The sequence below is a fragment of the Burkholderia sp. AU32262 genome (assembly GCF_020419985.1).
Lineage (GTDB): Bacteria > Pseudomonadota > Gammaproteobacteria > Burkholderiales > Burkholderiaceae > Burkholderia > Burkholderia semiarida.
In genome coordinates this window covers 111,313-166,613 of record NZ_JAIZRS010000013.1, presented here as the reverse complement: position 1 = coordinate 166,613, position 55,301 = coordinate 111,313, and the positions used below count along the sequence as shown (strand labels likewise).

55 protein-coding genes and 4 pseudogenes (2 of these 59 only partly in view) are annotated in these 55,301 nt (G+C 67.3%); 43 read left to right on the top strand and 16 right to left on the bottom strand.

Annotation, left to right across the window (positions count from 1 at the left end; all coding sequences use genetic code 11):
• Positions 1–439, bottom strand: the 5' end (the start) of a protein-coding gene (locus tag LGN10_RS17710) for a sigma-54 interaction domain-containing protein (RefSeq protein WP_089465990.1). 689 nt of this gene lie to the left of the window's left edge; the window shows 439 of its 1,128 coding nt (coding positions 1–439); its start codon is at positions 437–439; its stop codon lies off the left edge, out of view.
• A 453-nt stretch (positions 440–892) separates the two neighbouring features.
• Between LGN10_RS17710 and msuE the strand changes: the two genes are divergently transcribed.
• Together msuE and sfnG are read left to right on the top strand one after the other, a co-directional pair.
• On the top strand, positions 893–1,453 hold the full coding sequence (msuE, locus tag LGN10_RS17705; protein ID WP_226224453.1) for an FMN reductase: 561 nt from the start codon (positions 893–895) through the stop codon (positions 1,451–1,453).
• A 37-nt stretch (positions 1,454–1,490) separates the two neighbouring features.
• Positions 1,491–2,594 (top strand): dimethylsulfone monooxygenase SfnG, encoded by a 1,104-nt coding sequence (gene sfnG / locus LGN10_RS17700; RefSeq protein ID WP_059579471.1) that lies wholly within the window; start codon positions 1,491–1,493, stop codon positions 2,592–2,594.
• 60 nt (positions 2,595–2,654) lie between these two features.
• Here sfnG and LGN10_RS17695 read toward each other — a convergent pair whose 3' ends face one another.
• A complete protein-coding gene (locus LGN10_RS17695) occupies positions 2,655–3,302 on the bottom strand; it encodes a LysE family translocator (RefSeq protein WP_226224452.1) in 648 nt (215 codons plus the stop codon).
• A 111-nt stretch (positions 3,303–3,413) separates the two neighbouring features.
• Here LGN10_RS17695 and LGN10_RS17690 point away from each other — a divergent pair, with 111 nt between their 5' ends.
• Positions 3,414–4,265, top strand: coding sequence for a LysR substrate-binding domain-containing protein (locus LGN10_RS17690; RefSeq protein WP_089465986.1), 852 nt, complete (start codon positions 3,414–3,416; stop codon positions 4,263–4,265).
• 20 nt (positions 4,266–4,285) lie between these two features.
• Here the strand turns inward: LGN10_RS17690 and LGN10_RS17685 are convergent, their stop codons facing one another.
• The gene (locus LGN10_RS17685; protein ID WP_060310015.1) at positions 4,286–5,176 is read right to left on the bottom strand and encodes a LysR substrate-binding domain-containing protein; all 891 of its coding nucleotides are present in this window, start codon (positions 5,174–5,176) and stop codon (positions 4,286–4,288) included.
• A gap of 153 nt (positions 5,177–5,329) precedes the next feature.
• On the opposite strand from LGN10_RS17685, the gene LGN10_RS17680 reads away from it, so the two are divergent.
• A complete protein-coding gene (locus tag LGN10_RS17680) occupies positions 5,330–8,377 on the top strand; it encodes an FAD-binding and (Fe-S)-binding domain-containing protein (RefSeq protein WP_226224450.1) in 3,048 nt (1,015 codons plus the stop codon).
• 93 nt (positions 8,378–8,470) lie between these two features.
• Here LGN10_RS17680 and LGN10_RS17675 read toward each other — a convergent pair whose 3' ends face one another.
• From LGN10_RS17675 to LGN10_RS17665, 3 genes are all read right to left on the bottom strand, one after another.
• On the bottom strand, positions 8,471–8,773 hold the full coding sequence (locus LGN10_RS17675; protein ID WP_059579460.1) for a hypothetical protein: 303 nt from the start codon (positions 8,771–8,773) through the stop codon (positions 8,471–8,473).
• A gap of 87 nt (positions 8,774–8,860) precedes the next feature.
• On the bottom strand, positions 8,861–10,015 hold the full coding sequence (locus tag LGN10_RS17670; protein WP_059579457.1) for a branched-chain amino acid ABC transporter substrate-binding protein: 1,155 nt from the start codon (positions 10,013–10,015) through the stop codon (positions 8,861–8,863).
• A 641-nt stretch (positions 10,016–10,656) separates the two neighbouring features.
• Positions 10,657–11,556 carry a DMT family transporter gene (locus tag LGN10_RS17665; protein WP_226224449.1) on the bottom strand — a complete coding sequence of 300 codons (900 nt, stop codon included), beginning with the start codon at positions 11,554–11,556 and terminating at the stop codon, positions 10,657–10,659.
• A 57-nt stretch (positions 11,557–11,613) separates the two neighbouring features.
• Between LGN10_RS17665 and LGN10_RS17660 the strand changes: the two genes are divergently transcribed.
• A complete protein-coding gene (locus tag LGN10_RS17660; RefSeq protein WP_089465984.1) occupies positions 11,614–12,576 on the top strand; it encodes a LysR substrate-binding domain-containing protein in 963 nt (320 codons plus the stop codon).
• 45 nt (positions 12,577–12,621) lie between these two features.
• Here LGN10_RS17660 and LGN10_RS17655 read toward each other — a convergent pair whose 3' ends face one another.
• A complete protein-coding gene (locus LGN10_RS17655; protein ID WP_226224448.1) occupies positions 12,622–13,224 on the bottom strand; it encodes a hypothetical protein in 603 nt (200 codons plus the stop codon).
• 397 nt (positions 13,225–13,621) lie between these two features.
• On the opposite strand from LGN10_RS17655, the gene LGN10_RS17650 reads away from it, so the two are divergent.
• Both LGN10_RS17650 and LGN10_RS17645 read left to right on the top strand, forming a co-directional pair.
• Positions 13,622–14,284 (top strand): hypothetical protein, encoded by a 663-nt coding sequence (locus tag LGN10_RS17650; protein WP_059579449.1) that lies wholly within the window; start codon positions 13,622–13,624, stop codon positions 14,282–14,284.
• A 61-nt stretch (positions 14,285–14,345) separates the two neighbouring features.
• Positions 14,346–14,810: a sodium:proline symporter gene (locus tag LGN10_RS17645; protein WP_226224447.1), complete on the top strand. Its 465-nt coding sequence runs from the start codon at positions 14,346–14,348 to the stop codon at positions 14,808–14,810.
• A gap of 93 nt (positions 14,811–14,903) precedes the next feature.
• On the opposite strand, the pseudogene LGN10_RS33810 reads toward LGN10_RS17645, so the two are convergent.
• The 3 genes and pseudogenes from LGN10_RS33810 to LGN10_RS17635 form a co-directional block, all read right to left on the bottom strand.
• A pseudogene (locus LGN10_RS33810) lies at positions 14,904–15,068 on the bottom strand (glutathione S-transferase); the annotation flags it as partial.
• Between the two features lie 21 nt (positions 15,069–15,089).
• Positions 15,090–16,262: a porin gene (locus LGN10_RS17640; protein WP_060310010.1), complete on the bottom strand. Its 1,173-nt coding sequence runs from the start codon at positions 16,260–16,262 to the stop codon at positions 15,090–15,092.
• 147 nt (positions 16,263–16,409) lie between these two features.
• Positions 16,410–16,586 (bottom strand): LuxR C-terminal-related transcriptional regulator, encoded by a 177-nt coding sequence (locus LGN10_RS17635; RefSeq protein WP_185716528.1) that lies wholly within the window; start codon positions 16,584–16,586, stop codon positions 16,410–16,412.
• Positions 16,587–16,600: 14 nt separating this feature from the next.
• Here LGN10_RS17635 and LGN10_RS17630 point away from each other — a divergent pair.
• The 3 genes and pseudogenes from LGN10_RS17630 to LGN10_RS17620 all read left to right on the top strand — a co-directional run.
• Positions 16,601–16,991, top strand: a pseudogene (locus LGN10_RS17630) (aldehyde dehydrogenase family protein); the annotation flags it as partial.
• Positions 16,992–17,163: 172 nt separating this feature from the next.
• On the top strand, positions 17,164–18,117 hold the full coding sequence (locus tag LGN10_RS17625; protein ID WP_226224485.1) for a GlxA family transcriptional regulator: 954 nt from the start codon (positions 17,164–17,166) through the stop codon (positions 18,115–18,117).
• 481 nt (positions 18,118–18,598) lie between these two features.
• Entirely contained in the window at positions 18,599–19,234 is a 636-nt protein-coding gene (locus tag LGN10_RS17620) for a response regulator transcription factor (RefSeq protein WP_059579432.1), read from the top strand.
• A gap of 18 nt (positions 19,235–19,252) precedes the next feature.
• On the opposite strand, the gene LGN10_RS17615 is transcribed toward LGN10_RS17620, so the two are convergent.
• Positions 19,253–20,602, bottom strand: a complete 1,350-nt coding sequence (locus LGN10_RS17615) for a sensor histidine kinase (protein WP_185723039.1) — start codon at positions 20,600–20,602, stop codon at positions 19,253–19,255.
• A gap of 256 nt (positions 20,603–20,858) precedes the next feature.
• Here LGN10_RS17615 and LGN10_RS17610 point away from each other — a divergent pair, with 256 nt between their 5' ends.
• From LGN10_RS17610 to LGN10_RS17565, 10 genes and pseudogenes are all read left to right on the top strand, one after another.
• Complete coding sequence (locus LGN10_RS17610; RefSeq protein WP_059579427.1) at positions 20,859–21,284, top strand: DUF3331 domain-containing protein; 426 nt, start codon at positions 20,859–20,861, stop codon at positions 21,282–21,284.
• Between the two features lie 180 nt (positions 21,285–21,464).
• Positions 21,465–21,791: a response regulator transcription factor gene (locus LGN10_RS17605; RefSeq protein WP_230951164.1), complete on the top strand. Its 327-nt coding sequence runs from the start codon at positions 21,465–21,467 to the stop codon at positions 21,789–21,791.
• Positions 21,792–21,895: 104 nt separating this feature from the next.
• Positions 21,896–22,750, top strand: a complete 855-nt coding sequence (locus tag LGN10_RS17600; RefSeq protein WP_089465979.1) for an alpha/beta fold hydrolase — start codon at positions 21,896–21,898, stop codon at positions 22,748–22,750.
• Between the two features lie 54 nt (positions 22,751–22,804).
• The gene (locus LGN10_RS17595) at positions 22,805–23,524 is read left to right on the top strand and encodes a hypothetical protein (RefSeq protein ID WP_059579419.1); all 720 of its coding nucleotides are present in this window, start codon (positions 22,805–22,807) and stop codon (positions 23,522–23,524) included.
• A gap of 10 nt (positions 23,525–23,534) precedes the next feature.
• Positions 23,535–24,581, top strand: a complete 1,047-nt coding sequence (locus LGN10_RS17590) for an alcohol dehydrogenase catalytic domain-containing protein (protein ID WP_059579417.1) — start codon at positions 23,535–23,537, stop codon at positions 24,579–24,581.
• Positions 24,578–25,297 (top strand): hypothetical protein, encoded by a 720-nt coding sequence (locus LGN10_RS17585; RefSeq protein WP_226224445.1) that lies wholly within the window; start codon positions 24,578–24,580, stop codon positions 25,295–25,297. The genes LGN10_RS17590 and LGN10_RS17585 overlap by 4 nt, the downstream gene beginning before the upstream one ends.
• Before the next feature lie 45 nt (positions 25,298–25,342).
• A complete protein-coding gene (locus LGN10_RS17580) occupies positions 25,343–26,197 on the top strand; it encodes an alpha/beta fold hydrolase (RefSeq protein WP_059579412.1) in 855 nt (284 codons plus the stop codon).
• A 32-nt stretch (positions 26,198–26,229) separates the two neighbouring features.
• Positions 26,230–27,237, top strand: a complete 1,008-nt coding sequence (locus LGN10_RS17575; RefSeq protein ID WP_059579634.1) for a zinc-binding alcohol dehydrogenase family protein — start codon at positions 26,230–26,232, stop codon at positions 27,235–27,237.
• Positions 27,238–27,253: 16 nt separating this feature from the next.
• Positions 27,254–27,349 (top strand): annotated as a pseudogene (locus LGN10_RS17570) (alpha/beta hydrolase); the annotation flags it as partial.
• Positions 27,350–27,408: 59 nt separating this feature from the next.
• The gene (locus LGN10_RS17565; protein WP_226224444.1) at positions 27,409–28,773 is read left to right on the top strand and encodes a dihydrolipoyl dehydrogenase family protein; all 1,365 of its coding nucleotides are present in this window, start codon (positions 27,409–27,411) and stop codon (positions 28,771–28,773) included.
• Between the two features lie 87 nt (positions 28,774–28,860).
• Here LGN10_RS17565 and LGN10_RS17560 read toward each other — a convergent pair whose 3' ends face one another.
• Entirely contained in the window at positions 28,861–30,714 is a 1,854-nt protein-coding gene (locus LGN10_RS17560) for an ABC transporter ATP-binding protein (RefSeq protein WP_059579405.1), read from the bottom strand.
• Positions 30,715–30,998: 284 nt separating this feature from the next.
• Here LGN10_RS17560 and LGN10_RS17555 point away from each other — a divergent pair, with 284 nt between their 5' ends.
• From LGN10_RS17555 to LGN10_RS17530, 6 genes are all read left to right on the top strand, one after another.
• Positions 30,999–31,565 carry a TetR/AcrR family transcriptional regulator gene (locus LGN10_RS17555; RefSeq protein WP_104013067.1) on the top strand — a complete coding sequence of 189 codons (567 nt, stop codon included), beginning with the start codon at positions 30,999–31,001 and terminating at the stop codon, positions 31,563–31,565.
• A 224-nt stretch (positions 31,566–31,789) separates the two neighbouring features.
• Positions 31,790–32,215, top strand: coding sequence for an organic hydroperoxide resistance protein (locus tag LGN10_RS17550; RefSeq protein WP_059579400.1), 426 nt, complete (start codon positions 31,790–31,792; stop codon positions 32,213–32,215).
• A gap of 57 nt (positions 32,216–32,272) precedes the next feature.
• Positions 32,273–33,307 (top strand): alpha/beta hydrolase, encoded by a 1,035-nt coding sequence (locus tag LGN10_RS17545; RefSeq protein ID WP_059579397.1) that lies wholly within the window; start codon positions 32,273–32,275, stop codon positions 33,305–33,307.
• A gap of 256 nt (positions 33,308–33,563) precedes the next feature.
• On the top strand, positions 33,564–33,935 hold the full coding sequence (locus tag LGN10_RS17540) for a CidA/LrgA family protein (RefSeq protein ID WP_089490138.1): 372 nt from the start codon (positions 33,564–33,566) through the stop codon (positions 33,933–33,935).
• Positions 33,932–34,666 (top strand): LrgB family protein, encoded by a 735-nt coding sequence (locus LGN10_RS17535; protein ID WP_226224443.1) that lies wholly within the window; start codon positions 33,932–33,934, stop codon positions 34,664–34,666. Before LGN10_RS17540 ends, LGN10_RS17535 begins: the two co-directional genes overlap by 4 nt.
• 225 nt (positions 34,667–34,891) lie before the next feature.
• Complete coding sequence (locus LGN10_RS17530) at positions 34,892–35,188, top strand: hypothetical protein (RefSeq protein WP_059579389.1); 297 nt, start codon at positions 34,892–34,894, stop codon at positions 35,186–35,188.
• A gap of 90 nt (positions 35,189–35,278) precedes the next feature.
• Here the strand turns inward: LGN10_RS17530 and wrbA are convergent, their stop codons facing one another.
• Positions 35,279–35,881 (bottom strand): NAD(P)H:quinone oxidoreductase, encoded by a 603-nt coding sequence (wrbA, locus tag LGN10_RS17525; protein WP_059579387.1) that lies wholly within the window; start codon positions 35,879–35,881, stop codon positions 35,279–35,281.
• Between the two features lie 62 nt (positions 35,882–35,943).
• Positions 35,944–36,669, bottom strand: a complete 726-nt coding sequence (locus LGN10_RS17520; protein WP_059579385.1) for a pirin family protein — start codon at positions 36,667–36,669, stop codon at positions 35,944–35,946.
• Positions 36,670–36,798: 129 nt separating this feature from the next.
• On the opposite strand from LGN10_RS17520, the gene LGN10_RS17515 reads away from it, so the two are divergent.
• The 3 genes and pseudogenes from LGN10_RS17515 to LGN10_RS17505 all read left to right on the top strand — a co-directional run.
• Positions 36,799–37,716: a LysR family transcriptional regulator gene (locus tag LGN10_RS17515; RefSeq protein ID WP_059579382.1), complete on the top strand. Its 918-nt coding sequence runs from the start codon at positions 36,799–36,801 to the stop codon at positions 37,714–37,716.
• Between the two features lie 90 nt (positions 37,717–37,806).
• Positions 37,807–38,931, top strand: coding sequence for a Fic family protein (locus tag LGN10_RS17510; RefSeq protein ID WP_226224442.1), 1,125 nt, complete (start codon positions 37,807–37,809; stop codon positions 38,929–38,931).
• 12 nt (positions 38,932–38,943) lie between these two features.
• Positions 38,944–39,143, top strand: a pseudogene (locus LGN10_RS17505) (hypothetical protein); the annotation flags it as partial.
• Between the two features lie 14 nt (positions 39,144–39,157).
• Here LGN10_RS17505 and LGN10_RS17500 read toward each other — a convergent pair.
• Positions 39,158–40,222: a LacI family DNA-binding transcriptional regulator gene (locus tag LGN10_RS17500; protein WP_060967228.1), complete on the bottom strand. Its 1,065-nt coding sequence runs from the start codon at positions 40,220–40,222 to the stop codon at positions 39,158–39,160.
• Positions 40,223–40,464: 242 nt separating this feature from the next.
• On the opposite strand from LGN10_RS17500, the gene rbsK reads away from it, so the two are divergent.
• The 3 genes from rbsK to LGN10_RS17485 are packed head-to-tail and all read left to right on the top strand — an operon-like array spanning position 40,465 to position 43,762.
• Complete coding sequence (gene rbsK, locus LGN10_RS17495) at positions 40,465–41,391, top strand: ribokinase (RefSeq protein ID WP_099318272.1); 927 nt, start codon at positions 40,465–40,467, stop codon at positions 41,389–41,391.
• Between the two features lie 60 nt (positions 41,392–41,451).
• Positions 41,452–42,771: an MFS transporter gene (locus LGN10_RS17490; RefSeq protein ID WP_226224440.1), complete on the top strand. Its 1,320-nt coding sequence runs from the start codon at positions 41,452–41,454 to the stop codon at positions 42,769–42,771.
• Between the two features lie 43 nt (positions 42,772–42,814).
• Positions 42,815–43,762 (top strand): dihydrodipicolinate synthase family protein, encoded by a 948-nt coding sequence (locus LGN10_RS17485; protein WP_059638963.1) that lies wholly within the window; start codon positions 42,815–42,817, stop codon positions 43,760–43,762.
• 195 nt (positions 43,763–43,957) lie between these two features.
• Here the strand turns inward: LGN10_RS17485 and LGN10_RS17480 are convergent, their stop codons facing one another.
• The gene (locus LGN10_RS17480) at positions 43,958–44,104 is read right to left on the bottom strand and encodes a hypothetical protein (protein ID WP_155720448.1); all 147 of its coding nucleotides are present in this window, start codon (positions 44,102–44,104) and stop codon (positions 43,958–43,960) included.
• A 378-nt stretch (positions 44,105–44,482) separates the two neighbouring features.
• On the opposite strand from LGN10_RS17480, the gene LGN10_RS17475 reads away from it, so the two are divergent.
• From LGN10_RS17475 to LGN10_RS17425, 11 genes are all read left to right on the top strand, one after another.
• Positions 44,483–44,896 (top strand): DoxX family protein, encoded by a 414-nt coding sequence (locus tag LGN10_RS17475; protein WP_226224438.1) that lies wholly within the window; start codon positions 44,483–44,485, stop codon positions 44,894–44,896.
• A 328-nt stretch (positions 44,897–45,224) separates the two neighbouring features.
• Complete coding sequence (locus LGN10_RS17470) at positions 45,225–46,190, top strand: dTDP-4-dehydrorhamnose reductase family protein (protein WP_226224436.1); 966 nt, start codon at positions 45,225–45,227, stop codon at positions 46,188–46,190.
• Positions 46,191–46,602: 412 nt separating this feature from the next.
• Positions 46,603–47,463, top strand: a complete 861-nt coding sequence (locus LGN10_RS17465) for a transporter substrate-binding domain-containing protein (RefSeq protein WP_226224435.1) — start codon at positions 46,603–46,605, stop codon at positions 47,461–47,463.
• Between the two features lie 92 nt (positions 47,464–47,555).
• Positions 47,556–48,278, top strand: coding sequence for an ABC transporter permease (locus tag LGN10_RS17460; protein WP_059579360.1), 723 nt, complete (start codon positions 47,556–47,558; stop codon positions 48,276–48,278).
• Positions 48,279–48,290: 12 nt separating this feature from the next.
• Entirely contained in the window at positions 48,291–49,037 is a 747-nt protein-coding gene (locus LGN10_RS17455) for an ABC transporter permease (RefSeq protein ID WP_059579357.1), read from the top strand.
• A 28-nt stretch (positions 49,038–49,065) separates the two neighbouring features.
• Complete coding sequence (locus LGN10_RS17450) at positions 49,066–49,857, top strand: ABC transporter ATP-binding protein (RefSeq protein ID WP_059579354.1); 792 nt, start codon at positions 49,066–49,068, stop codon at positions 49,855–49,857.
• A 7-nt stretch (positions 49,858–49,864) separates the two neighbouring features.
• Positions 49,865–51,358, top strand: coding sequence for an HAL/PAL/TAL family ammonia-lyase (locus tag LGN10_RS17445; protein ID WP_059579351.1), 1,494 nt, complete (start codon positions 49,865–49,867; stop codon positions 51,356–51,358).
• 50 nt (positions 51,359–51,408) lie between these two features.
• On the top strand, positions 51,409–52,164 hold the full coding sequence (hutC, locus tag LGN10_RS17440) for a histidine utilization repressor (protein ID WP_226224433.1): 756 nt from the start codon (positions 51,409–51,411) through the stop codon (positions 52,162–52,164).
• A 272-nt stretch (positions 52,165–52,436) separates the two neighbouring features.
• A complete protein-coding gene (locus LGN10_RS17435) occupies positions 52,437–53,786 on the top strand; it encodes a reverse transcriptase family protein (RefSeq protein WP_226224431.1) in 1,350 nt (449 codons plus the stop codon).
• A 310-nt stretch (positions 53,787–54,096) separates the two neighbouring features.
• Positions 54,097–54,426 carry an H-NS family nucleoid-associated regulatory protein gene (locus LGN10_RS17430; protein WP_059579344.1) on the top strand — a complete coding sequence of 110 codons (330 nt, stop codon included), beginning with the start codon at positions 54,097–54,099 and terminating at the stop codon, positions 54,424–54,426.
• 294 nt (positions 54,427–54,720) lie between these two features.
• On the top strand, positions 54,721–55,301 hold the start of the coding sequence (locus LGN10_RS17425; RefSeq protein ID WP_226224430.1) for an MFS transporter. The gene runs 667 nt beyond the window's last position; only the first 581 of its 1,248 coding nucleotides appear in the window; the start codon lies at positions 54,721–54,723; its stop codon lies off the right edge, out of view.

Genomic DNA, 55,301 nt, shown 5'->3' with positions numbered 1-55,301 from the left:
TTTCGTCGAGAAACAGCGTACCGCCGTGCGCGGCTTCGAACCAGCCGGGCTTCGCGTTGATCGCACCCGTAAACGCGCCTTTCTCGTGGCCGAACAGTTCGCTGTCGACGAGCGTTTCGGAGAATGCGCCGCAGTTCACCGCGACGAACGGCCCGTCGCGACGGGCGCCGAGATCGTGCACGCGGCGCGCGATCAGTTCCTTGCCGGTGCCCGTCTCGCCGACGATCAGCACGTTCGCGTCGCTCGGCGCGACGCGGCGAACCTGTTCGAGCAGCGCGAGCGAACGCGGATCGGCGAACACCTGCGCTTGCGCACAGGGCTGCGCGTGACGTTCGGGCCGCGTGAGCACGGGCGCCTCGGCCTGAAGCTCGGCGAGGTCGCGGGGCGCGGTGACGACACGAAGATTGAGCGGGCGCGGCGATGGGGAAATGGAAGTCATGGCGATGAACCGTTGGATGGCCAGGCGATGCGGGGCGGCTGCTGCGTGATCAGCAGAGTGTTGAACGTTTCGCCGCGCGCGAAAAGCATCGATTTCTGATAACCAAAGCGCGATTGCTGCGGAACCTGCAATGGCGCGGAAGCGCGGCGGCGCCGAGACGCTCGAACGTCGAATCGGGTGCTATCGCGCGTGATGCGCTGCTGCCTGATCAGCAGCGCATCAGCAGAGCCGCTGCACCGGATTCATCGCGTGACGGAATATCGATGTGACGCGCGAGCCGAAACGCTTGCCACTGTCGCGCATTTGGTCGAGCGCCAATTCTGACGGGCGATGGCGCAAAGTTTCGGGATGCAGACGACCTTGCCGCCGCGCACCCGAACCGATGGCACGCTCCTTGCTGACCCGAGCAGGTATCGCCGCACTGCACGCGGCTCCACCACGGGAACACATGGCATGAGCCACACCCTCAACGTCGTCGCGATATCGGGTAGCCTGCAGCGGCCGTCGCGCACGCTGGCGCTGACCGACGCGATCGTCACGGCGCTCGGCGCCGCGCTGCCGATCGATACGCGGCTGATCGAACTCGGCGAGATCGGCAGCCGGCTGGCCGGCGCGCTGACGCGTGCGCAGGTGCCGGCCGATCTCGATGCGCTGATCCGCGCGATCGAGACGGCAGACGCGCTCGTCGTCGCGAGCCCGGTGTACCGCGCGTCGTACACGGGCCTTTTCAAGCACCTGTTCGACCTCGTGCGCCACGACGCGCTCGTCGACGTGCCCGTGCTGCTCGCGGCCACCGGCGGCAGCGAGCGGCATGCGCTCGTGATCGACCATCAGCTGCGCCCGTTGTTCAGCTTCTTCCAGGCACGCACGCTGCCGATCGGCGTGTATGCGTCCGAAAGCGATTTCAACGCGTACCAGATCGCCAGCCCGGCGTTGCGCGAGCGCATCGCGCTCGCGGTGAATCGCGCGGTGCCGCAACTGCGCGCGCATGTGCTTTCCGCCGCGGCCGCGTAAGCCGCTTTTTCGTTTCCCCTTCGACCAGGACACCTTCATGAGCCTTCCCGACCCTTCCGCCGACGGCGTCAAATTCGCGTACTGGGTGCCGAACGTCAGCGGCGGCCTCGTCGTGAGCACGATCGAGCAGCGCACCGACTGGAGCCTCGAATACAACCAGAAGCTCGCGCGCACGGCCGAGGCAGCCGGCTTCGACTACGCGCTGAGCCAGATCCGCTTCACGGCCGGCTACGGCGCCGAATATCAGCACGAGTCGGTGTCGTTCAGCCAGGCGCTGCTGCATGCGACGACGAAGCTCAAGGTGCTCGCCGCGATCCTGCCGGGGCCGTGGCATCCGGCCGTGGTCGCGAAGCAGCTCGCGACGATCGACCACATCTCGAACGGGCGCATCGCGATCAACGTCGTGAGCGGCTGGTTCAAGGGCGAATTCACCGCGATCGGCGAGCCGTGGCTCGAGCACGACGAACGCTATCGGCGCTCGAAGGAATTCATCCAGGCGCTCAAGGGCATCTGGACGCAGGACAATTTCACGTTCAAGGGCGACTTCTACCGCTTCAACGACTACACGCTGAGCCCGAAACCGGTGCAGAAGCCGCATCCGGAAATCTTCCAGGGCGGCAGCTCGCGCGCGGCGCGCGACAACGCGGCGAGCGTGTCGGACTGGTATTTCACGAACGGCAATACGCCGGAGAACCTGAAGGCGCAGATCGACGACATCCGCGCGAAGGCGGCCGCGAACAACCATCGCGTGCGGATCGGCGTCAATGCGTTCGTGATCGCGCGCGACACCGAGGAAGAAGCGAAGGCCGTGCTCGACGACATCATCCGGCATGCGCACGTCGAGGCCGTGCACGCGTTCGGCGATGCGGTGAAGCAGGCCGGCAAGGCGTCGCCCGAGGGCGAGGGCAACTGGGCGAAATCGACGTTCGAGGATCTCGTGCAGTACAACGACGGCTTTCGCACGAACCTGATCGGCACGCCGCGGCAGATCGCCGAGCGGATCGTCGCGCTGAAGGCGATCGGCGTCGATCTCGTGCTGGCCGGGTTCCTGCATTTCATCGAGGAAGTCGAGTACTTCGGCAAGCGCGTGCTGCCGCTCGTGCGCGAGCTGGAGGCGCAGCGGCAGGCCGTGGCCGCGTGACGCCGACCGGCCGCCTGCGCGCGGCCCGCGATCGTGCGGGCCCGCGCGGCGGCACGACGCTTACGTGATGCCTGCCATCTTCGACGCCTCGATCACCATCTCCACGCCGAGGCCGCCGAGCACCGCGCCCATCGCCCAGCGCTGCGCGAGCAGCAGCGCGGGACGGCCGTGCAGAAACCTCGCGAGGCTGCTCGAGCAGATCGCCACCAGCCCGTTGGCCGACGCGAACGCGGCAATCAGCAGCGAGCCGAGAAACAGCGACTGGCCGAACACGCTGCCTTGCCCGTAGTCGATGAACTGCGGCAGCAGCGACACGAACAGCATCGCGAGCTTCGGGTTCAGCACGCTGGTCGTCGCGCCCATCGCGAGCAGCCGCAACGGCTGCTCGTTCGGCAGCGTTTTCTCCTCGAACGGCGAGCGGCCGCCCGGCCGCACCGCCTGCCATGCGAGATACAGCAGATAGGCCGCCCCGACCGCGCCCAGCACGCTGCCCGCATAGGGCACGCTCATGAACAGCGTCGTGATGCCGAACGCCGCGGCGAACATGTAGAACAGGTAGCCGATCATCACGCCGGCGAGCGAAACGAGGCCGGCCGCGCGCCCTTGCGCGATCGAGCGCGACATCACGTAGACCATGTTCGGCCCCGGCGTGACCGCGAGCATGCCGCCGATGACGAGGAACCCGTAGAGCGATCCGGACGTGTGCATGTTTTCCGCTTCCTGCATCGAGTGAGTGCCGACGCAGGTCATTCTCCGGCGATGGAGGCGAACAGTAAAACGGGATAAACTGAATCGATTGATCAGTTTTTCTGAATCGACATGAAAAAGCTCGACCTCGATGTGCTCGCGATGGTGGTCGCCGTCGCGGATTCCGGATCGTTCGCGCAGGGCGCGCAGGCCGTGCATCGGTCGCCGTCGGCGGTGAGCATGCAGATCAGGACGCTGGAGGACGCGCTCGGCAAGCCGCTGTTCATCCGCGACACGCGCAACGTCACGGCGACCGACGACGGCAGGATGCTCGCCGACTACGGCCGGCGGATGCTCGCGATGCGCGACGAGGCGTGGGCGTCGGTCGTGCGTCCGGAGATTCGCGGCCGCGTGACGATCGGCGTGCCCGACGATTACATCTCGTCGCTGCTGCCGCAGGTGCTCGGCAAGTTCGCCGCGATGCATCCGCGCGTGGAGGTGCGCGTGATCGGCCAGCCGAGCCGCGCGCTCGTGCCGATGCTGAAGGACAACACGGTCGATCTCGCGTGCCTCACGCGGATCAAGGGCGTGACGGGCGAGCTGATCCGGATGGAGCCGCTCGTCTGGGTCGGCTCGCCGAAGCGCAACGTGTGGGAAGAGCGGCCGCTGCCGGTGGCGTTTTTCCCGCACGGCGGCAGCATGGCGCGCGATCACGCGGTGAGAGCGCTGAATCGACGGAAGATCCCATACCGGATGTCGTACGAAAGCCCGAGCCACCTCGGGCTGCTGAGCATGGTGGAGGCCGGGCTCGCGGTCGCGCCGCTCGCGCGCTGCTGTATTCCCGATCATCTCGTGCAACTGTCGGAAAGCCACGGGTTGCCGCCGCTCGGCGAAATGGAAGTCGTGCTCGCGCGCAGCGCGCAGTCCGCGCGCCCGCCGTGCGACTACCTCGCCGAGCAGATTCTCGGCGAATGGCGCGTCTGAGGGCCGCTACGCGCCGTGTGTCAGCACGACGCCAGCAGCCATTCGCGGAAGGCGACGAGCGACGGCAGCGTTTCGTTGCCCGGCGGGTAGACGAGGTAATAGCTGCGCTGGCTGGTAATCGCGTCGCCGATCGACACGAGTTCGCCGCGGCTCAATTCATCCTCGACGAGCACCTTCGGCACCAGCCCGATCCCCATTCCCGCGCGCACGGCCTGAATCAGGTGCGACGTCAGCTCGAAGCTCGGGCCGACGCGCATCTGGCGATGGTCGAGTCGATAGTGCGAGAACCACTCGGCCCAGGCCTGCTGATTGCTCGTCACGCCCAGCAGCGTCTGCTTCGCGGCCCAGGCCGGCGTGCGCGTGTCGGTCTTGCGGCCGCGCCCCGTATCGGGCGGCGCGATCGCGATCAGGAACTCGTTGTACAGCCGGTGCGCGTGCAGGCCCGGCCAGTCGTCCGCGCCGACGGTGATCGCCGCGTCGAGGTCGTCGTTGAGAAAATCGATCGCGCCGATTCGTGAATGAAGGTGCACGGTCACACCCGGATGCGCGGCGTAGAAGCCGTGCAGGTGCGGCAGCAGCCATTTCGAGCCGAACGTCGGCAGGGTGGCCAGCCGCAGCGAGCCGGCGCCGGCCTGATGCGACATCGCTTGCAGCGTCGCGCCGCGAATGCGCCCGAGCGCGCCGCTCAGCTCGGCGAAATAGCGGCGGCCGACTTCGGTCAGCTTGACCGAGCGGCCCTCGCGCCGGAACAGCGGCACGCCGAGCTGATCCTCGAGCGTCTGCACCTGCCGGCTGATCGCGCTCTGGCTCAGCGACAGCTCGTCGGCCGCGCGCGTGTAGCTTTCATGCCGCGCGGCGGCCTCGAATGCGAGCAGCAGCGACATCGACGGGGTGAGGCGACGGTAATTCATGAGTTTTATGCAAGTTTCGCCGGTCGAGAATTCGTTTGTTTCTGGCGGGATATCCAAAGATACTGGAATTCCCGGTTATGCGGAAACTTGCCAAAAAATCATGTTTTGGCGCGCGCGAGCCGGCCGGCTCCCCCCACATTGCGTTTTTGCCCCATGTCGATCGTCCCGTTGCCCCGTCCTGCCAATCCGTCCGCGAACGTTTACCGCGATTTTCTCGTCGCGTTGCGGGCGACCGGCTTCGCCGGGGAAATCCGCGCGGACCACGCGAACCGGACCGTGCAGGCCACCGACAACTCGATCTACCAGCGCCTGCCGCAGGCGGTGGTCTGCCCCGCGCATGCGGACGACGTCCAGTTGCTGGCCCGGCTGCTGGCCGAGCCCGCGCATCGCGACGTCGCGGTGGCCGCGCGCGGCGGCGGCACCGGCACCAACGGGCAGTCGCTGACCGACGGCATCGTCGTCGATCTGTCGCGGAACATGAACCGCATCCTCGAGATCGACGCGGAAGAACGCTGGGTGCGCGTGGAGGCCGGCGTCGTCAAGGATCAGCTCAATGCGGCGCTGAAGCCGCACGGCCTCTTCTTCGCGCCGGAACTGTCGACGTCGAACCGCGCGACCGTCGGCGGGATGATCAACACCGACGCGAGCGGCCAGGGCAGCTGCACGTACGGCAAGACGCGCGACCACGTGCTCGAACTCGATTTCGTGCTGATGGGCGGCGAGCGGCTGCACAGCGACGCGCTCGACACTGAAGAACTGGAGCGCCGCTGCGCGCGGCAGGACCGCGTCGGCAAGGTGTATCGCACCGCGCGGCGCATCCGCGACGACAAGGCGGCGCTGATCGACGCGAAGTTTCCGAAACTCAACCGCTGCCTGACCGGCTACGACCTCGCGCACCTGCGCGAGGCGGACGGCCGCTTCAACCTGAACAGCGTGCTGTGCGGCGCGGAAGGCTCGCTCGGCTTCGTCGTCGAGGCGAAGCTCAACGTGCTGCCGATCCCGAAGTTTTCGGTGCTGGTCAACGTGCGTTATGCGGGCTTCATGGACGCGCTGCGCGACGCGCGCGCGCTGCTCGAACACCGGCCGCTGTCGATCGAGACGGTCGATTCGAAAGTGCTGATGCTCGCGATGAAGGACTTCGTGTGGAGCAGCGTGGCCGAGTATTTCCCGCAGGACGACGCGCGTCCGACGCTCGGCATCAACCTGATCGAATTCAGCGGCGACGACGAACACGACGTCGATGCGCGCGTGCGCGCATTCGTCGAGCATCTGCGCACCGATACGAGCGTGGCGCGGCTCGGCCACACGCTGGCGGTCGGCGACGACGCGGTGAAGCGCGTGTATGCGATGCGCAAGCGCGCGGTCGGCCTGCTCGGTAACGTGCAGGGCGAGGCGCGTCCGCAGCCGTTCGTCGAGGACACCGCGGTGCCGCCCGAGAACCTCGCCGCGTACATCGCCGAGTTCCGCGCGCTGCTCGACGGCCACGGGCTGCAGTACGGGATGTTCGGCCACGTCGATGCGGGCGTGCTGCACGTGCGCCCGGCGCTCGACATGAAGGACCCGAAGCAGGCGGCGCTGGTGCGGCCCGTGTCGGATGCGGTGGCCGAGCTCACGCAGCGCCATGGTGGCCTTTTATGGGGCGAGCACGGCAAGGGCGTGCGCTCCGAATATGCGCCGGCGTTTTTCGGGGAGCTGTATCCGTCGTTGCAACAACTGAAGGCCGCGTTCGATCCGCACAACCAGTTCAACCCGGGCAAGATCGCGACGCCGCCGGACTCCGCGCTGCGGCTGCTGAAGATCGACGAGGTGCCGACGCGCGGCGACCATGACCGGCAGATCGACGAGCGCGTGTGGCAAAGCTACGGCACCGCGATGCATTGCAACGGCAATGGTGCGTGCTACAACTTCGATCCGGACGACGCGATGTGCCCGTCGTGGAAGGCGACGCGCGAACGCGTGCAGTCGCCGAAGGGGCGCGCGTCGCTGATGCGCGAATGGTTGCGCCTGCAAGGGCAGGCGGGCGTCGACGTCGTCGCGGCGGCGCGCACGCGGCAGCCGTTCCTGCGCGGTCTGGCCGCGCGCTGGCGCAACGGCCGCAACGCCCGCGATGGCGACGCGGATTTCTCGCACGAGGTGTACGACGCGATGGCCGGTTGCCTCGCGTGCAAGTCGTGCGCGGGACAGTGTCCGGTCAAGGTGAACGTGCCCGAGTTCCGCTCGCGCTTTCTCGAGCTGTATCACCAGCGGTACCTGCGGCCGCTGCGCGACTACCTGATCGGCTCGCTCGAATTCACGATGCCGTGGATGGCGCGCGTGCCGGCGCTGTACAACGGGCTGATGGGTGCCGGCTGGGTGCGGACGCTGCTCGAGCGTCGAGTCGGCATGGTCGACAGCCCGCTGCTGAGCCGCTTCGATCTCGCGGCCGTGATCCGCGCATGGCGCGTGAAGCCGGCCGATCCGCATGCGCTCGCCGCGCTGAGCGATGCGCAGCGCGCGCGCAGCGTCGTCATCGTGCAGGACACGTTCACGCGCTACTTCGATACCGAGCAACTGGCGACGCTGCTCGAGCTGGCGGCGCGCCTGGGCTTTCAGGTGTGGCTGGCGCCGCTCGCGCCGAACGGCAAGGCGCTGCACGTGCAGGGGTTTCTTCACGCATTCGAAAAGGCGGCGGTCCGCAACGCGACGCAACTGGCCGCGCTCGCGCGCTCTGGCGTCGCGCTGGTCGGTCTCGATCCGGCGATGACGCTGACGTATCGGCAGGAGTACCGGAAGGTGACGGGGCTCACCGACGTGCCGAAGGTCGCGCTGCCGCAGGAATGGCTGCTCGATGTGCTGCCGGAAGCCGGTGCGGGCGGGGCGACGGTTTCATATCGGCTGCTGCCGCACTGCACCGAGAAGACCAATGCGCCGGACAGCGGCAAGCAATGGGTGCAGGTATTCGCGCGTCGCGGGCTGCGCTTGCAGGTTCAGGCGGCCGGGTGTTGCGGGATGTCGGGCACGTACGGGCACGAGGCGCGCAATCTCGCGACGTCGAAGACGATCTATGCGCAGTCTTGGGCCGCGCACGTTGACGGGCCGGAGCAGGAAGGCGAGGCGCTGGCGACCGGGTATTCGTGCCGCAGCCAGGTGAAACGCCTGTCGTCGAAGCAGGTGCGCCATCCGTTGCAGGCGCTGCTCGACCATGTGCGGGCCGTGGGGTGACAACAGGGCGGTGCGGGGTGCGCGCCGCCTAGGCGGCGTCGATCGCGCGTCGAGCGGCAACCCCGTGCCGCTGTCGACTGCCGCCGGCGCGGGTCAGGCGTCGGCTTTCGCCGCTTTACGCGCCCGCGGTTTTTCCGCCGCGGGAAGCACGCCGACGCCGCGCGGCCGTTTCGGCTCGATCCGCATTTGCCGGATCACGCGCCGGAAGTCGATCTCGTGCGCGGCCAGCGTGCCGATCAGTTTCGCGATGACCGCGAGGTGGGAAGGGACGGTGCCCTTGCTCGAATAGTTGGTGATCGAACTTTCGTTCATCCGGATCAGGCGGGCGAACTCGCGCGCCGTCAACTGCGCCTTCTTCAACTCCTGCTGGAATTCCGCATACGCCATTGCACACATGATGCTTCGTCTCCGTGAATCGGCATTCGGCCCGCGCGGCGCCGGCGTCGACGGGTGGCGTTCCCGTCGTGCCGGCGCCGCGTGGGGTTACATCTTCACCTGGTCGAGGAAGGTCTTCTTGCCGCTCTTGTAGCCGTAGATCGAGATGATCCCGTGCGTCAGGTCGCCCTTCGAGTCGAACGTCGTCGTGCCGATCACGCCGTCGTACTTCGTCGCCGGCATCGCCGCGAGGATCTTCGCCGGATCGGTCGAGTTCGCGCGCTTCATCGCGTCGACCGCGATGTAGACCGCGTCATACGCGAACGGTGCGTCGAACTTGATGCCCTGGTTGAAGCGTTTCTGGTACTTCGCGAGGAAGTCCGCGCCGCCCGGCATCTTCTCGAGCGCAGCGCCTGCCTGCGAGCACAGCACGTTGTCGGCCGCCGGGCCGGCCAGCTGCGCGAGCGAGTCCGTGCACACGCCGTCGCCGGACAGGATCTTCGCGCGCAGGCCGAGCTGCTTCGCCTGCTTCGCGAGCGGGCCGCCGGTGGCGTCCATGCCGCCGTACATGATCGCGTCGGGATTCTCGCCCTTGATCTTGGTCAGGATCGCGCGGAAGTCCACCGCCTTGTCGTTGGTCGCGTCGTGCGACAGCACCTTCAGGCCGAGCGCCTTCGCCTTCTTTTCGAACTCGTTCGCGAGGCCCTGGCCGTACGCGGTCGAATCGTCGATCACCGCGACGCTCTTCACGCCCTTCGACTGTGCATAGCTCGCGAGCGCCGGGCCCTGCTGCGCATCGGTCGCGACCACGCGGTAGGTGGTCTTGAAGCCTTGCTGCGTGTAGGTCGGGTTCGTGGCAGACGGCGAGATCTGCACGATGCCCGCGTCGCTGTAGATCTTCGACGCCGGGATCGACGTGCCCGAGTTCAGGTGGCCGATGACGGCGACGACCTTGTCGTCGACGAGCTTCTGCGCCACCTGCGTCGCCTGGCGCGGGTCGGCCGCGTCATCCTGCGCGTCGAGCTGCAGCGTGATCTTCTTGCCGCCGATCGTCAGGCCCTTCGCGTTGATTTCTTCGACCGCGAGGCGCGCGCCGTTCTCGTTGTCCTTGCCGAGGTGCGAGATGCCACCCGTCGTCGGTTCGACGCTGCCGATCTTCACCACTTGATCGGCCATCGCGCCCGAGGCGGCCGCGAACGCGGCGGCAGCCAATGCAACGGTGATCAGGGGTTTGCAGCGCATGCCGACAGTGCTTCGTTCCATCTGTCATCTCCGAATTGAATGTCTTTCTATTGACGTCTCGACCGGCCGGCCGCAGCCGGCGCGATCGGACGATTTTCACTACCCGTCACGGGCGCGCTTGCATGGCGTCCGGCCGGGTGACCTGCCGCCCGGGCGAGCGGGCGGACCGGCGCCTGACGCGATGCAATTCGTATGAATATATCGGAACCCGCTTCCGCGTGCCGCCGTGCCCCGAGTGGCGGGCTGTTGCGGCGCTTGCCGGCGCGCGAATGTCGAAGGTTCCGGATACCGGAAATCGGGCGCCGCGGTGGCCTGCGGATTGCGATTCGCTGTCGTCGGCCTTACGGCCGTATCCATTATTCGGCCGGTCGTCGCGGCGAAGCCATGGACACTGACGTGCGGTCAATCCGGAACTGTTTGGTCGATTTGTCTGCACAGTTTGGTCAATTGCGAATCGCGTATCCGGTTGCATGGTCATGCTTCATCGGCAGCGACAGCCGTCGTTATGCAACTAACGGTCTGGTTCGCCAGCATCAACGAATGCGTGCCGATTGCATTGACCGCGCCATTCGTCCAGTTCGGCAGAAACCGGGGCTTTTCCCGACCGGCCCGCTTCGGCTTTCGGATCGTCGCGTTGGCCACGCAATCGCCGCCATCTCGACCTACGACCGTCCGCGCCATGCGACGACGGTCACGCCTGCAATCGCCAGCAGGCCGCCGCACGCCGTCGCGATGCCGGGCCGCTCGCCCGTCAGCGCCATCGACAGCAGTGTCGCAACCGCCGGCGTCAGGTAGAGAAAGTTGGCCGCGCGCGCGGCGCCGAAGTAGCCGAGCGCGAAGGTCCATGTCGCGTAACCGAGCGCGGCGGGAAAGACGCCGAGCACCACGACAGCCAGCGCCGTATCGCGCGACCCGCCGCCCAGCGACACGAGCGCGCCTGGCAGCCACGGCGCGAGCAGCGCCGCGCCCGCCAGCAGCGTGTATGCGGTGCACGGCAGCGCGCCGTACACGGGAATCAGCCGCCGCTGCAACACGAAATAGCTGGCCGAACACAGCGCCGCGCCGAGAATCAGCGTGCTTCCCGAGCCGAGGACGAGGCCGCCCGGCTGCCCTTGCGCGATCACCGCGATGCCGGCCAGGCTGACCAGCGACCCGAGCCAGCCCCAGCGGTTGAAGCGCTCGCGCAGAAACACGGCGGCCAGCAACGCGGTGAAGATCGGCAGCGTGTTCACGATGAAACTCGCCGCGCCGGCCGACACGGTCTGTTCGCCGGTATTGAGCAGCGCGTTGTAGAGTGCGATGCCGAGCAGGCCGCACGCGAGAAAGCGCCACGCATCGCCTATTGCCGGCAGCGGCGGCCGTCGCCACGCGAGCCACGCGATCACGAGCAACGCGGCGGTCGCGAAGCGCGCGGCCGCGAGCTGCAGCGGTGCGAGGCCGTGCAGGCCGATCCGGATGAACGGGAAGGCGGACGCCCACGAGACGATCGTGAACGCGACGGCCGCTGCCGCGACGAGCGGTTGTCGCGCGCCGCGCGACGTCGGTGACGAAAGCGTATTCATGCGGTAATGGTGCGGCATGGCGAGATGCTAAGCTAGCGCACAGATCAACACCCGGATATGAATATGGCTCACAGCTCGGCGGCGCGGCGGGCAGACGGTCCGGCGCATGCGCGCCCGGTGGCCGCCACCCCGATGCCGGGCCCGCGGCCGCCGCTCGCGAGCCTGGAGACGGTCTGCACGGTCGCGCGCGAGGGTTCGTTTCTCGCGGCCGCCGACGTCTCCGGCGTCACGCACGGCGCGATCAGCCGGCGGGTGGCCGCCGTGGAAAACTGGCTCGGGATGGCGCTGTTCGAGCGGCATGCGCGCGGCGTGCGCCTGACGCCGGACGGGCAGCGCTTCGTCGGCCGGATCGAGCAGGCGTTCGCGATCATCGATAGCGCGGCCGATCAGTGGCGCTCGCCGCGCACGCCGCGGCTGGTCCGGATGAGCGTGGTGCCCGCGTTCGCGCAGCTGTGGCTGCTGGAGCGGCAGCCTGCGCTCGAGCGTGAAGCGCCCGCGCTGCGCATCGAGCTCGGCATCGAGCTGCGCAACGTGGATATCGCCGGCGGCGAAGCCGATCTGTCGATCCGGTACGGGCGCGGCAACTGGCGTCAGCTTGAAACCCGCCCGTTCATGCCGGAACGGCTGTATCCGGTCGCGCATCCGCGGCTCGCCGCGCAACTGGCCAGGATGCGCCGCGCAACGGGCGATGCCGCGCTGCTCGACATGCCGTTGCTGCACGATTCCGACGTGACCGGCTGGCGCACGTGGTTCGATGCGCTCGGCATTCCGTTCAAGCCGCGTGCGCAGGATCGCCGGTTCGAGGATTACAACCTCGTGCTGGCGGCGGCCGAAGCGGGGCTGGGCGTGGCGCTTGCGCGAACACCGCTTGCGGATGCGTATCTGCGGCGCAGCGCACTCGTGCGCGTGAGCCGCCACGAAGTCGATTCGCTGCTCAGCTATCACTTCGTGCATGCGAAGGGCGAGAATCGACCGGAGGTGCTCGCGTTGATGGAGCGGATGGTCAGGGCGCTGGGGTAGGGGGCGCGGCGGATTGCGTAGAATGGCGAGCGGGACGCATGCCTTTCACGGCCGAAGGTCGTCGTACATCGAGATTTCCGCACCCGCGGCATGGGCAAGCGCGAGTGCTTCGGCGAGGTCGTCTTGGCTGACGGCGAACGCCGTATAGGCGTCGTGTCCGGTGTCGAGATGAAGCAACGCGTACCCTTTATCGGCCAGCCAGGCGCCCAGCACGAGCAGCCCGGCCGGTACGTCGCCTTCGCCGTCCCAGGTCCAGCGCTCGGCGATGCCCAGCGTATCGAGCATCTGGTTTGCCTGCCATTCGATTTGGTCGGATGCGCGCCAGTCGACCGAAATGCACAGGCACCAGTTGGAAGGGTCGAGCGTTTCCGGGGCGCTCATGTCGCGTGTCAGTACCCAGTCGAGTATCGACGACGTGTCTTCTCCGGGTTCGGCATCGACGACGTAGGCGACGAGACGGTGACGGGTCGCGGTGTCGAGCGGCTTTACGATGAGCTCGACCAGCTTCGCAAGCGCCGCCAACGCGTCTGGCGATGGCGAGAAGTGATCGCGCAGGATATCGGCATCGGAAACCGGCTCGGGCGCGTCCGGTGTGTCGTTCCGGTCGCTTGTCTTGTTGCCAAACCAGCGCGTGAAAAATCGGATCATGGTTTCTCCAGCATTGCCTCGTTTCGCGGCCACCAACGCGTGCGATCACGGCCGGCAGGGAAGCCGGTTTTCGGATGAAGCCCGGTGTCGATGTCGTCGAGCGTACCGTCGGACTTCCGACGCCACGAAAGGGGCGAGTGTATACGGCACGGACGGCTGGCTTGCCATGGAAACTCGCGTGGTCATGCCGCTTTATGTCGGCGACCGTTTCGGGACGAATGGAATGCGGCGGGGTTCGGCCGCGGCCGCAGCCGCCGAATCGTTACAATGCAGCCGCGGAAAACGGCGAGATCGCCGCGGTGAAGCGGAACAGTGAAGCGGAATCGAGCCTTTGCCCGACGGCAGGGCAATCACCAATTATTGCAATACGGGTTCAAATTTGCACAAAAGGGAACCGATGAATAGACCAGACAAATCGTCGAAAGCGCGTGCGGCGCTGGATCAACTTTTTTCCGGCCTGGCGCCCACGGACGCGAAGCGCGAATCGCCGCGTCCGGGCAATCCGTTCGCAACGGACGACGAGGTGTCGAGCGCATCCGGCGGTCGCGGCGTCGAAGTCACGTTGTCGACCCGCATCCAGTTGCGCGGTTATCCGAGCGCCGACGCGTTCATGAAGCGCATGGCCGAAGCGTGGGGCCTCGAGTGGGGCACGTACGACAGCGTCCGCGCGGTGGCGACGCTGCCTGCCGGATGGCGTTCGCGCCGGCTTCCGGAAGTCACGCAGATCGTCGACGAGCGCGACGTGCTGCGCGCCGAGAGCAGCCTGCAGGGCGGCGAGATGTCGTATTTGAAGGTGCATCCGCGCTACTACATCGATGCGCGCAAGCGTTTCGGCTGGAGCAAGTCGTCGAAGGCGTCCGACGATCCGGATCTCGACGGCCCCGACTGGAACTGCTTCGTGATCGATCGGGAAAAATCCGTCGAATTGCACGAACTGACGACGTCGTCGTTGAAGGCCGACATGGACAATGCGCGGGCGACGCTGCTGAAATGGCTGGACGAGCACTATCCGAAACATCGCGATCCGTTTGCGTACTGGTCGGACTGCGAAGGGGCGTAGCGGACCGGTTTGCACGGCGGCTTCGCTCGATGCATCGATTTCCCCGCCATAAGGACGAGCATTGAAACAAGCGCGCGTGGTGCCGGTTCTCTGGGCAGCGTTCGGCGCGGCGGTCGGATCGACCGTCATCGAGTTGCTGCTTTGGGCCATCGTCGGCGAAGACGCCGTCCGGAACCTGTTGCGCGACGCGCGCCTCACCGCCGCGATCGTGATGGGGCCACGCGTGCTCGGTGCGTCCGGCGGCTTCGATCCGCTGGTCATGGGCGTGGCGACGCTCGTGCATGCGGCGCTTTCGCTCGTCTATGCGGCCGTGCTGGCACGGCTGATCCGCAGTTTGCCGCTCGTGGCCGCGCTGTTCGCGGGCGGCGCGTTCGGGCTCCTCCTGTATGGCGTGAACCTGTACGGGTTCACGGCGATCTTTCCGTGGTTCATCCCGGTTCGCGGCGCGATCACGCTGATCGCTCATCTGGTATTCGGGATCACGGCAGCGGCTGTCCACTACCTCGCCCGGCGCGAATCGATGTAATGGCTTCGAACCCGCCGCGGTATGCCTGGCCGCGGCGGGAAGCCGGCAAGCGGGGCGCGCGTGACGCGACGATGCTGCCGGTGTGTCGCCTGCTCAGGCAAGCTTGCCGCGCGAATCGTCGAACGGCATCACCACGCGAGTGCGATATGCGGGTCGCGCTTTCCATCGTTCGTACCACGCCGCGACATGCGGCACGTCGGGCCGCGCGATATCGCGTTCGAAATACCGGTACAGGTGCGTGCCGGCCGCGATGTCGGCGAGCGTCGTGCGACGGGACGATCAGAACTTGTGGCGAATGCCGACGATCGCGAGTTCCTGCGTATCGGTGCCCGAGTTCACGCCGTACGAGCCGACCGACGCGGCTGCTTTCACGGTCGCCCCGCTCGCGTTGAGCGTGTTGCCGCTCGCCTTCTGATAGCCGAACAGCGCATACAGGTCGGTGCGCTTCGACAGTGCGTAATCCGCGCCGAGGTTGACCTGGTTGTAGTGCGCGGAAGCCGGGCCCGTCAGCGACGTGTAGTTGTAGCCGACGCCCGCGCGCAGCGCCGGCGAGAACTGCCAGTTGAAGAACGCCGAGCCGTTGTTGAACTTCGCGTTCTGGCTGAACGCCGACAGCGTGTCCGCGCCGTATTGCGTGTTCGAATACGCGAGGCCGAAGGTCGCCGGCCCGGCCACGTACTGGCCGGCCACGCGCACGATCTGGATCGACTTCGCGCTCGAGAAGCCCTGGTTGATCACGGTGTTGAACAGCGTGTCCGAGCTGCTCGACCACGTGCGGACGCCGTTCGCGACCGTCGTGCCGCCGTTCGCGTAGAAGTAGCCGGCGCCGAGCGACAGCGGCCCGTTCGCGTAGCTCGCGCCGAAGCTGTACGTGCGGCCGCTGCCGGTCGCGCCCGCGACGCCGCCGAAGCCGTACAGCGCCGCGAACTGGAAGCCGGAGATCAGCGGGCTCGTGTATTTCACCGAGTTGCTGACGCGCAGGCTGTTGTCGTAGTTGTCGAGATCGCCCGGCGTCGCGAACACGCCGCCGAAGTAGTTGTCCTGCGTGAGGCCCTGCACGAGATCGACGACCGGATCGTACTGGCGGCCGAGCGTCACGGTGCCGTACGTGCTGCTTGCGAGGCCGACGACGGCCTTGCGGCCGAATTCGCGCTGGCCCTGGCCGAGCGCGCCGGTGCCGATGTTGAAGCCGTTTTCGAGCTGGAACAGCGCGGACAGGCCGCTGCCGAGATCCTCGATGCCGCGCAGCCCCCAGCGGCTGCCCGACAGGTTGCCGCTGCTGAACTTCACGAGGCTCGACGCGTTGCTGCCGTTCGCGTTCTGCGCGTTGTGGACGTACGCGATGCCCGCGTCGGCGATGCCGTACAGCGTGACGCTGCTTTGTGCGTGGGCGCCGGCGGTGGCGAGCGCGGCCGGCAGTGCGAGCAGCGCGAATGACCGGATCTGTTTCATGATTGGATTCCCCCGTTGGTCAATTAGTCTGACGAATCGGTGAACGATACGGACCGCGCATCGTCGAGGGAACCAATAAATTGTCGGATCGTTATGAGGCGCGCGGCGATGGATGCGTGCGCAACGGGTTGGCGTCTCGCGCGGGGCCTACGCGTCGTGGCGGCGCGACGCGTTTCTCGGGACGAGCGTCATCAGTTGCCGGCGCGAATCGACGCCGAGCTTGGCGAATGCGCGCTTCGCGTACGTATCGACGGTGGACGTCTTGCGCCCCATCGACTGCGCAATCGCGGCCGACGTCGTGCCCTGGACGAACGACGCGCACACGTGCATCTCGCGTGGCGCTCGCGGCCGGCAACAGCGTGGTGCTCGAGCCGTCGGAGAAATCGCCGCTGACCGCGCCGCGCGTTGCGCGGCTCGCGTTCGCGGCCGGCATTCCGGCCGGCGTGTTCAACGTCGTGCCGAACGGCGCGGAGCCGGGTCGGGCGCTGGGCTGCATCGCGACGTCGACTGCATCGCGTTCACGGGATCGACACGCACCGGGCAGCAGATCATGGCGTGCGCCGCGCAGTCAAACCTGAAGCGCGTGTGGCTCGAACTCGGCGGCAAGTTGCCGAACCTCGTGCTGCCCGACTGTCCCGATCTCGACCGCACCGCGCGCGCCGCTTCTTCAACATGGGCGCAGTGTGCACGGCCGGCTCGCGCCTGCTGGCAGTCGTCGTGCGACGGGACGGGCCGAACGCTCGGCCATGTGCGCTGCATGGCCATTCTTTTCTGTCCCGAAAATCTTGTAGCATCGCCGGAGTGCCGGTTGGCATGCTGCGATCCCCGCAGCATGCCCGATTTTCTGTTTGTTGTGGCCCCGCCGGTATGCGCCGGCGGGGTCGATTCGCGTGAGGTCAGTATGCGTCGCATTGGGCTTGTCGTCGTCCCTCAGTTTCAGGTGATGAGCCTGCTCGCGTTGTCCGTGTTCGACATCGCCAATCTCCGCGCCGGCCGCTCGCTCTATGAAGTGAGCGTGATCTCGGAGGATGGCGGCCCCGTGGAGGCGTCGTTCGGGATGTGCGCATCGACTCAACCAGCGCGGCTGTCGGAGCTGCACACGGTATTCGTCGGCGCTTCGCTGTCGACGCCGCCGCTCACGGACCGCATGCGCGAACTGCTGGTCGATCTGTCCGGCAAGGTCGAACGCATGGCGTCGATTTGCCTCGGTGCGTTTCTGCTGGCCGAGGCGGGCCTGCTGGACGGGCGCCGTGCAACGACGCATTGGGCGTTTCTCGACCGGTTCAGGGATCGCTACCCTGCGGTATCGGTGGAGAGCGATTGCATCTTCGTGCGCGACGGCGCGCTGTGGAGTTCGGCCGGAATGAGCACGGCCATGGACATGGCGCTCGCGATGCTCGAAGAGGATCTCGGCCCGGACGCCGCGTTGCAGGTTGCGAAAGACCTGGTGCTCGAGCGCTGGAGGCGCTCGGGGTCGCAGCCGCAATCGTCCGTGCTGATCGACCATCCGGCACGCAGCAATCGGATCCACGACGTCATCACGCACATCCGGGCGAATCTCGGCACCGAACTGACGGTCGACAAGCTGGCCGACGTGGCGAGGATGAGCAAGCGGCAGTTTACGCGCCGCTTCAAGGACGAAACCGGCCTGACGCCTGCAAAGGCAGTCGAGCGCATTCGGCTCGAAACGGCCCGGGATTTCGTGACGAGTTCGTCGTGGACCATCGACACGATCGCACGGGAAACCGGTTATGCGGATACCGAGCGGATGAGGCGGTCGTTCGTGCGCGCGTTCGGCCATCCGCCGCAGGCCTTGCGGCGGCAGCGCAAGCCGGAATACACGGACACCGACTGAGCGCGGCTGGCCGATACCGGATCCCGCGCTGCAACATCATGGCACGAAAGGAGGGAACTGCGTCCCTCCACGCGCGCCCATCGTCAATAGAATGTTCTTCGGGCGGTACCTGCTCGGGCAAGCCGAACCGACGACTCGTCAACAGCGGACCGCACGCTCGTCCGCCCACGGTTTTGTGAACCGTCCTCGGTAGCCCGCGTCATGTCGCCAGGCTGGAACCGGCCGTGTGTGCCGCACGGACGCGCCCGGTCGCCGATTGCGTTGCCGCACGCGCGAAGCGTGCCCGGCATGGGTAGGCACGCCGTGCCGATGCGCCGCATGACGCGTACGTCGCAACCGCCGAAGTGGCGCGGATCAGCGAAGCGCTGTGCGGGGCGCGACCGGCCTAGCGGGTGGCCGGGTCGGCGCTCGTCGTCGGCACCGTATCGGGCGACACGTGGTTCGCGATGATGAAACTGAACGGACGGTTGGGGCGCAGGATATGTCAGATGCAGCGATGAAAGACGATTCGACGGCTGTTGTATACGTCGTCGACGACGATCCGGCCATACGCGCCTCGCTCGATACGTTGTTGCGATCGCTGGGCCTGCGCGTCGTGACCTTCGCGAGTACCGCCGAGCTGCGCGCGACGCACAGGGAGAATGTCGCGAGCTGCCTGTTGCTCGATGTGCGGCTGCGCGGGGAGAGCGGGCTGATGTTTCAGCAGGCGTCGGACCGACCATCGATCCCGATCGTCGTCATAACCGGGTTCGCGGACGTCGAAGTGTGTCGCAAGGCGCTGAAGGGCGGTGCGGTCGATTTTCTCGTGAAGCCGTTCACCGACCACGAGTTGATCGACGCCGTGAACCTCGCACTGTCGCTGGATGCGGCACGGCGAGTCCGCAACGACACGCACGACGAGTTGCGGCAGTCGTTCGAGCTGCTCACGCGCCGCGAGCGCGAAGTGCTTGCGTACGTCGTCAGCGGCGCGCTGAACAAGCAGATCGCGTCGCATCTCGGATTGAGCCTGATCACTATCAAGCAGCATCGCGCATCGGTGATGCGCAAGATGAATGCATCGTCGCTTGCGGATCTCGTGCGCAAGTCCGAGGCGATCGGCGTGCAACTGGCGACATGACGCCGCGCGCGGCGAGCGTCATGCGGCCGGGTCGGTCGTGCGCGGGCGGGCCGGCAGCGCGAACGAGAAGCAGCAGCCGGCGCCCGGTTCGCCGCGTGCCCAGATGCGCCCGTGGTGGGCGTCGACGATCGAGCGTGCGACCGTGAGGCCCATTCCCATGCCGTCGGATTTGCTCGTGAAAAACGGCTCGAAAAGCTGATCGATCGACTGCTGTTCGATACCCGGCCCCGTGTCGCATACGTCGAACACGACTTCGGCGCCGCTCAGCCTGGCCGAGACCGTCAGCGTGCGCGCGTGCGACGGGCCGCTTTCGATCGCCTGGATGCCGTTCATCATCAGGTTCGCGAGCACCTGCTGGACCTGCACGGGATCGGCGAACAGGTGTGCGTCGGCATCGATGTCGCTGTCGACACGAACGTTGCGTGCAGCGGCTTCCGGCCCGATCAGGAACAGGGCAGCGTGCACGGCGTCGGCGGCCGCGAAGTCGACGCACTTCGCCGGCGCCTTGCCGATGAAGCCGCGAATCTTGCGGCAGATCTCCGTCGCGTCGCGTGCCCACCGGGCGGCCTGCGTGATCGCGGCAGCGGCTTCGGCGACGTCGGGCTCGTCGCGCTCGAGCCAGCGCAACGCCGCTTCGGCCGACGAACCGACGGCCGACAGCGGCTGGCTGACCTCATGCAGGATCGAGGCCGACATCTCCGCAAATAGCGACACGCGGGCCGCGCGTGCGGCTTCCGCGCGCAATACCGCGAGCCGGTCGCTGTTCTCCTTCTGTTCGGTCACGTCGAACGCATAGAAATGCAGGCGCCGGTAGCCGTCCTCGTGCTTCGGCAGCGAGCAGCGCCATACGATCGGTACGCGGCGCCCCTTGAACGTCACCAGCGTGCGCTCGCCCTGGCAGGCGATCCGATTTTCGTAGATCGCGCGCAGCACCGCGCTGTTGCTGAGCCGGTCGGCCGGCAACAGGATCTCCGCGTGCTGCAGGAAATGTTCCTTCGACTCCGCGTCGAAGAGTTGCACCACCGCGTCGTTGGCCGCCACGAACGCATGCAGCGCGCGCAACCGGGCGACGGCCTGCGGATGCTCGTCGAAATAGCGGTCGATATCGGAGACCCCGGCCATCTTGAGTTCCTTCACCGCGCGATAAACGCGCGACCAGTCTTCGATCAGGATCGGTATCGGCGCCGACAGGAAGAGCTCGCTTTCCGCGGGATGAGGGTCGGCAGGCGGGGCGATCGTCGGGGCTGCGGACGTGGACATGGGGACGTGGTGCTCGTTGAGGCTCGCGCGCGGCGCGAAACCGGATGACCGGAAGTGAAGCATCGGGACGACGAACGACGTGCGCGTCCGACTTCGATGTACTTGCAACTATAAAGCAGATCGCTGCGTGTTGCTGACCGTGACCGCGGGCCCATGCAGGCCGGCGCGACGGTCAGACTTTGGTATGGGAGGGCATCGACCACGGTCTGATGGATCGCAGAAAACCGTTCCTCTAGACTCGATTCCAACGTGAGTGAAGCGCGCGGCGCGGAGATAGCGAAGAGGCGATGTTCGCGATGCGTCGATGCGACGGGCCGATTGCGCAAGCCGCGCATGCGCGTTCAATGCGAGGGGAACGGTAGAGATGACGCAGCCAACGTGTGCATACGACGATGTATTCGAACGCGCGCTGATGGGCCTGCTGGATCCATCGAGAACGGCGGGCGCGCCCGGCTCGCATCGGCGGCGCGTGCGCGGCAAGCGCAATGACGGCGCGCGCGAGGCCGCCGCGCCGGCGGCGTCGCGGATCAGGATCGTCGAGATTCTGTCGGATACCGCTGTCAGCGTGCGCTGGAGCGACCCGAGGTACGGGCATTTCGGCGAACAGCTGTGGCATTGCGTGACCGCGAGAACCGCGTCACGCTGCGTGCTGACCGGTGCGCCGATCAAGCCGGGCGATCGCGTGTATCGGCCGAGGGGGCGCGGCCGCACCGTTCCGTGCAACTGGGACAGGATGATCCATGCCGCGGCAGTCGCACCCGCGTCGTCCGCCAGCGCGGACGGCTGGTGACGCGCGAGCGGGTACGGTCGGTATCGACCGCACCATACCTCGGCATGATTGCCGGCACAGGGGGCGGTCGGTACGCTGTCCGAAATCCGGTTGCGTTCCCGGCCCTGCCAGCGAGCGTGGCGTCACGCGAGACACTCTGTGCACGACAAGACGGTTTGCATCATCGACGATGAATTGGCGATGAGACAGTCGCTGGAATCGCTCGTGCGCTCGATGGGCGTGCGCGTGAGGCTGTACGCGTCGGCCGAGGCGTTTCTCGAACACGGCGCGAACGGGACGTCGCACTGCATCGTGTGCGATATCCAGATGGCCGGGATGTCGGGCATCGAGTTGCTCGCCGTACTGCGCGCAGGGTGTTGCGACGTGCCGATCATCTTCGTGACCGCGCACCCGAGCGCGCGCCGGGCGCTCGAAGCGAGACGGCTCGGCGCATTGTGCGTGCTGGAGAAGCCGTTCGATCCGCGCGAACTCGTGCAGTGGGTGATGCGCGCGCTCGCAGGGGGCTGAATGGGCGGCAGTGCGGCATACGGGCGCGGCAGCGGTGCGTTCGGGCCGCGTCATCGCGACCGGCATGTCCATTACGTGGTTTGTTTCGAACGACGGGAGAACTGATGGAAAACGATAGTCCGAGCCTCGGCGCCAGAACGCAGTTCGTCGACGTCGATGGTCGACGCCTCGCGTATCGCACGTTCGGCAGTGGCACGCCGCTCGTGCTGTGCGTGCGCTTTCGCGGAACCATGGACACGTGGGATCCGCTGTTCCTCGACAGTCTCGCCGAGCAGGGCTTCCAGGTCACGATCTTCGACTACAGCGGCCTCGGGCAGTCGAGCGGTGAGCGAACCTATCATCCCGCGTCGCTCGCCAAGGACGCGATCGACCTGATCGTCGCGCTCAAGCTCGGCAAGGCGGTGATCGGCGGCTGGTCGGTCGGCGGGATGGCCGCGCAGATCGTGCTCGCGAAAGCGCCGCAGCTCGTCACGCACGCGGTGCTGATCGCGACCACACCGCCGGGCCAATTGGTCAAGGCCGGCGAACCGTTGTTCTACACGATGGCGAAGCGCGAAAACGACTTCGAGGATTTCGTCACGCTGTTCTTCGAGCCGGCCTCCGCCGCGAGCCGCACGGCGGCCGAACAAGCGGCCGCGCGCGTCGCGCGGCGCAAGGTCGACCTGAGCCCGGCGGTGCCGGTTGCGTGGGCCGGCGAGCAGGTCGGCGACGGCCCGCGAAACCCGGCCTTCCCGGTCGATGCCGTGCTCGATGCGCTGCGCTCGACGTCGATTCCGGTGCTTCATGTCGGCGGCGATCACGACATCGTGTTCCCGGTGGAGAACTGGTATGCGCTCAACGGCCAGCTTCCGACGCTGCATCTCGTGACGCTGCCGCGCACCGGGCACGGGCCGCAACTCGAGTATCCGGTGTCTTGCGCCAGACACATCGCGGCGTTCGTCGGCGTGCACGCCGGCTGATCGCGCACGCAATGAAGGAATGAAGAAGTCGTTTTTTATTGTTTAGGATGACAAATGGAAGATCTGATTGATTTGGCGATTCGCGCGGCAGGTGGAATGGAGCGCTTCAAGCGCTTTCGCAGCGTATCGGCGCAGTTGCATCACACGGGCGCGATCTGGGCGCTGAAGCAGCGCGACGGCGTGCTCACCGATTCGCGCGTGACGGTGCAGTTGCACGAGCAGCGTGTATCGCATGCCCCGTTCGCTCCGACGACGGACCACTCGGTCTACACGCCTTCGCGCGTCGAGATCCGGCGCGACGACGGGACCGTCGTCGATACGCTCGACGCTCCTCGCGCATCGTTCGACGGCTACGAAATGGAGACGCCGTGGTCCAACGCACAGCTGGCGTACTTCGCCGGCTACACGATGTGGACGTATCTGACGTCGCCGTTCCTGCTGCGCCACGACGGCGTTCGCAGCCGCGAAATCGCGCCGTGGACCGTCGACGGGCTGCCGTGGCGGCGGCTGCGTGTCGAGTTCGCGCCGGAGATCGCGACGCATAGCGCCGTGCAGACGTTCTACTTCGACGCGGACGGGCTGCTGCGCCGGCACGACTACGAGGTCGACATCCAGGGGCGCAACGCGGCTGCGCGGTACATCAGCGACTACGTCGACGTGCAAGGCATCCGGATGCCGACGCGCTTCCGGATTTATCCGCGTACCGACGCGAACGTAGCGCTGCCCGCTCCGTTGATCGTGGGTGTCGATCTGTCGAACTTCCGTTTCGAATAACGAGGCAATCATGACGAATCAAGCGACTTACCGCGCGGCGGTAGTCAAGGCGCCCGGGCGACTGGAACTGGTCGAGCGCCCGATTCCCGCGCCGGCACAGGGGCAGGTGCGCATTCGCGTCGAAGCCTGCGGGGTATGCCATTCCGACAGTGCAACCGTGGAGCGCGAAGCGCCGGATGGCGCGCCGCCGCGCGTACCGGGGCATGAAGTCGTCGGCCGAATCGACGCGCTGGGCGAAGGGGTGTCCGGCTGGCGGCTCGGCGAGCGCGTCGGTGTCGGCTTTCTCGCCGGCGAAGACCGCACGTGCCCGTCGTGCCGGCACGGCGACATCGTGAACTGCGAGAACCCGGTCATCACCGGGATGACGACGGACGGCGGCTACGCGGAAATCATGCTGGCCGAAGCCCGCGGGCTCGTGCGCGTGCCGGACGATCTCGATGCGGCCGAGGCCGCGCCGCTGTTGTGCGCGGGGCTGACGACGTTCAACGCGCTGCGCAATGCCGGCGCGCGGGCCGGCGACGTGGTCGCCATCCATGGCCTCGGCGGGCTCGGCCATCTCGCCGTGCAATTCGCGAACAAGATGGGTTTTCACACCGTCGCGATTGCGCGCGGAGCCGACAAGGCCGTGCTTGCTGCGCAGCTCGGCGCGCATCGCTACATCGATGCGCGGACCGAGGACGTCGCCGCCGCGCTGCGAGCGCTCGGCGGGGCGAAGGTCGTGCTCGGCACGGCGCCGACCGGCTCGGGCATGGCCGACACCGTCGCGGGGCTGTCCGCACGCGGCAAGCTGATCGTCGTTGCCGTGCCGGGCGAGCCGATCGCCGTGAATGCGGTCGACCTCGTGTTCGGTGGCCGCTCCGTCGTCGGCGCGTTGACGGGAACGGTGGCGGACAACGAAGAGACGCTCGCGTTCGCGCGGCTGCAGAACGTGCGGCCGATGATCGAAACGTTCCCGCTCGAGCACGCGCAAGCGGCGTACGACCGCATGATGCGCGCGGACGTCCGGTTCCGCGCGGTACTGACCATGAATTCCGCACCCACGGGAGCTTCCGCATGAACGCGATCGCCCAATCCATCATCGACGCCCACGGCGGGCTTGTGCAGTGGCGCAAGTTTCGGCAGGTGCGCGCGCGCCTCGTACAAGGCGGTGCGCTGTGGGGCCTCAAAGGTCACGCCGGCGTGCTCGACGACACCACGGTCACCGTCGCGACGGATCGCCAATGGGCGTCGCACGCGCCGTTCGGTGCGTCAGCCGCGCGCAGCGAATTCACCGGCGAGCGCATTGCGCTGCTCGATTCGGCCGGCCATGTGCTCGCGGCGCGCGAAGAGCCGCGCCGGTCGTTCGACGGGCATACGCTCGAGACGCCGTGGGACGAGCTTCAACTGGCGTTTTTCGCCGGATGCGCGATGTGGACGTACCTGAACGCGCCGTTCGTGCTTGCATGGGACGGTGTGCGCTGCGAAGAAGACGGCATCTGGAACGAACACGGGCAAGCGTGGCGCCGGATTCGCGTGCACTACCCGGACACGCTCGAAGTGTTCAGCAAGGCGCAGATGATCTACGTCGGGCCGGACGGCCTCGTGCGCCGCCTCGACTACGACGTCGAAATCGCGGGCAACACACCGGGCGCGCATTACGTCAGCGACTATGTGACCGTTTCGGGGATCCGCTTCCCGACGAAGCGGCGCATCTACCCGCGTGCAGCCGACGGGCAGGCCGTGCCGGAACCGCTCGTCGTATCGATCGACCTGCATGACATCGCGCTGAGCTGAGTGTGAACCACGGCGCGCGTCGCGCGCCCATCGAGGGAACCCATCATGACGCAATTTGCATCATCCGCCGCTACGACCCGCTACATCGATGCAGCCGGCGTGCGCTACGCGTATCGCCGCTTCGGCAACGAAAAGGGCGGGCGGCCGCTGCTGTGTCTTCAGCATTTCACCGGCACGCTGGACAACTGGGATCCGGCGATCGTCGACGTGCTGGCGCGCGATCGCGAAATCATCCTGTTCGACAACGCCGGCGTCGGCCGCTCCGGCGGACAGGTTCCGACGTCGATCGCGCACATGGCGCAGCACGTGCTGCACTTCGTCGACGCCCTGTCGATCGACCGGCTGCATATCCTCGGATTTTCGCTCGGCGGCTTTCTCGCGCAGGACATCGCGATCGCGCGACCGGAGCAGGTCGAGCGGATGATCCTGTCCGGCACCGCGCCTGAAGGCGGCGAAGGGGCGGGGATGGATCGGCCCGAACTGCTCGCGATCTACACGGACGGCGAGATGCCGATGAGCGAAAAGCTCAAGCGGCTGTTTTTCCCGGCAACGCCCGCCGGCCAGACGGCCGCCGCCGCATTCGTCGACCGCCTCGCCGCGCGCACCGCCGAGCCGGATTTGCCGGCGGGCCCCGAAGTCGCGTCCGCCCAGCTGCAGGCGATGATCGCGTGGGCGAACTGGAGCGGGGACGTGGCAGGCAAGCTGGGCCGGATCAAGCAGCCGGCCCTCGTGACCAACGGCAACGACGACCGCATGATCCCCACCGCGAACAGCTTCGTGCTCGCGCAGGGGCTGCCGGATGCGACGCTGATCGTCTATCCGAATTCAGGCCACGGCGCGCTGTTCCAGCATGCGAGCGCGTATGTCGCGCACGTCGCGGAATTCCTGCGCGGCGCGTGACCGCGTCGCTCACCCTCTTCAAGGAGCCAATGATGAAAGCCATCGTTTATGCAAAGGCCGGCGTACCGATCGACGATCCGGCGTCGCTGTACGACGCGGAGCTGCCGGTGCCGACACCCGGCGCGCGCGATCTGCTCGTGCGGATCGACGCGATCGCCGTCAACCCGGTCGATTCGAAGCTGCGGCTCGGCGTGCAGCCGAGCGGCCCGCGCGTTCTCGGCTGGGACGCGGCGGGAACGGTCGAGGCGGTCGGCAGCGACGTCGAGCTGTTCGCGCCGGGCGACAAGGTCTGGTATGCGGGCGACATCACGCGGCCCGGCAGCTACGCGGAATATGGTCTCGTCGACGAGCGGATTGCAAGCCGCCGCCCGACGACACTGGGCGCTGCCGACGCTGCGGCCCTGCCGTTGACTGCGATTACCGCGTGGGAACTGCTGTTCGACCGGCTGAAGATCGCCGAGCGCGGCGGCGCCGGGCAGAGCGTGCTGGTGATCGGCGCGGGCGGCGGCGTCGGATCCATTCTCGTGCAACTCGCGCGCCGGTTGACCGCGCTGACGGTGATCGGCACGGCATCGCGGCCGGCCACGCACGCGTGGGTCGCCGAGCTTGGCGCACACCACGTGATCGATCACGGCCAGCCGTTGCAACCGCAACTGAAGTCGCTTGGCATCGACCACGTGGACCACGTGATCAGCCTCACGCATACCGACACGTACTACGCGCAGATCGTCGATGTCCTGAAGCCGCAGGGCCAGCTCGCGCTGATCGACGATCCGGACACGCTCGATGCGATGCCGCTCAAGCGCAAGGCCATCTCACTGCATTGGGAATTCATGTTCACGCGCTCGATGTTCCGCACGCCCGACATGGACCGTCAGCACGCGCTGCTCGCCCGCGTGGCGACGCTGATCGACGACGGCGTGCTCAAGAGCACCGTCGGTGAGCACCTCGGCAGGATCGACGCGGCGAACCTGCGGCGCGCGCACGCGCTGCTGGAAGGCGGGCGCGCGAAGGGCAAGATCGTGCTCGAAGGCTTCTGAGCGAGCACCGCTACATGCGACGCAGAAGGTGTATGAACGCGCATCGCATGGCATGTGCGTCGTCGATGCCGATCGCGTCAATGCGGATCTGCTCGCCTTTCTGCAGTCGTGACGCGGAAACGCGCGCGACTCACACACTTCGAGCGGGACAAACGGAACCTGGAGAGCAGCATGGCAGAGGTCAAACGGGTCGAATACCTGTTTCTGGGCGGCGGCAAGGGCGGAAAATCGCTTGCGATGGAGATGGCCCGGCAAGGCAAGCGCGTCGCGGTGATCGAGCGCGGGATGATCGGCGGCTCGTGCATCAACGTCGCGTGCATCCCGAGCAAGGCACTGATACACCGTGCACGCGCGATGCATGCGTGGCGGGATGCGGCGCAACAGGAAGACGTGACGGCCGACATGGCGGGCGTTTCCGCGTATGTCGCCTCGGTCGTGAACGGGATGGTCGACGTCAATCGCCGCGCATTCGAGCAGTCGGGTCTCGAACTCGTGATCGGGACGGGGCGGTTCGTCGCGCCGCGAACCATCGCGGTGCGCGGCGCTGACGGGGCCGAAACGATCTACGAGGGCGAGAACGTCTACATCAACACGGGTACGGTCGCGTCGAGCCCGGACGTGCCGGGGCTGCGCGATGCGCGGCCGCTCACGCACGTGGAGGCATTGCGGTTGACGACGCTTCCCGGGCATCTGGTCGTCATCGGCGGCGGTTATATCGGGCTCGAGATGGCGCAAGCGTTTCGGCGGCTCGGCAGCGCGGTCACGCTCGTCAGCGATACGCCGCGCGTTGCGATGCGCGAAGACGAGGACGTCAGCACGGTCATTCAGCGGGCGCTGACCGACGATGGCATTCGCCTCGAACTCGCCGCGCGGCTCGTCGGCGTCGAGGGAAAAAGCGGCGAGCGCGTCACGGTGCGGCTGGCCGACGGCCGTGCCATCGAAGGTACGCACGTGCTCGTGGCGACCGGGCGCACGCCGCAGACGGCCGGCATCGGGCTCGAGCTGGCCGGCGTCGAGACGAACGAGCGCGGGTTCATCAAGGTCGACCATCGGCTCGCGACGACGGCGGAGCGCACGTGGGCGATCGGCGAAGTCGCCGGCACGCCGATGTTCACGCATGCGTCGTTCGACGACTACCGTGTGCTGAAAGCCGGTATCGAAGGCCGGCCGGCGAGCACCGCGGAACGTCTCATCCCTTATGCATTGTTCATCGACCCGGAACTCGGCCGAATCGGCTTGAACGAAGCGGACGCGAATGCCCGAAAGATCGACGTCCGGGTCGCGAAGCTGCCGATGGCTTCCGTGCCGCGGGCGCGCACCGACGGCAACACGCGCGGGTTCATGAAGGCGCTCGTGCATCCGGGCACCGGCGCGATTCTCGGGTTCACGATGGTCGGCACGGGCGCCGGCGATGTGACGACCGCAGTCCAGATGGCGATGCTCGGCGGCCTGCCGTACACGGCGGTGCGCGATGCGATCATCGGTCATCCGATTATTTCGGAAGGGCTGAACCTGCTGTTCGCGACGTTGCATTGACCCTGGAGCGACGGGGGTACGCATTGTGCCCTCGGTTCGTCCGACGAGCGATGATCGAAGCGCCGCCATGTCGCCAGGGCGGCCGACCTACTGCGCGACGCTTTCCGCGTCCGCCGTCTCCCCGAGGAACCCGCCGCTCTGGTGCGCCCACAGCGCCGCATAAATGCCACCCGCCTGCAGCAACTGCTGGTGCGTGCCTTCCTCGACGATGCGCCCTTCGTCGAGCACGATCAGCCGGTCCATCGCGGCGATCGTCGACAGCCGGTGCGCGATCGCGATCACCGTCTTGCCGCTCATCAGGCTGTCGAGGCTGCGCTGGATCGCGACTTCGACCTCCGAGTCGAGTGCGCTGGTCGCTTCGTCGAGTACGAGGATCGGCGCGTCCTTGAGCATGACGCGCGCGATCGCGACGCGCTGCCGCTGGCCGCCCGACAGCTTCACGCCGCGCTCGCCGACTTCGACGTCGTAGCCGCTGCGTCCGTGCCGATCGCGCAGCCGCTCGATGAACTCGGACGCTTCGGCCCGCACGGCCGCGTCGTGCATCTCCTGCTCGGTCGCGTCGGGCCGGCCGTATAGCAGGTTCTCGCGCATCGTCCGGTGCAGCAGCGACGTATCCTGCGTGACCATCCCGATCGCGCCGCGCAGGCTGTCCTGCGTCACATGCGCGATGTCCTGCCCGTCGATCCGGATCGTGCCGCCGTTCACGTCGTAAAAGCGCAGCAGCAGGTTCACGAGCGTCGACTTGCCGGCGCCCGAGCGGCCGATCAGGCCGATCCGCTCACCCGGCCGAATCGTCAGGTTCAGCCCGTCGAATACCGGGCGATCGTTGTCCTCGTGCGCGAACTGCACGTTGTCGAACACGATCTCGCCGCGCTGTACCGTAAGCGGCTTCGCATCGGGCGCGTCGACCACGCTGCGCACCTTCGTCAGCGTGTTGATGCCGTCCTGGATCGTGCCGACGTTCTCGAACAGCTCGGTCATTTCCCACATGATCCAGTGCGAATAGCTCGACAGGCGCAGCGCCATCGCGATCACGGCCGCGACGACGCCCGCGCTCGCCTCGCCGTGCAGCCACAGATACAGCGCGAGCCCGGCCGAGCCGATCAGCAGCAGCGTCGACAGCAGGTGGTTGACGATCTCGAATGCGCTGACGAGCCGCATCTGCGCATCGCCGGTCGCCTTGAACGCTTCCATCGCGCGCCGCGCATGGTCGGCTTCGCGCCGCGTATGCGAGAACAGCTTCACGGTCGTGATGTTCGAATACGCGTCGGTGATGCGGCCCGTCATCAGCGCGCGCGCGTCGGCCTGCCGGCTGCCGACCGCACCGAGGCGCGGCACGAAATACGCGCACGCCGCGCCGTAGCCGAGCGCCCACAGCGCGAGCGGAATCATCAGCCGCCAGTCGAAGCTCGCGGCGAGCACGAGGATGCCGATCAGGTACGCGGTGACGCCGATCACGACGTCGACCGACATGAACAGCGCGTCGCGCACCGCGAGCGCGGTCTGCATGATCTTGGTCGTCACGCGGCCTGCGAATTCGTTCGCGTAGAACGACAGGCTCTGGTCGAGCATCAGCCGGTGAAACAGCCAGCGCAGCCGCATCGGGAAGTTGATCGCGAGCACCTGGTGCTTGACCATCGTATGCAGCGCGATCAGCAGCGCGCTGCCGGCGAGGATCGCCGCGAAACCGGCGAGCGTGCCGAAGTGGCGGCCGCCGAAGTCGGCCGGTGTCGACGACGACAGCCAGTCGACGACGTGCCCCATCATCGCGAACAGCGCGGCTTCGTACGCGGCCAATGCGGCCGACGTCAGCGCGATCAGCAGGATCCAGCCGCGCGCGCCTTTCGTGCACGCCCAGACGAACGAGAAAAATCCCTTCGGCGGCGTGACGGGATCCTCGAGCGGGAAAGTCGGCAGGCGCCTTTCGAACCACGAATACATCGACTTGTTCTCCTTGTGCGGCCCGACGCAGCGGGTGGGCCGATGATGGCGGGGCCGGATGCGATGCGGTCATCGTGCGCCGACACGTCCGTCCCGGGGATGGACGTTGCGATCGCGTGGCCCGGTTTCAAGTGTCGCATCGATTCGACCGTGCTGCAGGCCGGTTGTAAGCCGCGCCGGCCAGGCGAACGGCGCCGGACTTGCGCGTCGGGCTCGAAGGAGGGGCCATCACGCCCTTAAAAAAATGCTTGACTATCTATCTATGAGTAGATAAAGTTCGACCCATGGAAACGAAGCCGACCGTCCGCGAACAGATTCTCGACCACGCGATCACGCTGATGATGCAGCGCGGTTACAACGGCTTCAGCTATCGAGACCTGTCCGACCTGGTGGGCGTGAAGACGTCGAGCATCCACTACTACTTCCCGTCGAAGGACGATCTGGTGCTGGAAGCGGTGGCGGCCTACAGCGACGAAGTCCTCGCGGCCGTGCGGGCGATCGATCCGGCATTGCCGGCCGACGTGAAGCTGAGCTTGTACACGAAGATGTTTGGTCGCACGCTCGGCGACGGCAACCTGATCTGCCTGTGCGGGATGCTCGCGTCCGACATCGAAACGTTGCCGGAGAACGTGCGGCAGGCCGTGCAGGCGTTCTTCACTGCCAACGAGCGCTGGCTCACGGCATTGTTGGCCCAAGGCGCGAAGGAAGGCACGCTGCAGTTCAGCGGCGAGCCAGAAACCGCGGCGCGCACGCTGTACGCGGCGTTCCAGGGCAGCGTGCTGGCCAGCCGGCTGTTTCACACGCGGGCGCGTCTCGAGGACGTCGAGGCCGTCTGGAAAACGCGGTCCTGACGGACGGCGCAAGCAGTCGGGCGGTTCGCCGCCTTTTATTGGATCACGTTATCTATCATGTAGTAGATAGATGATTGGCGCAGGTGGATCTTCCGCCTGCATTTTTTGGGGATGTTTATCTATCTATGAGTAGATAAATAAGCGCGATGCCGGCGGAGAAGCCGCCGGCACGCGGACCCCCGGTTCGAAGGCTGTTTCATTCATTTATGGAAAAGGAGTCTGTCATGTCGATCGAAAAAGTGCTGTACCGCGCCCATGCAAAAGCCACCGGCGGCCGCGACGGCCGTGCGACGGTGCCCGAAAGCGGCCTCGACCTGAAGCTGACAACGCCGCGCGAGCTCGGCGGCGCGGGCGGTGCGGGCGCGAACCCCGAGCAACTGTTCGCCGCCGGCTACAGCGCGTGTTTCATCGGCGCGATGAAGTTCGTCGCGGCGCGCGACAAGATCGCGATCCCCGCGGACGCGTCGATCGAAGGCAGCGTCGGCATCGGCGCGATCCCGAACGGCTTCGGCATCGAAGTCGAACTGAAGATCTCGCTGCCGGGCCTCGATCGTGATGTCGCGCAAACGCTGATCGACCGCGCGCACGTCGTCTGCCCGTACTCGAACGCGACGCGCGGCAACATCGACGTCACGCTCACGCTCGTCTGATCAATCGCAGTGCCAACCATCCATCGCCATTCGAAGATTCGACCAAGGAGTTGCACCATGAAGATCGTCAAGCCGCTGTTGATCGCTGCCGCCGTGGCAGCCGCACTGTCCACCGCACCTGCCGCGTTCGCCGCGGGCGCCGATGCCGTCGGTCCCGATGCGAAGACGAGCGCGTTCCTCGCCGCGCTGAACGGCCAGAAGGGCCCGGGGCTCGAAACGCTGAGCCCCGCGAAGGCGCGCCAGGTGCTGGTCGACGCGCAGAACGGCGTGAAGGTCGATCTGTCCGGCATCGACGTGTCGAACCGCACGATCGAGCAGGACGGCGTGTCGGTGCCCGTCACGATCGTGCGCCCGCAAGGCGTGACGGGCACGCCGCCGGTATTCGTGTTCATCCACGGCGGCGGCTGGGTGCTCGGCGATTTCCCGACGCACGAGCGCCTCGTGCGCGATCTCGTCGTGCAGTCGGGCGCCGTCGCGGTGTTCGTGAACTACACGCCGTCGCCGGAAGCGCGTTACCCGGTCGCGATCAACCAGGCGTATGCGGCGACGAAATGGGTGGCCGCGCACGGCGCGGAGATCGGCGTCGACGGCAGCCGCCTCGCGGTGGTCGGCAACAGCGTCGGCGGGAACATGTCGGCCGTCGTCGCGCTGATGGCGAAGGACAAGGGCGGCCCCGCGATCCGCTTTCAGGGGCTGATGTGGCCGGTCACGGACCACAACTTCAACACGGGCTCGTACAACGCGTACCAGCAGGGCCACTTCCTGACGCGGCCGATGATGAAGTGGTTCTGGGACGCCTATACGAAGAACGAAGCGCAACGCAACGAGATCTACGCGTCGCCGCTGCGCGCGAGCGTCGCGCAGTTGAAGGGGCTGCCGCCCGCGCTGATCCAGGTCGCGCAGTTCGACGTGTTGCGTGACGAAGGCGAGGCGTACGGCCGCAAGCTCGACGCGGCCGGCGTGGACGCGACGACCACGCGCTACGACGGCACGATTCACGATTTCGGTTTGCTGAACGCGCTGGCCGACGATGCGCCGACGAAAGCCGCGACGAAGGCGATGGCCAACGAAATCGCGACGCGGTTGAAGTAACGCGATCGGCAGGCGTTCGAAGCTGAGCGACAGGACGGCGGGCAGGTGCCCGCCGTTTTTTGCATGGGGGGTGTCGCCCATACCGGCAGCGCGTCGTGCGAAACGGCTGCATGGCGAGCGCGCCATCGCACGACCGCGCCGGGCCGCCGGCATTGTTGGTACGATCGCGCGTATCGTTCATGCCGGCGTCGCAAGCCGCCGGCCCATCGGCCGTGCAGCCGTACGCTAGCGCGGCCACGTTCGGGAGAAGCGGTTCATGTTGCAGGCGTTCGCGGTCTTGCTGATCTTCCAGTGTCTCGGGGAAGGCGTGTCCTATCTGTTTGGCCTGCCGGTGCCGGGCCCCGTGATCGGCATGCTGCTGCTGTTCGGCTTCGTGATGCTGCGCCCGCAGGCGGCCGACGCGATCGAGCCGACCGCGCTCGAGCTGCTGCGTCACCTGTCGCTGCTGTTCGTGCCGGCCGGCGTCGGCATCATGGTGTCGGCCGACCGCGTGCGCGGCGACGCGGCCGCAGTCGTCGTCGCGCTGGCCGTGAGCACCACGCTCGCGATCGCGGTGACGGCGCTGGTCACGCGCGCGCTGCTGCGGCGCCAGCGCCGAGCGGGCGGCACCGCGGAGGGCGCGCAATGACGGCCTTCCCGAAACTCGGCGCGATCTGGGTGTATCTCGCCGCGAGCCCGCTGCTCGGCCTGACCATCACGCTGGTCGCGTATCTGTTCGCGCAGGCCGTGTATGCGCGGGCGCGTTTCAATCCGCTCGCAAATCCGGTGCTGATCGCGGTCGCGATGATCGTCGTGCTGCTGACGCTCACGCATACGCCGTATTCCACGTATTTCGAAGGCGCGCAGTTCGTCCATTTCCTGCTTGGCCCCGCAACCGTCGCGCTCGCACTGCCGCTGTACCGCCAGTGGTCGAAGCTGCGGCGCACCGCGCTGCCGCTGCTCGTCGGCCTGCTCGCGGGTTCGCTGACCGCGATCGTGTCGGCGGTCGGCATCGCCGCGCTGTTCGGGGCGTCGCACCAGACGATCGCGTCGCTCGCGCCGAAATCGGCGACGACGCCGATCGCGATGGCCGTTGCCGCCGAGATCGGCGGCATTCCGTCGCTCACCGCCGTGCTCGTGATCTCGACCGGGATCTTCGGCGCGGTGTGCGCGCGCGGCATCCTCAATCTGCTGCGGGTCGACGAGCCGGCCGTGCGCGGTTTCGCGCTCGGCGTCGCGTCGCACGGGATCGGCACCGCGCGCGCGTTCCAGGTCAGCGAGGAAGCCGGCGCGTTCGCCGGGCTCGGGATGGGGCTGAACGGCGTGCTGACGGCATTCGTCGTGCCGATCCTGTTGCCGGTGCTGTCGCGCTGGATCTGAGCGCCGGCGGGCCACGGGCTATCGGTTTCCCTGATGGCGCGCACGACAGGCCGAACGCGCGGCGCATTCGGTACGCATGTATCGTTGACGTTATCAGGAGAATTCAGGAACGCACACGGACATTTGCGCGGCGATCGGCTAACGTTGCATCGGTGCCGTTGTCGCAGGCCGTCGCGTGCGCGCCGGTGTCCGACCCGCACTCAACAATCGACAAGGAGATCGGTCATGAAGCAGTCTCGCGTGGTTTCGGTGGCAGTAGCAGCAGCGGCGTCGTTCGGTCTGTTGTTGACCGCCGCGCCGGCGGCATACGCGCAGGACGCTGCGCCCGCGCCGACGCAGAAGCAGCTCGACAAGGCGCAGAAGAAGGCGGCGCGCAAGGCGGCCCGCGCGCGGCACGCGTCGGACCTGAAGGCGATCGGCACCGGCAGCGGCTACCGGTTGACCGGCGACCAGAGCAACTATCCGCAGAACGCGGTGCAGAAGGCGCCCGCGGCGCCGGCCGCGCCGGCTTCGGGCCAGTAACGGTCGACAGCGTCGCACAGCACGAACGGCGCCGGTCGAACCGGCGCCGTTCGTTCGTGGGCGCGACTCGGGAGGCGCGAGCCCGCCGCGTTACGACGCGAGCTTGCTCGCGAGTTCCGCCACGTGCTTGCCCTGGTAGCGCGCGATGTCGAGTTCGTTCGCGCTCGGCTGGCGGCTGCCGTCCGCGCCGGCGAGCGTCGTCGCGCCGTACGGTGTGCCGCCGGTGATTTCGTTCATGTTGACGAGCCCGCTGCACGCATACGGCACGCCCACGATCACCATCCCGTGATGCAGCAGCGTCGTGTGGAACGACGTGATCGTCGTTTCCTGGCCGCCGTGCTGCGTGCCGGTCGACGCGAACACGCTGCCGATCTTGCCGACGAGCGCGCCTTTCATCCACAGGCCGCCCGTCTGGTCGAGGAACGTGCGCATCTGGCCGGCCATGTTGCCGAAGCGGGTCGGCGTGCCGAAGATGATCGCGTCGTAGTCGGCGAGTTCGTCCACCGTGGCGACCGGCGCGGCCTGATCGACCTTCACGCCGATCGCGCGGGCCTGGTCGGCGGGGATCGTTTCCGGCACGCGCTTGAGCGTGACCTCGACGCCGGGCACCGATTTCGCGCCCTCCACGACGTGCTGCGCCATCGTTTCGACGTGCCCGTAGGACGAGTAGTAAAGAACGAGAACCTTGGCCATGTTGCGAATCTCCGATTAAAAGAGCCCCGCGTTTCGGCGGGGCCCGGTTTCCCGAACGGGCGTCACGCCCATTCGGCCGTCACTTCGACCGGACGCAGGTCGAACACGAGCACTTCGGCGTCCTTGCCGTCGGCGATCGTCAGCGCGTGTTCGCCGCGGATGCGCGCGCCGTCGCCTTCGCCGAGCGTCACGCCGTTGACCGTCACGCTGCCGCGCGCCACGTGCACGTAAGCAAAGCGGTTCGGATCGAGTTCCAGCGTCGCGCTTTCGTCGCCGTCGAACAGGCCCGCGTAAATCCGCGTGTCCTGCCGGATCTTCAGCGAACCGGCGTCGCCGTTCGGCGACACGACGAGGGCGAGCTTGCCGCGCTTGTCGTCGGCCGCGACATTCGTCTGCTGATAGCGCGGCTCGGCGCCCTTTTCGGCCGGCCCGACCCAGATCTGCAGGAAGTGGACCGGTGTGTCCTGCGAGTGGTTGAACTCGCTGTGGCGCACGCCGGTGCCCGCGCTCATCAGCTGCACGTCGCCCGGCACGATCACCGAGCCGGTGCCCATCGAGTCCTTGTGTTCGAGCGCGCCGTCGAGCACGTACGACAGGATTTCCATGTCGCGGTGCGGGTGCGTGCCGAAGCCGCGGCCCGGGGCGACGCGGTCGTCGTTGATCACGAGCAGATCGGAGAAGCCGACTTGCTTCGGATCGTAGTAATTCGCGAACGAAAACGTATGACGGGAGCTGAGCCAGCCATGCTCCGCACGGCCACGTTGGTTTGCTGCACGGATGTCGATCATGATTTTTTGTCCTTGAAGTCGCCGGACCTCGGAAGTGGGCTCGGCTGTTCGTTGAGATGAATCTTAGGTCAATCGATTTGACAAATAAATCGCTGTAGAGATAATGACTGTCGCTATGGAGTGGACAATATGGAACTCAACGACCTGAGGATCTTCGTCGCGACGGTGGACGCAGGCAGCTTCACGGCGGCGGCCGATCAGTTGATGCTGTCCAAGCAGTTCGTCAGCCGGCGCACGATGGCGCTGGAGGCGTCGCTCGGCGTGCGGCTGCTGCATCGCAATACCCGCAATCTCGCGGTGACCGAATCGGGGCAGGAGTTCTACGCGCGCGCGCAGCGCATCCTCGCGGAGATCGCCGACGCCGAGCAGGCGATGTCGGTACGCAGCACCGAGCTGCACGGTTCGCTGAAGATCAGCGCGCCGCTGTCGTTCGGGATCACGCACGTGTCGCCGCTGATCGCCGAATTCCTGGCCGCGCACCCGGCCGTGCGGCTGAACATCGACCTGACCGACCGGCGCGTCGACCTGATCGGCGAGGGCTTCGACCTCGTGCTGCGGATCGGCTCGCTCGAGGATTCGACGCTGATCGCGCGTCCGCTCGGCGCGTGGCGGATGATCGCGTGCGCGAGCCCCGCCTACCTGAAGCGGCAGGGCACACCGCAGACGCCGGCCGATCTGGCGGGCCACACATGCGTGCTGTACGGGCGCGAGCGGCGGGTCGGCTGGGAATTCCGCGTCGACGGCGCGGCGCGCACATTCGACGTGCAGGGTCCGCTCGTCGCGAACAACGGCGAAGTGGTGCGCGACGCGGCGATCGCCGGGCTCGGCATCGCGCTGCTGCCGGATTTCATCGTCGGCGGGGCGCTCGACAGTGGTGCGCTGGTGCCGGTGCTCGACGCGTATGCGCCGTCGCCGATCACCCTCAATGCGGTGTTTCCGCAGCATCGGGAAGGGTTCGTCACGCTGCGCACGTTCATCGGGTTTCTTGCGGAACGGCTCGGGGAGCCGGCGCCGACGGGGGCGAGCGGGGCGGGCCCGGTACGGTAGCCGGCCGCCTTGCGGTGAATGGGGCGATTAATCTCCGCATGATTTGCGGAGATTGTTGAGTCGTGCGGCGAATGAGTGGATAATCTCCGCATGATGAGCGGAGATTACACCTTTATCTGGGAATCGGCCGACTGGCCGGCATGGCGCTTCGACCTTCCGGCCCTCGCCGCGCCGCTCGCCGACGTCAGCCGTGCGCAAGGCATGCTGATCGGCCGACTGGCGGATGTCGGCCTGACGTTGCGCGACGAGGCGAGCCTGGCCGCGCTGACGGAGGACGTCGTCAAGACCAGCGCGATCGAGGGCGAGAACCTGAATGTCGCATCGGTGCGGTCGTCGATTGCGCGCCGGCTCGGTGTCGACATCGGCGCGCTCGCGCCGGTCGATCGCCACGTCGAAGGCGTCGTCGACATGGTGCTGGATGCGACGACTCATTCGGCCGCACCGGTCACCGAAGCGCGGCTGTTCGGGTGGCATGCCGCGCTGTTTCCGACCGGCTATTCCGGGCTGTCGCGGATCACGGTCGGCGGCTGGCGCTCGGATGCGAGCGGGCCGATGCAGGTGGTCTCCGGGCCGATCGGCCGGCAGCGCGTGCATTTCGAGGCGCCGCCTGCCGCACGCCTGCCGCACGAGATCGGGCGCTTTCTCGCGTGGCTCAATGCGCCGCCGGCCGAGCCGTTGCTGATCCGGGCCGGCCTGGCCCACCTGTGGTTCGTCACGCTCCACCCGTTCGACGACGGCAACGGTCGTATCGCGCGCGCGCTCGGGGATCTGGTTCTGGCGCGCGCCGATCGAAGCCCGCAGCGTTTCTACAGCCTGTCCGCGCAGATCCAGCGCGAGCGCAACGCGTATTACGACGTGCTGGAGCGCACGCAGCGCGGCTCGCTCGACGTCACGGAGTGGCTCGCGTGGTTTCTGAACACGCTGGGCCGGGCCATCGATCATGCGCACACGACGCTCGATGCGGTGCTGATCAAGGCGCGCTTCTGGCAGCGATGCGCGGGCGTCGCGATGAACGAACGCCAGGTCAAGGTCATGAATCGCCTGCTCGACGGCTTCGAAGGCAAGCTGACGACCACCAAGTGGGCCGCCATCGCGAAATGCTCGCAAGACACGGCGCTGCGCGATATCACGGAGCTCGTCGAGCAGCACATGCTGCGTCGCTCGGCGTCCGGCGGCCGGAGCACGAGTTACGAACTGGTGCCGTTCGACGGCTGACGTTGCCGCGGCGGCATCGCGACGACGAACGCGGCGATCGTGATGCGCCGCGGCACCGATCTGTGGATCGGGCTGCTGGTGTTCGACGCCAAGAAAACGTCCGGATGCGTTACTACTCGAACGTGCCGGCGTGGAAGAAAACCGTGCCGAAGACGATCAACGCGTGGCACGACAATCTCGACAAGACGCTGCCGATCGACGTGATGCAGTAAGCCGGCGCTGCCCGCTATTTCTTGCTTCGGCGCGCCGCACGCGCCGGCGCCGCCGCGGATTCCCGTATGCGCAACTCGGGCTGGACCGCATGGCCGGGCCCCGTGGCGCCGTTCTCGAGCGCGTCGAGCAATGCACGCGCAGCCTGGCGCCCGATCGCGTCGGTATCCACCCACATCGTCGTCAGCGGCGGCTGGATTTCGCGCGCGAGCGCGACGTCGTCGAACCCCGTGATCGACAACTGCCCAGGCACGTCGATGCCGAGCGCCTGCGCCTCGAGCAACGCGCCGAGCGCGAGCGCGTCGTTGCCGCAGATCACGGCCGTCGGCCGCGTCGCCGCATCGCTGCCGGCAATGGCACGCAGGCTCGCCCGCCCGAACGCGATCGTGGCCGCGCCTTCGTGCTGATGGACGGGACGCACCGCGAGCCCGTGCGCGGCCAGCGTGTCGTGAATGCCGCGCAGGCGGGCCTGGACACGGTCGTTGTCCGTCGACGGCTGCATGATGATCGCGAAATCGCGATGGCCGAGGTCGAGCAGGTGCGTGGTGAGCCGCGCGAATGCCGCACGGTTGTCGAAGCCGATGCAGCAGTGCGGGCTGTCGTCACGGTACGCATACGTGACGACGTACGGCACGCGATGCATCGCAAGGAGTTCGAACAGTTCCGGCGGATACGCTTCGCCGACCAGCGACACGGCTTCCACGCCGCGCGACAGCATCGCGCGCACCTGCTCGAGCGCCTGCGCGGGGTCGTAGTTCGAGCAGCCGAGGAACAGCGTGATGCCGTGCTCGGCCATGACCGTCTGCATGCCGGCAACCTGCGACGCGAACACCTGGTCGTCGAGGGTCGGAATGATCGCGCCCGTGATGTGGGTGCGCGTGGACGCCAGTGCGCGGCCGGCCGCATTCGGGATCCAGTTCAGTGCGAGCGCCGCGTCGCGCACGCGTTGCTGCACGTCGGCCGATACCTTGCCGGGATCGTTGTACACGCGAGAGACGGTCGCGGTCGATACGCCGGCCAGTTTCGCGACGTCGCCGAGCACCGAGCGGCCGCTGCCGCGGCGTGCGCGGGGCGTGCTCATCGGCCGTCTCCGGGGAGGGCGGCCGTGCCGCTGCCGTGTGCCGTCAAAAGCGTCATTGTTTACCCTCGATTCGTGATGCTCCCGCTTGCATTCCCGACCAACCCTGCGAGAATGTAAGCGCTATCGTGCTGCTGCTTCCCTATTATGTCAGACACTTGTTCGATCCGTATGGCGAAATTTTCCGAGACGATGACCATTTCGGTCATTTTGTCGACCGCAAATGTAAGCGATTACATTCAGCAATGAACGGCTTACGGACACCACGTATCGCCGTCGTCGGCAGCGTCAACATCGATCTCGTCACGCGCGCGCCGCGCCTGCCGGTGCCGGGCGAGACGCTGCTCGGCACGACGTTCGAGACCGTTCACGGCGGCAAGGGCGCGAACCAGGCGGTGGCGGCCGCGCGCTTGGGCGGATCGGTCGCGATGATCGGCTGCGTCGGCGACGACGCGTTCGGTGCGCGCCTGCACGGGGCGCTGGCGGCGGAGCGCATCGACGTGACGCACTTGCACCGGATCGCCGACACGGCGACCGGCGTGGCGACGATCACCGTCGACGACGGCGGCGCGAACAGCATCGTCGTCGTGCCCGGCGCGAATGCGTGCGTCGATGCCGACCGGATCGACGCGGCGTGCGACGCGATCGCCGCCGCCGCGTTGCTCGTGTGCCAGCTCGAAGTGCCGGTCGCCAGCGTGGCGCGCGCGATTGCGTGCGCAAGCGCGCGCCACACGCCGGTGCTGCTCAATCCGGCGCCCGCGCAGCCGCTCTTCGATGCGTTGCTCGCGCGGGTCGACTATCTCGTCGTCAACGAAACCGAGGCCGAGTCGCTGACCGGCATCGCGGTCGGCGACGACGCGTCGGCAGCGCGCGCCGCAGATGCGCTGCGCGCGAAGGGCGTCGGCAACGTGCTGGTCACGCTCGGCGCGCGCGGTGTCTGCTGGCGCGGCAGCGCAGGGAGCGGCCGCCATCGTGCGCTCGCGGTGGCGGCCGTCGACACGACCGCGGCCGGCGACACGTTCGTCGGCGGGTTCGCGGTCGCGCGGGCCGGCGGCGCATCGATGGACGACGCGATCGGCTTCGCCCAGCGTGCGGCCGCGATCAGCGTCACGCGCCGCGGCGCACAGACATCGATTCCGACGCGCGACGAAGTCGACCGTATAGAGACCTGAATTCCGCATCCGACGGAATGGCCGAACCCGGCCGCTGACAGTGACATGGAGACAATCGACATGAACGACAATCAAGCTGTTCCGCACGCGCCGCCACGGATTCGGCGCGGTCAACGCATCGCGCTCGCGCTGTTGATGGCGAGCGGGATCGTCAACTATCTCGATCGCGGCACGCTGGCCGTAGCGAGTTCCGCGATCCGCGGCGATCTCGGCCTGTCGCTCGCGCAGATGGGGCTGCTGCTGTCGGCCTTCTCGTGGAGCTATGCGCTGTGCCAGTTCCCGGTCGGCGGGCTGGTCGACCGCATCGGCCCGCGCCGGCTGCTCGGCATCGGGCTGATCGTCTGGTCGTTCGCGCAGGCGGCGGGCGGCATCGTATCCACCTTCGGCTGGTTCATCGTCGCGCGCATCGTGCTCGGCATCGGCGAGGCGCCGCAATTCCCGTCGGCCGCGCGCGTGGTGAGCAACTGGTTTCCGCTGCGCGCGCGCGGCACGCCGACGGGCATTTTCAATGCCGCGTCGCCGCTCGGTACCGCGCTTGCGCCGTTGCTGCTGTCGGTGCTCGTTGCGTCGTTTCACTGGCGCTGGGCGTTCATCGTGACCGGCGCGCTCGGTCTCGTCGTCGCCGTCGTGTGGTTCGCGCTGTATCGCGATCCGGTGCGCGCGCAACTGTCCGCCGCCGAACGCGCTTATCTCGATGCCGATGCGCAGAGCGCGGTCGCCGCGCCGAAACTGACCTTCGCCGAATGGCGCAGCCTGTTCTCGCACGGCACGACGTGGGGGATGCTGATCGGCTTCTTCGGCTCCGTATACCTGAACTGGGTCTACCTGACCTGGCTGCCGGGCTACCTGACGATGGAGCGGCACATGAGCCTGATCCGCACGGGGTTTGCCGCGTCGGTGCCGTTCCTGTGCGGGTTCGTCGGTTCGCTGGTCGCCGGCTGGCTGTCGGATCTCGTCACCCGCCGCAGCCGGTCGCCGGTCGTGAGCCGGCGCAACGCGGTGGTGGCCGCGATGCTCGGGATGGTCGCGTTCACGATTCCGGCCGCGCTCGTGCAGAGCAATACGGTTGCGCTCGCATGCATTTCGGTGGTGATCTTTCTCGCCAACGCGGCGTCGGCGTGCTCGTGGGCGCTCGCGACGGCAGCCGCGCCGCCCAGCCGCATCGCGTCGCTCGGCGCGATCCAGAATTTCGGCGGCTTCATCGGCGGCGCGCTGGCCCCGATCCTGACCGGCGTCATCGCGCAGAAGTGGTCGTTCGTGCCCGCGCTGCTCACCGCGGCGGCGATCGCGTTCGCCGGCGCGATGGCGTACCTGCTGCTCGTGCGCAAGCCGATTCCCGAACAGGCCGCGAACGCCGCGCCCGGACCGTTGCCGGCTTGAGCTTGCAGCCTGCATCCGCATTCATTGAAGCAAGGAGAAACAGATGCACTACCCGCAGCAATCGAACGTGACGATCGAGGGGATCGTGCCGGTGATGCTGACGCCGTTCGACGACGCCGGCGCGATCGACTACGCCGGGCTCGAGCGGCTCATCGAATGGTATCTGGCGCACGGCTCGGATGCGTTGTTCGCGGTCGCGCAATCGAGCGAGATGCAGTTCCTGAGCCTGGCCGAACGCGCGGCGCTCGCGCGTTTCGTGGTCGATCGCGTGGCCGGCCGCGTGCCGGTCGTCGCGTCGGGCCACATCAGCGACGACCTCGACGCTCAGGTTGCCGAACTGTGCGCGGCGGCCGAATCGGGCGCGCAGGGCGTCGTGCTCGTGACCAACCGGCTCGATCCGCAACGCAAGGGCAGCGCCGCGTTGCTCGACCATCTGCGCCGGCTGCTCGCGCGGCTGCCGTCGGATCTTCCGCTCGGCCTGTACGAATGTCCGGCGCCTTATCGGCGGCTTCTGTCGGATGACGAGTTGCGCGCGTGCATCGATACGGGCCGATTCGTGATGCTCAAGGACGTGAGCTGCGATCTCGCGACGGTGAAGCGGCGCGTCGCGCTGGCCGCGGGGTCGCCGCTGAAGATCCTGAACGCGAACGCCGCGATCGCGTGGGACGCGATGAAGGCCGGGTCGGCCGGTTTCAACGGCGTGTTCACGAACTTCCATCCCGATCTCTACCAGTGGCTGCGCACGCAAGGCGAATCGAATCCGGCGCTGGCCGACGAACTCTCGACGTTCCTGGTCGTCTCGGCGGTATCGGAGGCGCTGGGCTACCCGGCGCTCGCGAAGCTCTATCACCAGCGGATCGGCACGTTCGGGTCGATCAAATGCCGTGCGATCGACTACGACGTGCGCGAACGCTTCTGGGCGCTCGACGCGGTACTCGACAAGATCGTGGCCGGCACCGAACATTTCCGCCGGCGGATCGCGGCGTCATAACGGAGGACGCGCGCCGCCAGCAGCGCGGCGCGTGATCGCATCGCATGCCGTGCCGTGCATGCGGCACATCCGCTGCGTGCCCGAACGACCCGTCTTGCGCGAGGCGTCGCAGTCGCGGCGCCATCATCGCGATTCCCTTCCCGTCGCTGGCGGCAATGCCTGCCGCTTCGCGATGCGGCTGCCATTCGCAGTCGTTCACGACGTCACGAACTGCCGGGTCAGTTGCGCGGCATAGTCGGACAGATTCGACTGCTGCTGCGCGACACGCTTCAGATCGGCGGTCAGTGCGGTCGTCCGCACGTCGATCATCCCGTTCTCGGGATTGAACAGGCCAAGCAGCAAGCGAACGTATCGCTCGGCGAGAGGTGTTCTCCTTGCCGGTATCAGTTGGCAAGACTGGTCTGGAGCGAATCGTCCGCCATCCGCACTGGCCGGCCGTCACCGGATGGGCCGCTCTCCCGCGATTGTCCACTATTTCGAGACAGCGAATCGTGTTTCGGCGGATTGATGAATTTTCGTGGGACAGTAGACTGCACCCGTGCTTCGCCAGAACCGATCCGGCGCGCCGTCAGTCGCGGCGTCACCGGATGGATTCTTCGGCGGCGGGCCACCTGGCTTGCCGCGCGACTGCGCGAAGAGTGGTCCGTTGCCGGCATCGCGCGCCGATTCGACGCGCAGCGGCAGCGGATGCATCAAACCGTCAATTCAAGGGTGATTGCCATGCGTTACGTTTCACTGGAGTCGAAGAAGGACGAGCTGCTGCTGGCGGCTCGCGTGCTGATGATGATCCTGTTCGTGCTGTTCGGCTGGCAGAAGCTGCACGACTTTTCGGGCACGGTCGCGTACATGGCGTCGACGGGGAATCCGGCGCCCGAACTCGCGGCCGCGATCGCGGTGGCGGTCGAACTGGTGGGCGGCGTGCTGATCGCGATCGGCTTCTATACGCGTCCGCTCGCGCTGGCATTCGCCGCCTATACGCTCGCGACCGCGCTGATCGGCCATCGCTACTGGGCGCTGCAGGGGATGGAGCAGTACATGGCGATGATCAATTTCTACAAGAACGTGAGCATCATTGGCGGGCTGCTGTTGCTCGCGTTGAGCGGGCCGGGCCGGTATTCGGTCGATCGGAAGTAAGGCAGGACGAAGTTTCCGTTCGGTATCACAAGCCCGGTACGTGCAAGCGTGCCGGGCTTCGTTTTTGCGGGCGATGCAGGGGCGGCGCGCGTGCCGACGACGGAACCGGAGTCGTGCCCAGGCACCGCGGGCAGCGCATGCGCTCGCGGCCGGAATCCGCATCGCGGATCACGCATTGCACGAAGCCGTTGGCGGGCGGGAAATGGATGAAGAAAGAGGCGAAGAAGCGGGGCGAAGAAGCGGGCGATCATGTTCCGACCGGATGCGAGCCGTTCATACTGTCCAATAGGCCCGATAATCCATTCGTTTCCGTGATCGAGCGCCACCCATGCCAAACCAGATTTCACCGATCGACCGTCCCACCATCCTCGTCATCGGCGCGTCCGGCCTGCTCGGCCGCGCGGTGGCCGCGTCCTTGTTCCGCGAACCGTCGCTGACGCTGCTCGCAACCATCCGGCACCCGCAAGGCGCCGGCGCAAAACTGCTCGCATTGCCGCCGGAAAACATCGCCGAACTCGACGTCCTCGACGAGCCGGCTCTCGAGCGCCTGTTCGAAACGTGCCGGCCCGCTGCCGTCGTCATTTGCGCCGCCGAACGCCGCCCCGACGTCTGCGAACGCGACCCGGCCGCGGCCCGCGCCATCAACGTCGCGGCGCCGGCCCGCATCGGCGCGCTCGCCGCGCGATTCGGCGCATGGACGCTCGGCATCTCGACCGACTACGTGTTCGACGGCAACGCCGCCCCGTACGGCGAGGACGCCACCCCGAACCCGCTGAACATCTACGGTCGCACCAAACTGGAGGGCGAGGCCGCGCTCCTCGCGGCCTCGCCGCTGTCGTGCGTGCTGCGCCTGCCGTTGCTCTTCGGCCCGATCGCCGACTGGAGCGAATCGGCCGTCACGAGCCTCGTGCCGGCCGTCGTCGCGTCCGCGCGACCGGGCGCGGACGCGGTCGGCATGGACGCATGGGCGATCCGTTATCCGACCTGGACGCCCGACGTCGCGCAGGTCATCCGCGACCTGACGCTGCGCCATCTCGCGGGGAAGTCCGTCACGGGCATCCGCCATTGGTCGAGCGAGGAGCCGATGACGAAGTACGACATCGCGCAGCGAATCGCGGCCGCGCTCGGCATCGACGCGTCGCTCGCGCCGATCACGCAGCCGACCGACGCAACGCCGCGCCCGTACGACTGCCATCTCGATGCGGCGCGCGTGCGCGCGCTCGGAATCGATTACGCGACGCCGTTCGATACGGCGTTGCGGACCGTGCTGCGCGACGCGCCGCAGGCGCGGTAGGATCGGCGTCCTTCGCGGCTCGCGGTACCCAGCCGACATATCAACCCCCAAACCGTCGTGGAGCGTACGGCCGTGCTTTCCCGGCGCGTCGCCAACGCATCCGGCAACGGGGCAGACAGCTGCGAGTCCCAATCCTCAGACGTGTTTCACGTCTGAGCGCACTCGCGATCGAATTCAGGATTTGTCTAGTCATCCTTGAGATTCGCTCGCTCGAATTGCACCAAACATGTGCCGGAATTCCCCGCGACGATGCACGCCAGAGCCCTGAAATTAGGGGATTTCCCGCGTTTCACGCGTTTTTATTGATCACTGCTTGTCTCGCTGTTTTTCTTCTTGCATGCTTGTATAGACAAATTCCTGAGGCGGCTCGCTGCACCGAAGGGATGGCGAACTTCAACGCAAGGAGAATCTCGTGAACGGCAAGCGCATCAAGTGGGCAATCAGGACGATCGGCGTCATCGCGGCTGCGGCGGCCACGCTCGCGGCACCGGTGCAGGCGAAGGAATGGAAGACGGTGACGGTCGCGCTCGAAGGCGGCTACGCACCGTGGAACCTCACGCTGCCGGGCGGCAAGCTGGGCGGTTTCGAACCGGAACTGCTCGCCAACGTGTGCGAGCGGATCAAGGTGCAGTGCAACATGGTCGCGCAGGACTGGGACGGGATGATTCCGGGCCTGCAGGCCGGCAAGTTCGATGTCCTGATGGATGCGATTTCCATCACGCCGGAGCGCGAAAAGATCCTGCTGTTCTCGCGTCCGTACGCGGCGACGCCGGCGACGTTCGCCGTCACCGATACGAAGATCCTGCCGAAGGCCGCGCCCGGCGCGCCGATCGTCAAGCTGACGGGCGACGCCAACACGGACAAGCCTACCGTCGACACGCTGCGCAAGCAGTTGAAGGGCAAGACGATCGGTATCCAGTCGGGCACCGTCTACACGAAATTCATCAACGACAGCTTCAAGGACATTGCGTCGATTCGCGTGTACAAGACGTCGCCCGAACGCGATCTCGATCTGGTCGCCGGGCGCATCGACGCCTCGTTCGACGACGTCACGTACTACGCGGCGAACAACGCGAAGAAGGACAACGCATCGATCGTGCTCGCGGGGCCGAAGCTCGGCGGGCCGATCTGGGGGCCGGGCGAAGGGCTCGCGTTCCGCAAGCAGGATGCCGACCTGAAGACGAAGTTCGATACGGCGATCGCCGCGGCGCTCGCGGACGGCACCGTGAAGAAGCTCGCCGACAAGTGGTTCAAGACCGACGTCACCCCGTAAGCGCGTGTTCGGCCGCCGTCGCGTAAGTTCGTCGAACGGCGCGCGGCGGCACGCATCCAGCGGATTCACTCAACACATGCCGGGAGGCACGCATGGCGATTCTTGAAATGCTCGGCTTCGGCACCGAAGGCTGGGGCGGTGTGCTGCTGCTCGCCGCACTGATGACGGTCGCGCTGACGCTCGCCGCGCTGGCGGTTGGCGCCGTGATCGGCGCGGCGATCGCGGCGGCGAAGCTGTCGCGCTACCGCAGCCTCCGCCTGCTCGGCGATCTGTATACGACGGTATTTCGCGGCGTGCCCGAACTGCTCGTCATCTATCTGTTCTACTTCGGCGGCTCGACGCTCGTGACGGCCGTCGGCCAGTGGTTCGGCGCAGAGGGCTTCATCGGCGTGCCGCCGTTCGTGATCGGCGCGCTCGCGGTCGGGATGATCTCGGGCGCCTATCAGGCCGAGGTCTATCGCGCGGCAGTGCTCGCGGTGTCGAAGGGCGAGCTCGAAGCGGCGCGTTCGATCGGCATGCCGCGCGGCATGGTGCTGCGGCGCATCCTGGTTCCGCAGGTGCTGCGCTTCGCGCTGCCCGGTATCGGCAACGTGTGGCAACTGAGCCTGAAGGATTCCGCACTGATCTCGGTCACCGGGCTTGCCGAGTTGCTCCGCACGAGCCAGATCGCCGCCAATTCGACTCACCAGTACTTCGTGTTCTTCGTCGCGGGCGGTGCGCTGTATCTGCTGATGACGGGCTTGTCGAACCGCGTGTTCAACCGGGCCGAGGCGATCGTCGGCCGGTCGTTCCGCCGCAATTTCGCGCGCAACTGACGGAGAACGGGCATGTCCATCGATTTCGCATTTCTCGTCGACACGCTGCGCCAGTTGCTGGCGGCCGTGCCGACCACGCTCGGCCTGTTCTTCGCATCGCTCGTGCTCGGCGGCCTGCTGTCGCTCGTGATCGTCACGATGCGCGTGTCGCCGCGCTGGCTGCCGAACCGCTTCGCGCGGGCCTATATCCTCGTGTTTCGCGGCTCGCCGCTGCTGATCCAGATGTTCCTCGTGTATTACGGGCTCGGCCAGTTCGGCGTGATTCGCGAGAGCTTCATGTGGCCGCTGCTGCGCGAGCCGTACGTCTGCGCGGTGCTGTCGCTCGCGCTGTGCACGGCAGGCTACACGGCCGAAATCCTGCGCGGCGGGTTGATGGCCGTACCGGTCGGGCAGATCGAGGCCGGCTATTCGATCGGCCTGTCGGGTTTCGCGCTGCTGCGGCGCGTGATCGGCCCGATCGCGCTGCGCCAGTGTCTGCCCGCGTATTCGACCGAAGCCGTGCTGCTCGTCAAGTCGACCGCGCTGGCGAGCCTCGTCACCGTATGGGAAGTGACGGGCGTCGCGCAGCAGATCATTCAGCAGACCTACCGGACGACCGAGGTGTTCGTCTGCGCGGCCGTGATCTATCTGGGCCTGAACTTCATCGTCGTGCGCCTGCTCGGCGCGCTCGAATGGCGGCTCTCGGGGCACCTGCGTGCGCCGAAGCCGTCCGGTGCGCCAGCCGCGGCGACCCGCAATGCCCGGCGCGTCGCGTCCTGAGCGCGCCCATTCTTTCCAGGAGAATCCGATGAACACCGCCGCCCCCGTCGCGCTGTCGGTCAGAAACATCCACAAGTCGTTCGGCGATCACCATGTGCTGAAGGGCATATCGCTCGACGCGCACGAGGGTGACGTCATCTCGATCCTCGGCGCGAGCGGGTCGGGCAAGAGCACGTTCCTGCGTTGCCTGAACCTGCTCGAGACACCCGACGACGGCTCCGTCGCGCTCGCGGGCGAGGAGCTGGCGATGAAGCGTGCGCGCGACGGCAAGCTGCATCCGAGCGACCGGCGCCAGGTCGACCGGATCCGCTCGCAGCTCGGGATGGTGTTCCAGAACTTCAACCTGTGGTCGCACATGACGGTGCTCGACAACCTCGTCGAGGGACCGCTGCGCGTGCAGAAGCGCAGTCGCGCGGAAGCGGTGGAGGAGGCCGAGGCGCTGCTCGCGCGCGTCGGCCTCGCGGACAAGCGCGGCTACTATCCCGCGCATCTGTCCGGCGGCCAGCAGCAGCGTGTCGCGATTGCCCGCGCGCTGGCGATGCATCCGAAGGTGATGCTGTTCGACGAACCGACGTCGGCGCTCGACCCGGAACTGGTGGGCGAGGTGCTGCGCGTGATGCGCTCGCTGGCGGAGGAGGGGCGCACGATGCTGGTCGTCACGCATGAAATGGGCTTTGCGCGCCACGTGTCGAATCGCGTGATGTTCCTGCATCAGGGCGAGGTCGACGCGGACGGGACGCCCGACGAAGTCTTCGGCGGCCAGACCTCCGAGCGCTTCCGGCAATTCGTGTCGAGCCACCACGACCGCACGACGAACTGAGGCTGCCATGACCGTATTCCGTGCGGCGCAGCCGCTCGACTGGCGACAGGTGGCGGCCGTGGCGGCCGGCGAGCCGCTGGCGTTGGCCGACGAGACGCGCGCGCGTGTCGCGGCCGCCCGCGAACTCGTCGACGAGATCGTCGCGCGCGGGATTCGCGCGTACGGCGTCAATACCGGCGTCGGCGCGCTGTGCGACGTGATCGTGTCGCCCGCGCAGCAGAGCATGCTGTCGCACAACATCCTGATGAGTCACGCGGTGGGCGTCGGCATGCCGCTCGGCGCGGCCGAAACGCGCGCGATCATCGCGGCCGCGATCAACAACTATGCGCACGGGCATTCGGGCGTGCGTGCCGACGTCGTCGACCAGCTCGTCGCGCTGCTCGAGCACGATTGCCTGCCCGAAGTGCCGGCGCACGGCTCGGTCGGGTATCTGACCCACATGGCGCATGTCGCGCTCGTCTGTGTCGGGCACGGCCATGCGCGCCATCGCGGCGAACGCCTGCGCGGCGCCGACGCGCTGCGGCGCATCGGCCGCGAACCGCTCGTGCTCGGCGCGAAGGAAGGGCTGAGCCTCGTCAACGGCACGCCGTGCGTCACGGGGCTGGCGGCGCTCGCGCTGGCTCGCGCCGAACGGTTGCTCGACTGGGCCGACTGGATCGCGGCGACGAGTTTCGAGAACCTGGGCGGGCAACTCGCCGCCTTCGATCCGGCTTCGCTCGCGCTGCGGATTTCGCCCGGTATCGGCCAGGTCGGCGCCCGCCTGCGTGCGCTGCTGGCGGACAGCGGCATGCTTGCCGCGGCGAGCGGCCGGCATACGCAGGATCCGCTCAGCCTGCGCACGATTCCGCACGTGCATGGCGCCGCGCGCGACGTGTTCGACGTCACGGCCGAGGTGGTCGATCGCGAACTCGCGTCCGTCACCGACAATCCGATCGTCGCCGGCACGCGCGAGACGCCGGCCGTGCATTCGCAGGCGCATGCGGTCGGCGCGGGCATCGCGCTCGCGATGGACAGCCTCGCGGCGGCGATGGCGCAGGTCGCGGCGATCGCCGAGCGGCGCCTCGACCGGCTCGTGAATCCGCTCGTCAGCGGGCTGCCGGCGTTTCTTGCCGCGCCGGGCGGCAGTTGTTCGGGGTTCATGATCGCGCAGTACACGGCGGTCGCGCTGGTCGCGCAGAACCAGCGGCTTGCCGCGCCGGCGAGCCTCGACGGCGGCATCACGTCGGGGCTGCAGGAAGATCACCTGTGTCATGCGACGCCGGCCGCGCTGAAGGCGCTCGACATCATCGAGAATACGACGCGCGTGCTCGCGATCGAATTGCTTGCGGCCGCGCAGGCGTACGATCTGCAGCCGGGCGAAACGGCGCGCGCCGCGTCGACCGACGCGCTGTGGCGGCATGTGCGCGAACGCGTGCCGGCGTATCGCGACGACCGCCCGCTCGCGGACGATATCGCGATCGCGGCCGGCATCGTCGCGGGTGTGCCGCCTTCGTTGCAGTGACGACGGCCAACGACGGGCCGATCACCCCACATTCATTCGGGCGAGGGCGCATGAGCGAAACGGAACGCAGACTTTCCGCACGGCAGGCGTCGGCATCGGCCGACACCGTGCCGGCGCGGACATTGCCGGCCTATCAGCAGATCAAGCGCTACGTCGTGGAGCGGATCGCGAAGGGCGACTGGAAGCCCGGCGGCGCGATCCCGACCGAGGCCGAACTGGTCAAGGAATTCGGCGTGGCGCGGATGACGGTGTCGCGCGCGCTGCGCGAACTGACGGCCGAGCGCGTGCTGACGCGCATCCAGGGGGCCGGCACGTTCGTCGAGCGCCGGCATTACGAGTCGACGGTGCTGGAAATCCGCAACATCGCGGACGAAATTGCCGAGCGCGGCCATCGGCACAGTGCGCGCGTGCTGCTGATCGAGCGCAGCGTCGATCCGGACGCGATCGAGGCGCTCGGGCTGCGCGCCGGGCCCGTGTTTCATTCGCGTATCGTGCATTACGAGGAGGACGAACCGATCCAGTTCGAGGATCGCTACGTCAATCCGGCCTTGTTTCCCGCGTATCTGGAGCAGGACTTCACGCTCGAGACGCCGAATCACTACATGGTGCGACTGGCGCCGATCCAGCGCGCGGAGTTCCAGATCTACGCGGAGAAGCCCAATGCGCAGGTGCGGCGGCATCTCGTGATGGAAATCGGTGAACCGTGTCTGCTGCTGCGACGCCGCACGTGGGTCGGCGAGCAGGTCGCCACGTCCGTGAGGCTGTGGCATCCGGCGTCGCGGTTTCATCTGGCCGGCAACATGTAGGGAAGCGGGGGCGATCGCGTCGCGACGTCACCGCGCATCGTGCGTCGTCCGGCTCGATTTGACACCTGGCGTCGCCGCCCATTAAAGTCGCGACGCGGGGCGGCGGGTCAAGCACACGCCCGGAACAGGCAGCCGATGTTCCAGGACTACGGGGCTACCCCGTGGATCGGATCGAGACGCCGATGCGCCGCAAGGGAATCCGTTGCGCGTCGCGCAACATGACCCCTCGCAGCACCAGTCACGTTGACTCGTCGTCCCGCCCCTCTGCGTCCATGCACTCATCCCTGCGCGACACCACCCGAACGATTGCCGAGGCGATGCTCGCCGGTTCGCCCGAGCGCGACGGCGTCGTCGCGCGGATGGCCGCCGTGCTCGGCGAAGCCCCGCCGTGGGCGCACGAATGCGCGGGCCTCGCGCTCGTTCGCTTCGGCGCGGAGTGGGCCGATACCGACACCGACGCGCTCGCGGCGGTGCTGGCCGAGGCGCCCGGGTTCGTGCGTGCATGGTATGGCGACCGTCGGCCAGCGGTGATCCGCATCGTGCGGCGGCCGCTGGTGCAGCGGCCGCTGCCGGCGCCGCTCGCCGGCTGCGACGTGCCGCACTGGCCGACGCCCGGCGATCTCGCCGGCTGGCTCGGCGTGAGCGTGCCGGAACTCGACTGGCTGTCCGATCACTGGCGCGTCGACGCGCGCGGCAGCGCCACGCCGCTGCATCACTACACGTACGTCGCGGTCGACAAGCGCAGCGGCGGGTGCCGGCTCGTCGAAATCCCGAAGGGGCGGCTGCGCGAAGCGCAGCGCCGCATCCTGCACGAGCTGCTCGATCGCGTTGCGCCGCACGGCGCGGTACACGGTTTTCGCAAGGGGCACGGGATCGTGTCGTTCGCGGCGCCGCATGCGGATCGCGATGTCGTCGTGCGCTTCGATCTCGCGGATTTCTTCGTATCGGTGCGCGCGGCGCGCGTTCACGCGCTGTTCGTGACGCTCGGGTATCCGGCCGAAGTCGCGCGGACGCTCACCGGGCTGTGCACCAATCGCGTGCCGTCGGCGCGGCTGCTCGCGCCGGACCTGCGCGACCGGTTCGACTGGATCGGCCGCCAGCGCTATCGCGAACGGCATCTGCCGCAGGGTGCGCCGACGTCGCCGGCGCTCGCCAACCTCTGCGCGTTCCGGCTCGACATGCGGCTCGCCGCGCTCGCGCGTTCGCTCGATGCGACCTATACGCGCTATGCGGACGATCTCGCGTTTTCCGGCGGCGGCGCGCTCGCGCGCGACGTCGAGCGGCTGCAGATCCGGGTCGCCGCGATCGCACTCGAGGAAGGCTTTGCGCTGCAACTGCGCAAGACCCGCGTGATGCGGCGCGGCACGCGGCAGCAACTGGCCGGCGTGGTGGTCAACCGTCATCCGAACCTGGCGCGCGACGCGTTCGATCGCCTGAAGGCCATCCTGACCAATTGCATCCGGCACGGCCCGGCGTCGCAGAATCGCGACGCGCATCCGGATTTCCGCGCGCATCTGGCCGGGCGCGTCGCGCATGCGAGCGCGCTGAACGCGGCGCGCGGCGCGAAGCTGCGCGCGCTGTTCGACCGGATCGCTTGGGAGGCCGGCGGCGAAGACTGCTGAACCGCCGGCTCGCATCGACCCCGGCCGGCGACTTCTGCAACACGATCCCGCGCACTGCTATCATTCGCGCCATGCCGCGCCCGTGACAGGTGCGGCGAATCACTTGCGGCCGCCGTCCACTCGCGGCGCGCCGCCCGTTGCCGGCCGGTGCTGCCTGTCAGTGACGCACGACGTCGTTTCGTGCTCATCGCGCAAATCATGCCGGCTCAGGTGGACGATTCACCTATTTGACAGCCCCGATCGGCGGAACTTCGTGGTAGGTTCGGCCATCGGAGCTTTTTGCAAAAACATGCCCAAAGAGGATGAATACATGACCCAGGCCCTGCAGGAACTCGAAGCACAACTTCGGGACCTGAACATCAAGCTGTCGGAGGCGAAGCAGAAGGAGAAGCAAGCCGCGCTCGCGGCCTTCAAGGAACAGGTCGAGCTGCTGGGGATTTCGCAGCAGGAAGTGCTGAGCGCGCTCGGCTACATCGTCCAGCGCAAGCGCAAGGCGCCCGCGAAGTACTACGATCCGACGACCGGCCGCTCATGGTCGGGGCGCGGCCCGCGGCCGAAATGGCTCGAAGGCAAGGATCTCGAAACGCTTGCCGTCGACCGCGGAGCCAAAACCTGGTGGCCGGGGGACGATCAGGGCTGAAGCCCGCCGCGCCGCCGGGCCATCCGGCGTCGTCCGGTTCGCGCAGGCGGGCCGGACGGCGATATTCCGCCCGCCTGCCGTCTTTCATCCGGTGTCCGGCCTGATCGCGCATCGCCGGCCTCGCCGCCGCACCGGATCGACGTTTTCCCTTTCCATTTCCCTTTCCCGTTCGTTGCCCGCCGTGGTCCGTCGTTTCCCGCCAGCCGTCCGGCCAGCGCGGGCCGGCGCGCATCCGCCCGCGTCGTTCGCGGGCACAGGCCTTAGAATGTCGCCGGACATTCGTGGCAGGACACCATGGCGGCAAACATGAAATCTTCGACGCTCGGCGGGCCGTCGGCCCCGGGCGCGGAGCAGGTCGGCGCATACGCGTGGAAGGCGCTGGCCGGATCGGCGATCGGCTATGCGATGGACGGCTTCGACCTGCTGATCCTCGGCTTCATGCTGCCGGCGATCACGGCGGCGCTGCACCTGACGCCCGGGCAGGCCGGCGCGCTGGTCACATGGACGCTGGTCGGCGCGGTCGCGGGCGGCATCGTGTTCGGCGCGCTGAGCGATCGCTACGGGCGCGTGCGCGTGCTGACCTGGACGATCCTGCTGTTCGCGATCTTCACCGGCCTGTGCGCATTCGCGCGCGGCTTCCAGGATCTGCTCGTCTATCGCACCATCGCGGGCATCGGCCTCGGCGGCGAGTTCGGGATCGGCATGGCGCTCGCGGCCGAAGCGTGGCCTGCAGCCAAGCGCGCCCGCGTGTCGTGCTACGTCGCGCTCGGCTGGCAGGCCGGCGTGCTGCTGGCCGCGCTCGTGACGCCGTTGCTGCTGCTCCACATCGGCTGGCGCGGCATGTTCGCGGTCGGCGTGCTGCCCGCGCTGCTCGC

What these genes read in the sequence shown, in the direction of transcription:
- LGN10_RS17455 (WP_059579357.1), top strand. Translation starts at nt 48,291, where the DNA reads ATGTCCATCGATTTCGCATTTCTCGTCGACACGCTGCGCCAGTTGCTG.
- msuE (WP_226224453.1), top strand. Translation starts at nt 893, where the DNA reads ATGAGCCACACCCTCAACGTCGTCGCGATATCGGGTAGCCTGCAGCGG.
- LGN10_RS17515 (WP_059579382.1), top strand. Translation starts at nt 36,799, where the DNA reads ATGGAACTCAACGACCTGAGGATCTTCGTCGCGACGGTGGACGCAGGC.
- LGN10_RS17435 (WP_226224431.1), top strand. Translation starts at nt 52,437, where the DNA reads ATGCACTCATCCCTGCGCGACACCACCCGAACGATTGCCGAGGCGATG.
- sfnG (WP_059579471.1), top strand. Translation starts at nt 1,491, where the DNA reads ATGAGCCTTCCCGACCCTTCCGCCGACGGCGTCAAATTCGCGTACTGG.
- LGN10_RS17545 (WP_059579397.1), top strand. Translation starts at nt 32,273, where the DNA reads ATGAAGATCGTCAAGCCGCTGTTGATCGCTGCCGCCGTGGCAGCCGCA.
- LGN10_RS17675 (WP_059579460.1), bottom strand. Translation starts at nt 8,773, where the DNA reads ATGTGTGCAATGGCGTATGCGGAATTCCAGCAGGAGTTGAAGAAGGCG.
- LGN10_RS17535 (WP_226224443.1), top strand. Translation starts at nt 33,932, where the DNA reads ATGACGGCCTTCCCGAAACTCGGCGCGATCTGGGTGTATCTCGCCGCG.
- LGN10_RS17595 (WP_059579419.1), top strand. Translation starts at nt 22,805, where the DNA reads ATGGAAGATCTGATTGATTTGGCGATTCGCGCGGCAGGTGGAATGGAG.
- LGN10_RS17560 (WP_059579405.1), bottom strand. Translation starts at nt 30,714, where the DNA reads ATGTATTCGTGGTTCGAAAGGCGCCTGCCGACTTTCCCGCTCGAGGAT.
- LGN10_RS17605 (WP_230951164.1), top strand. Translation starts at nt 21,465, where the DNA reads ATGAGACAGTCGCTGGAATCGCTCGTGCGCTCGATGGGCGTGCGCGTG.
- LGN10_RS17460 (WP_059579360.1), top strand. Translation starts at nt 47,556, where the DNA reads ATGGCGATTCTTGAAATGCTCGGCTTCGGCACCGAAGGCTGGGGCGGT.
- LGN10_RS17565 (WP_226224444.1), top strand. Translation starts at nt 27,409, where the DNA reads ATGGCAGAGGTCAAACGGGTCGAATACCTGTTTCTGGGCGGCGGCAAG.
- LGN10_RS17520 (WP_059579385.1), bottom strand. Translation starts at nt 36,669, where the DNA reads ATGATCGACATCCGTGCAGCAAACCAACGTGGCCGTGCGGAGCATGGC.
- hutC (WP_226224433.1), top strand. Translation starts at nt 51,409, where the DNA reads ATGAGCGAAACGGAACGCAGACTTTCCGCACGGCAGGCGTCGGCATCG.
- LGN10_RS17680 (WP_226224450.1), top strand. Translation starts at nt 5,330, where the DNA reads ATGTCGATCGTCCCGTTGCCCCGTCCTGCCAATCCGTCCGCGAACGTT.
- LGN10_RS17665 (WP_226224449.1), bottom strand. Translation starts at nt 11,556, where the DNA reads ATGAATACGCTTTCGTCACCGACGTCGCGCGGCGCGCGACAACCGCTC.
- LGN10_RS17600 (WP_089465979.1), top strand. Translation starts at nt 21,896, where the DNA reads ATGGAAAACGATAGTCCGAGCCTCGGCGCCAGAACGCAGTTCGTCGAC.
- LGN10_RS17550 (WP_059579400.1), top strand. Translation starts at nt 31,790, where the DNA reads ATGTCGATCGAAAAAGTGCTGTACCGCGCCCATGCAAAAGCCACCGGC.
- rbsK (WP_099318272.1), top strand. Translation starts at nt 40,465, where the DNA reads ATGAACGGCTTACGGACACCACGTATCGCCGTCGTCGGCAGCGTCAAC.
- LGN10_RS17685 (WP_060310015.1), bottom strand. Translation starts at nt 5,176, where the DNA reads ATGAATTACCGTCGCCTCACCCCGTCGATGTCGCTGCTGCTCGCATTC.
- wrbA (WP_059579387.1), bottom strand. Translation starts at nt 35,881, where the DNA reads ATGGCCAAGGTTCTCGTTCTTTACTACTCGTCCTACGGGCACGTCGAA.
- LGN10_RS17470 (WP_226224436.1), top strand. Translation starts at nt 45,225, where the DNA reads ATGCCAAACCAGATTTCACCGATCGACCGTCCCACCATCCTCGTCATC.
- LGN10_RS17445 (WP_059579351.1), top strand. Translation starts at nt 49,865, where the DNA reads ATGACCGTATTCCGTGCGGCGCAGCCGCTCGACTGGCGACAGGTGGCG.
- LGN10_RS17540 (WP_089490138.1), top strand. Translation starts at nt 33,564, where the DNA reads ATGTTGCAGGCGTTCGCGGTCTTGCTGATCTTCCAGTGTCTCGGGGAA.
- LGN10_RS17500 (WP_060967228.1), bottom strand. Translation starts at nt 40,222, where the DNA reads ATGAGCACGCCCCGCGCACGCCGCGGCAGCGGCCGCTCGGTGCTCGGC.
- LGN10_RS17485 (WP_059638963.1), top strand. Translation starts at nt 42,815, where the DNA reads ATGCACTACCCGCAGCAATCGAACGTGACGATCGAGGGGATCGTGCCG.
- LGN10_RS17650 (WP_059579449.1), top strand. Translation starts at nt 13,622, where the DNA reads ATGAATAGACCAGACAAATCGTCGAAAGCGCGTGCGGCGCTGGATCAA.
- LGN10_RS17555 (WP_104013067.1), top strand. Translation starts at nt 30,999, where the DNA reads ATGGAAACGAAGCCGACCGTCCGCGAACAGATTCTCGACCACGCGATC.
- LGN10_RS17475 (WP_226224438.1), top strand. Translation starts at nt 44,483, where the DNA reads ATGCGTTACGTTTCACTGGAGTCGAAGAAGGACGAGCTGCTGCTGGCG.
- LGN10_RS17590 (WP_059579417.1), top strand. Translation starts at nt 23,535, where the DNA reads ATGACGAATCAAGCGACTTACCGCGCGGCGGTAGTCAAGGCGCCCGGG.
- LGN10_RS17575 (WP_059579634.1), top strand. Translation starts at nt 26,230, where the DNA reads ATGAAAGCCATCGTTTATGCAAAGGCCGGCGTACCGATCGACGATCCG.
- LGN10_RS17510 (WP_226224442.1), top strand. Translation starts at nt 37,807, where the DNA reads ATGATGAGCGGAGATTACACCTTTATCTGGGAATCGGCCGACTGGCCG.
- LGN10_RS17610 (WP_059579427.1), top strand. Translation starts at nt 20,859, where the DNA reads ATGACGCAGCCAACGTGTGCATACGACGATGTATTCGAACGCGCGCTG.
- LGN10_RS17530 (WP_059579389.1), top strand. Translation starts at nt 34,892, where the DNA reads ATGAAGCAGTCTCGCGTGGTTTCGGTGGCAGTAGCAGCAGCGGCGTCG.
- LGN10_RS17580 (WP_059579412.1), top strand. Translation starts at nt 25,343, where the DNA reads ATGACGCAATTTGCATCATCCGCCGCTACGACCCGCTACATCGATGCA.
- LGN10_RS17430 (WP_059579344.1), top strand. Translation starts at nt 54,097, where the DNA reads ATGACCCAGGCCCTGCAGGAACTCGAAGCACAACTTCGGGACCTGAAC.
- LGN10_RS17620 (WP_059579432.1), top strand. Translation starts at nt 18,599, where the DNA reads ATGTCAGATGCAGCGATGAAAGACGATTCGACGGCTGTTGTATACGTC.
- LGN10_RS17490 (WP_226224440.1), top strand. Translation starts at nt 41,452, where the DNA reads ATGAACGACAATCAAGCTGTTCCGCACGCGCCGCCACGGATTCGGCGC.
- LGN10_RS17660 (WP_089465984.1), top strand. Translation starts at nt 11,614, where the DNA reads ATGAATATGGCTCACAGCTCGGCGGCGCGGCGGGCAGACGGTCCGGCG.
- LGN10_RS17690 (WP_089465986.1), top strand. Translation starts at nt 3,414, where the DNA reads ATGAAAAAGCTCGACCTCGATGTGCTCGCGATGGTGGTCGCCGTCGCG.
- LGN10_RS17670 (WP_059579457.1), bottom strand. Translation starts at nt 10,015, where the DNA reads ATGGAACGAAGCACTGTCGGCATGCGCTGCAAACCCCTGATCACCGTT.
- LGN10_RS17695 (WP_226224452.1), bottom strand. Translation starts at nt 3,302, where the DNA reads ATGCACACGTCCGGATCGCTCTACGGGTTCCTCGTCATCGGCGGCATG.
- LGN10_RS17585 (WP_226224445.1), top strand. Translation starts at nt 24,578, where the DNA reads ATGAACGCGATCGCCCAATCCATCATCGACGCCCACGGCGGGCTTGTG.
- LGN10_RS17450 (WP_059579354.1), top strand. Translation starts at nt 49,066, where the DNA reads ATGAACACCGCCGCCCCCGTCGCGCTGTCGGTCAGAAACATCCACAAG.
- LGN10_RS17625 (WP_226224485.1), top strand. Translation starts at nt 17,164, where the DNA reads ATGCGTCGCATTGGGCTTGTCGTCGTCCCTCAGTTTCAGGTGATGAGC.
- LGN10_RS17655 (WP_226224448.1), bottom strand. Translation starts at nt 13,224, where the DNA reads ATGATCCGATTTTTCACGCGCTGGTTTGGCAACAAGACAAGCGACCGG.
- LGN10_RS17640 (WP_060310010.1), bottom strand. Translation starts at nt 16,262, where the DNA reads ATGAAACAGATCCGGTCATTCGCGCTGCTCGCACTGCCGGCCGCGCTC.